Source organism: Stenotrophomonas sp. ASS1, from assembly GCF_004346925.1.
Taxonomy (GTDB): Bacteria; Pseudomonadota; Gammaproteobacteria; order Xanthomonadales; family Xanthomonadaceae; genus Stenotrophomonas; species Stenotrophomonas maltophilia_A.
Window position 1 is genome coordinate 4,303,537 of sequence record NZ_CP031167.1, and the last position, 55,721, is coordinate 4,359,257.

Here is a 55,721-nt window from a genome sequence, read left to right on the forward strand (position 1 = left end):
CTGGTGCAACCCGGCGATAACATCATCATCGACTCCGGCTCGACCACGATGACCCTGGCCCGCCACCTGCGCGCGCATCGCGACGTGACGGTGATGACCAACGGCCTGAACATCGCCTGGGAACTGGCCAATGCCGCAGGCATCACCGTGCTGCTGACCGGCGGCCTGCTGCGCCAGCAGTCGCTGTCGCTGCAGGGCAGCCAGGCCGAGGCCAGTCTCAATTCGTACAGCTTCGACACCCTGTTCCTGGGCGTGGACGGCCTGGACCTGCAGTTCGGCCTGACCACCCACGACGAGGCCGAAGCCCGCCTCAACCACCGCATGGTCGAGCGCGCGCGCCGCATCGTGGTGCTGACCGACGCCTCCAAGTTCGGCCGCGTCAGCCTGCACCGCATCGCCCTGCTGGATCAGATCCACGCCATCATCACCGACGCCGGCATCGACGATGCAACCCGCGAAGGGCTGCAGCGGCTGGGCATCGAAGTGATCATCGCCGAGCCCACCGCATGACCGACACCCGCACCCTGCATGGCCGCATCCTCACCCCGCTGGGTTGGCGGCGTGGCCACGTCCACTTCGATTCGCAGGTGCGCCAGCTTCAGGTGGATGACCACAGCGGTGCCGACGACCTGCAGTTGCCGGTGATCCTGCCCGGCTTCATTGACCTGCATGTGCATGGCGCGGCCGGCGTGGACCTGATGCAGGGCGGCGACGTGGCACGCACCATCGCCCGCACCCATCTGCGCTTCGGCACCACCACGCTGCTGGCGACCACCATGACCGCCGGGCTGGACGAGATCGAGCGCGCGCTGCAGGGTGTGGCCGCTACCATGGCGGCACCCGATGCCGACGCCGCCTGCATTGCCGGCGTGCATCTGGAAGGCCCGTTCATCAGCCCGCAACGGCTGGGCGCGCAGCCGAACCGCACGATCGAGGCGACGCTGGCATTGGTGCAGCAGCTGCATGCACTCGCTCCGATCCGGGTGATGACGCTGGCCCCGGAAATCGGCGAGCACACCGCGCTGATACCTGCGCTTTCGGCGATGGGCATCCGCGTGCAGCTTGGCCACAGCGCCGGCACCTACGAGGAAGGCGTGGCCGCGCTGCAGGCCGGCGCCTCCGGCTTCACCCACCTGTTCAATGGCATGACCGGCGTCGATCACTATCGCCCGGGCATCGCCGCAGCGGCGCTGGCACATGCACAGTACGCCGAGATCATTCCCGACCTGCAGCACATCCACCCCGGCGTGATCCGGCTGGCCGCGCGCGCGATCCCACGCCTGTACGCGGTGACCGACGCCACTGCCGCCACCGGCATGCCCGACGGCGAGTACGCGTTGGGCGAGCAGCGCGTGCACAAGTGTGGCGGCTGCGTGCGCCTCGCTACCGGTTCGCTGGCAGGTAGTGCACTGACCATGGACCAGGCGCTGCGCAACCTGGTGCGTGTGGGCCTGGAGCTGGCCGATGCCTCGCAACGTGTTTCCACCTTCCCGGCCGATTACTTGGGCCTGGGCGATCGCGGCCGCATCGCGCCCGACGCCCGCGCCGACCTGGTGGTGCTGGACGCCGAACTGCGCCTGCAGCAGGTGGTGGTTGGTGGGCGCGTGGTCGATTTGAACGCCGGAAATACCTGACGCACCGCCTTTGTAGAGTCGAGCTTGCTCGACTGCTCTGCCGCGCCCCGCGCGGTCAGTCGAGCAAGCTCGACTCTACGAAGGCAATCCGCACCGAAACGCCTCCTGGGATATGCCGATGACTGCAAGCACCGCTCCGCGCTGGCCCGTACGCTACCTGCTCTTCATCGGCGGCCTGGGTGGCCTGCTGTACGGCATCGACATCGGCATCATCGCCGGCGCCCTGCCCTATCTTGAAGCGACTGCCAGCCACGCCTGGCAGCTCAGCAGCCAGCAGCTCGGCTTCGTCGTCGCGGCAGTGCTGCTGGGCAGCGTGCTGTCCTCGCTGTTCGCCGGCATGGTCGCCGACCTGATCGGCCGCCGCGGTGCGATGCTGCTGGCCGGCCTGCTGTTCACTGCCTCGATCCCGATCATGGCACTGGCATCCGGCTACACGCCCCTGCTGCTCGGCCGGCTGCTGCAGGGCATCAGTGGCGGCCTGATCGGCGTGGTGATTCCGCTGTACCTGGCCGAAGTGCTCAGCCCCGAGCGACGCGGGCGCGGCGCGGCCATGTTCCAGCTGCTGCTGACCGTTGGCCTGGTGCTGGCTGCCCTGATCGGCCTGTACCACGCCCACGCCGTGGATGCCGCCGCCGAAGCCGTGCGCTCACTGCCGGTCGCGCAGCAGGCGCAGGAGCTGTTCACGGTGAAGGACCACGCCTGGCGCACCATCTTCTGGACCTGCCTGGCGCCGGGCCTGCTGTTCTGCGCTGGCATCTTCTGGCTGTCCGAATCGCCGCGCTGGCTGGTGCGTCGCGGCCGCATCGATGACGCGCGCCGCAGCCTGCAGCGCGTGCTGCCGGCTTCGGAGGTCGAGCCGACGCTCGCACAGATCCAGGCACCGGAATCGAGCAGCGGCAGCGGCAAGCGCGACCCGCTGCTCAGCCGCCGCTACGTGGTGCCGTTCCTGCTCGCCTGCGTAGTGCTGGCCTGCACCCAGGCCACCGGCATCAACTCGGTGCTGGCCTACGCGGTGAACATCCTCAACCAGGCTGGCCTGTCCGGCTCGGTGGCCAATGGCGCCGACGTGGCGATCAAGCTGCTCAATGCGGTGATGACCGTGGTCGCGCTGCTGCTGGTCGACCGCAAGGGCCGCAAGTTCCTGCTGATGCTCGGCAGTGGCGGCATCTGCGTGGCCCTGCTGGCCGCGGCCACGCTGTTCTTCCAGGCTGAGCGCGGTCGCACCGACGTGCAGCCGCAGCTGCAGGCGGCGGTCAGCGGCGATGGCCTGCAGCTGGTGCTGGATGACGCGCAATGGCAGCGTCTCGGCGCTGGCATTGACAGCGAAGGCCGGCCGCTGCAGCTGACCGTGTCGTATGCCTACGGCGACTTCACCAATGTGCGCGCCCTGCGCAGCGACAACCTGACCGACCGCGAGCTGCGCATCGAGCGTGCCGGCACCGTGCAGCCGGACAGCGTGATCGGCGCGTTCTTCCGCAAACTGCACCTGAACCCGTTCGCCGACCCGGCCAAGGCCGCGCAGGCACCGCTGCGCATCGAGCAGGCACGCATCGGCCCGGTGCCGCCACCGGCACACGGCTGGGCAGTGGCCGCCTGCATCCTGGTGTTCGTCGCGTTCTTCGCGGTCGGGCCCGGCGTCTGCGTGTGGCTCGCGCTGTCCGAGCTGATGCCGAACCGCATCCGCTCCAACGGCATGAGCATCGCGCTGCTGATCAACCAGTTCGTGTCCACCACTATCGCCGCGATCTTCCTGCCCACGGTGGGCCACTATGGCTACGCCAGCATGTTCGTGTTCTGGGCGGCCTGCACCTTCGTGTTCTTCCTGGTGGCCGCGTTCTGGCTGCCGGAGACCAAGGGCAAGTCGCTGGAAGAGATCGAAGCACGGTTCGCCCGGTAGCGGTCGACCTGGGTCGACCTCCGCGCGCAGCGCGGGTTCATGGCGCGCCCGTCATTCGCCAGTGATGTGCTTCGCCAGCTCCCGCGCTTCGGCAATGCTGGACAACCCGCTCAGCATCATTGATTCGCCGAACGGCCCCTGCAACGTCGCCACCATCAGCACGCGGCCATCCACGCTGAGCGCCGCGCGCTGGCCCACCAGGGCCGCGGTGCCATCGTGGATGCGTTGATGTGCCTCCGGCCGATAGCGGATCTGCAGGCCCGGCTGTTTGCCTTCATCCAGCACATAGCGCACATCGGCAATGTCGGCACTGCCGGCAATCGGCGGCTCGCGCAGGGCCAGGGTCTCGCCCTGCCACTGCGCCGGCGCACCCTTGCCCGCCGCATCGACCACACTCAGGCGCACATCCACGCCGGGGCGTGGCGCATGCTCCTTGCCTGCCAACGCACCGGGCGTAGCGCCCGGCATGCATCCGGTCAGGGTCAACGCCATGCCCAGCAACAGGGGAAGCGCAGCCCTCACTTCAGCTTCCGCAGCTTGAACGCCACCAGCACCTGCAACAGCCCGTACAGCAGGCTGCCGATGCCGATCCACAGCGTGGTCACCGCAACGCCCGCATACGGGTTGGCCGCGAACAGCACGCCCAGCACCACCGCCAGCACGCCACTGAGGATCAGCAGCCACTCGCCCTGGATCTGCTTGCGCACGCGGATCGCGAACACGATGCGATAGATGCCGGCCACCAGCAGCCACGCTGCCAGGAACAGCACCAGCACGCTGGCGGTGGCCAGCGGATTGATCACCGCCAGGATGCCGAAACCCAGCGAGGCGATGGCATACAGCGCCAGCCAGCCACGCGAGGCACCGCTGCCGCCGCTGACCAGTGCGAACAGGCTGATGACACCTTCAACGATGGCCATCACACCCAGCGTCCATGCCAATGCCATGGCTGCAGAGAGCGGCCAGCCGATGGCGACGATGCCGAAACCCAGCGCAACCAGCCCATACAGCAGCAGGATCCACCAGCTGCGCCCAACCGCCGACAACAGGGGAGACAAGGGGGAATTCATGGCCACTCCTTCGATCCGGAACCGGGCTCATCCTAGCCCCTGGTGATGAAGAGGGCGATCACGGCGCCCGCGCGCAGACCCATACCCGCACCTCGTCCGCTCCCACCCACCGCAGCGTCTCCGCAACCTCCATCACCGTGCTGCCGGTGGTCATCACATCGTCCACCACTGTCAGTCGCGGCGGCACCGGACCACGTACATCGAACGCATCGAACAGGTTTTCCCTGCGCTGTTCGGCCGTACGCTCAGACTGCGGCGCGGTATGCCGCCGCCGGTACAGCCCCTGCCAGACCGGCATCGGCAGCAGGCGGCACAGTTCTGCGGCCTGGTTGTAGCCGCGCTGGCGCAGGCGGCGCCGGTGCAGCGGTACCGGCACCAGCGGTAGGCATGACCACGGCGGCGGTGCGCGCTGCATCAACTGCGCCAGCAGGCGACCGGCGGCGAGATCCTGATGGAACTTGTAGCGCACCAGCAGCTGGTCGACCGGCGGCAGGTACAACAGGCTGGCATGGGTAGCGGCATGCGGTGGCGCTTCCTCGCGGCAGCTGCCGCAGACGATCAGGGCGTTGTCGGGCAGCGGCAATGCGCAGCGCAGGCAGGCGCGGCCGGCCCACGGCAGCTCGGCAAGGCAGGCGCGGCACAGGTCAAGATCATCGTGGCCCGGGTCGTTGCAGACCAGGCAACGCAGTGGCAGCAGAACGCGAAGCAGCACTGCGGGCCAATCCGCCGGTAGAGGGAGGTAGGCAAGAGGCATACCCCAACCTGCCCGCGCAGCGATGCCGGAACCATCACCGGCAACCACACCGGACGGTCAGGAAAGCGGACGCAGTGCTGTCGGCCGTCTCATCGGGTCAGTCACGCAGGGATGCCCGCCAGGACACCAGGGCGGCGGCGGCGCGCTGGGTCCTGCGCTCATCCGGATTGACGCCCATCTCATTGCGCGCCATGCCGGCAAGGGCCGCACACAGTTCCTGTTCGCCTGCACCGCGCAGCAGCTGGGACTCGATGCGATCTGCGTAGGCGGCGTACTCGCCACGGCAGTCCGGATTGGCCTGGATGCCTATTGGATCCCATACATAGTGCAGGACTTCATCCACCGCTCGGCCCAGTGCACCGCGCCTGCGGTGTGCCGCCTGGCGGACCTCCTTCCAGTGTGGCGTGTTGTGCAGTGCCTCGAACGGCATCGGCACCGGCGACAACAGGTAGGAGATGCCGTCTTCGTCCTGCTTGACATGCCAGACGCCAACACCGACATCCGCCATGTGCTCGGACAGCGGGAAAACGAAGGCGGGCAGCCACAACAGCTCGATGCGGCCATCTCCCTGCCAGCCCAGCGCGGTGAACATCCCGGCTGCGATCTCCCGGTAGGCCTGCGCGGCAGGTTCGCCGACCAGTTGCCCCGGATCCAGCATGAACACCCGGTTGTCGATGTACTCGACCACGCTGCCATGGAACTCGCGCAAGCGCTCGGGCGGGTAATCGATGACCTGTTCAGGGGCGATGGTGTAACTCACTTCGTGAAATCCTTTCCGCTGGAAGGCGAGTGTGGCACGACGGCGGGCATCATCAACACCTCCGCCAGCCCGCGATAGATCGGCACGCGACACACCAACCCGGACACGCCGCGCGCGATCAGCACCGTGGCCAGGATCGGCAGCAGCAGATCACCACTGTCGGTCAGCTCCAGCGAGATCACCGCCGAGGTCAGTGGTGCCTGGGTGACGCCGGTCAGATAGGCACACATGCCCAACAGCACAAACGCACGCGGATCCACACCCGGCATCAGCACCGCGAGGTTGTGCCCAAGGCCGGCACCGACCGCCAGCGCCGGCGAGAACAGGCCACCGGGGATGCCCGCCACGTAGGACGCCAGATTCGCCAGCAGCTTCATCAACCCGAACTCGTGACCGACCATCGCCTGCCCCTGCACCAGACTGCGCGCCTGCTCGTAGCCGGTGCCGAACGCGCCTTCACCGAAGAGCAGGGCGAGCAGTACCACCACCAGGCCGCAGCCTGCGGCCAACAGAACCGGATGCCGCTGGCGCAGCTGGCCCAGCCAGCGCGGGCGGCCCGCCGCACTGGCCAGCACCGCACGCGCGAACAGGCCTCCCAGCAAGCCCGCCACCACGCCGCACAGCAGGATCGCCAGCCAGCCCTGGCCCAGCGGCAGGCGTGCGCTCACATGGCCGAAGTAGGTGTAGTTGCCCAGCAGGCCCAGCGACACCACGCCACCGACGATCACCGCGGTCAGCAGGGTGCCGGAGAAGCGATGTTCGAAACGGCCGCTGAGCTCCTCGATGGCAAAGACGATACCGGCCAACGGCGTGTTGAACGCCGCCGCGATACCCGCTGCACCACCGGCCAGCAGGAAGTGCGAGAGCTCGCGTGGATCCTTGAAGCCGAACCAGCGGCCGAACAGGTACATCAGGCTGGCACCCACATGCACGGTGGGCCCTTCGCGCCCGACCGACGCGCCGCCGAGCAGCGACAACGAGGTCAGCAGCAGCTTGCCCGCCGAGACCGCAGGCGAAAGATTGACCTTCCGGAACGGCTCATCGGGCTTGTCCAACGCAGCGATGACCTGCGGAATACCGCTGCCCCGCGTGGGTTTCAGCACACCGGAAGTGAGCCAGGCCAGCAGCGCGAAGATGCCGGGCGTAAGCAGCAGGGCCCACCACGGCGAGTGCGCGGTGATGCGCTGGAACAGATGGAAGGCCGCGTCGCTGGCCTTGGCGAACAGGATGGCCACCAGCGCCACGGCCACGGCGCCGCCCCAGAGCGCGGCACGGCGACGCCAGGCCTCGCTGAGAACCAGCGCGGTGATGCGGCCGCGGAGGCGGTGAAGATCGGTCATGCGGGGCAGTCTGGACGCTGCGGGGGAAGGCGGACAGCGGCTACTGTGGCTGAAGGCCTTGCAGGATGCGGTGAAATGCACTGGTACTGCCGGAAACGCACCCGAAACCCGGACAGATGCAACGATCTGCCACGCCCGATGTTCAGATCGCCAAACGATGGAGAACGTGGGTCAGCGCAAGCTGGGAACAACCCCGGTCCGGCAGTACACCATCCTCGCCGGGCGCCCCCACCTCGAACCCTTCCTCGACGTCCTCGTAGTACAGCAACCCGTCAGGTAGATGTGCGACCACCCACACCGACTCGATGGTACGCAGCCTGTGCAGTGGCATTGCGCGCAATGGCACACGCAGAGACTCGAAGATGGCTCGATGCCCCGGTGAGCAGTCCTGCAATTGCCGCGCGATCAGGGCTTCCAGTTCTTCGCGGGTGATGGGCAACCAGCTGTCGAGAGGGTCCATTGCAACGCGCCCGATTGAATGTGCACGCCTGAGTGTATCTCCAGGGCCCCGCGCACCGCCTCTTTCCGGATCAGCTTCAACGCGTGTCCCGGCAGCACGTGCCGGCCTGTTGTTGCGTCACCGGCTAGTCGGTGAAGCGGGCCACCACCGCACCGTAAACAATTTTCAATACATTGCAGTTGACAGCCTGAACGCCCCCACCCACACTGCCGCCCTCGCTCCACTCGTACCCAAGGTCCCGCCATGGCTGCTGCCATCCGCCACGACTGGCAACACGACGAACTGCAGGCGCTGTTCGATCTGCCGTTCCCCGAGCTGCTGTTCCGCGCCGCAGCGGTCCATCGCGAGCATTTCGACCCCTCGCAGGTGCAGGTCTCCACGCTGCTGTCGGTGAAGACCGGCGGCTGCCCGGAAGACTGCGCGTACTGCCCGCAGGCGCAGCGCTACAGCACCGGGGTGAACGCGCAGAAGCTGATGGAGACCGATGCGGTGCTGGCCAAGGCACGCCAGGCCAAGGCCGCCGGCGCGTCGCGCTTCTGCATGGGTGCCGCGTGGCGTTCGCCGAAGGACCGCGACATTCCGAAGGTGGCGGCAATGATCGCCGGGGTGAAGGCACTGGGCCTTGAGACCTGTGCCACGCTGGGCATGCTCAGTGGCGAACAGGCACGTGCGCTGAAGGACGCCGGCCTGGACTACTACAACCACAACCTCGATACCGCGCCGGACTACTACGATTCGATCATCCACACGCGCCAGTACCAGGACCGCCTGGACACGTTGGAGCACGTGCGCGATGCCGGTCTGAAGACCTGCTGCGGCGGCATCGTCGGCATGGGCGAGACGCGCGCGCAGCGCGTCGGCCTGCTGCTGGCGCTGGCCACGCTGCCGGCACATCCCGATTCGGTGCCGATCAACAAGCTGGTGCAGGTGGCGGGCACGCCGCTGCATGGCAGTGCCGAGCTGGATCCGTTCGAGTTCGTGCGCATGATCGCGGTGGCGCGCATCGCCATGCCGCGCTCGATGGTGCGGTTGTCCGCCGGGCGCGAGGCGATGAGCGACGAACTGCAGGCGCTGTGTTTCCTGGCCGGTGCCAATTCGATCTTCTATGGCGACAAGCTGTTGACCACGGGCAACCCGGAAAGCGAACGCGACCTGGCCTTGTTCGCACGCTTGGGCCTGCAACCGATGGCGGTGCAGGTGGATGCCGAGGGCCACGACCACGGCGGCACCGTGCACGCCGATATCAGTGCCGATACGCCCGGCTGTGGCTGCGCTCACGCGGCCTGAGACGGGCCGCAAGCAGGCGCCGCGGCAACGCGCTACCCTAGCCGCCCCGTCGACGCATTCAGCCACCATGGCCCGCCCCGACCTGACCGCCCGCCTCCACGCCCAGCGCGCCCTGCGCGATGCCCAAGGCCGTCGCCGCACGCGACGCACGGTCAGCCGTCGTGATGGCGTGCGCCTGGAAGTGGACGGCCAGTGGCTGACCGGCTTCTGCAGCAATGATTACCTGGGCCTGGCCCAGCAGTTCAGCGTGGTCAACGCGTTGCAGGACGCCGCCGCACGCGAAGGCGCTGGCGCCGGTGCCTCGCACCTGGTCTGCGGCCACCACGCCCTGCACGAGGCACTTGAACGCGAAGTGGCCGAGTGGCTGGGCTATCCGCGTGCGCTGCTGTTCGGCAGTGGCTTCGCCGCCAACCTGGCGGTGCAGCAGGCATTGCTGAGCGAAGAGAACGATGTCTGCGTACAGGACAAGCTCAACCACGCCAGCCTGCTCGATGCGACGCGGTTGGCCGGTGCACGCCTGCGCCGCTATCCACATCTGGATGCGGAAGGCGCGATGCGTCAGCTCAAGCACGCGCCCAATGGCGCGGCGATGCTGGCCACCGATGGTGTCTTCAGCATGGATGGCGACATCGCACCGCTGCGTGCATTGTCGCTTGTGGCACGCCTGCAGCAGGCGCTGTTCTACGTCGATGACGCGCACGGCGTGGGCGTGGTCGGTGATGGCCGTGGTGCCGTGGCCGCCGCCGGGCTGGGCGTGGACGACGTACCGCTGCAACTGGTCACGCTGAGCAAGGCACTGGGCGGTTCCGGTGCACTGGTGCTGGGCCGTGACAACCTGATCGAGCATCTGGCCGAAACCGCGCGCCCGTACATCTACACCACCGCCGTGCCACCGGCGATGGCCGCTGCGGCGCTTGAAGCAGTGCGCCTGGCGCGTCGCGACCACTGGCGCCGCACCAAGCTGACCGACCTGATCGCGCTGTTCCGCAGCGAAGCGCGTCGCCATGGGCTGGACCTGATGGCTTCGGAAACGCCGATCCAGCCGCTGCTGTGCGGCGATGACCATACCGCCGTTGCGATGTCCACGACGCTGGAACAGGCCGGCTGGCTGGTCGGCGCAATCCGCCCACCGACGGTGCCGGAAGGCAAGGCACGCTTGCGCGTCACCCTGTCCGCACTGCATACGCCGGAACAGGTGCGCGGCCTGGTCGAGGTCATCGCCAGCGCGCGCGACCGCGTGGCCCTGGCCGTGCGTGAAGCCGCGCCACCGCCGCTACCCGCTTTTGCCTGAGTTCCGTGTAGTTCCCCATGCATATTGAAGTCACCGGCCGCGGGCCGGACCTGGTTCTGATCCACGGCTGGGCCCTGCAGGGCGGCGTGTTCGCACCGCTGGTGCAGCGCTTGGCAGACCAGTTCACCCTGCACCTGGTCGACCTTCCCGGGCATGGCCACAGCCGCGACGACACCACGCCGCTGCGCCTGCCGTTCGTGGTCAACGCGATTGCGGCGGCGACGCCACCGGCGGTGTGGTGCGGCTGGTCGCTGGGCGGATTGTTCGCGCTGCACGCGGCAGCGACGCTGCCGAAGGTGCGTGGGCTGGCGATGATCGCCGCCACACCGCGCTTCGTACGTGGCGAAGATTGGCCGCACGCGGTGGAACCGGCCGTGTTCGAGCAGTTCGGGCGTGAGCTGGCCACCGATTTCGCCGGCACCCTGGAACGCTTCCTCGCCCTGGACGTGATGGGCTCAGCGCACGCCCGCGAAGAGCTGCGCACCCTGCGCCAGCGCTTGGTCGAGCGCGGTGCACCCACCGAACGCGCGCTGCTGGAGGGCCTGCGCCTGCTGGAAAGCACCGATCTGCGCGGCGCACTGCCGACGCTGGGCAAACCCAGCCTGTGGATCGCCGGCCAACGCGACCGGTTGGTCTCACCGGCGGCAATGCAGGCCGCCGCGGCACTGGCCCCGGGTGCGCAGGCGCTGACCATCGCCCACGGCGGCCATGCGCCCTTCCTCGGCCATGCCGACGAGGTCGCCGCCGCCCTGCAACACTTCGTTGCCGGCCTGTCACCGGCCGATGGCGGACAATGAGCGCCTTCCTCATTCCTCGGGATTGACGCATGGATCTGGGTATCAATGGCCGCTGGGCACTGGTCTGCGGCGCAAGCAAGGGGCTGGGCCTGGGCTGCGCGCGTGCGCTGGTGCGTGAAGGCGTCAACGTGGTGATCGTGGCCCGCGGTGAAGCCGCCCTGCAGGCCGCCGCTGAAGAGCTGCGCGCGCTGGCCGGTGCCGCCGAGGTGCGCGCGATTGTCGCCGACGTCACCACCGAAGCCGGCCGTGCCGCCGCGCTGGCCGCGTGCCCGCAGGTGGACATCCTGGTCAACAACGCCGGTGGCCCGCCGCCCGGTGATTTCCGCACCTTCGAGCGCGACGACTGGATTGCCGCGCTGGACGCCAACATGCTGGCGCCGATCGCGCTGATCCGCGCCACCGTCGACGCGATGATCGAGCGCGGCTTCGGCCGTATCGTCAACATCACCTCGTCGGCGGTGAAAGCCCCGATCGATATCCTGGCGCTGTCCAACGGCGCGCGCAGTGGCCTGACCGGTTTCGTCGCCGGCCTGTCGCGCCGCACCGTGGCCCACAACGTCACGATCAACAACCTGCTGCCCGGCCAGTTCGACACCGACCGCCTGCGCGCCAACTTCGCCCACAGTGCGGGCAAGGACGGCGACGCCGACGAAGTGGCCGAACGCCGCCGCCAGCAGATCCCCGCCGGCCGCTTCGGCAAACCCGACGAATTCGGCGCCGCCTGCGCCTTCCTGTGCAGTGCACAGGCCGGTTACCTCACGGGGCAGAACCTGCTGATCGACGGCGGCGCCTACCCTGGTACGTTCTAAGAGACTTTCGCAATGCCGTCCCACTTCGATGCCCGCCACGTCCGCCGCGCGTTCGCCCGTGCCGCCAACAGCTACGACGCCGCCGCCGCCCTGCAGCGCGAAGTGCAGTCGCGGCTGATCGAATCGCTGGACTACCTGGAGGCACGCAAGCCCGAGGTAGTGCTGGACATTGGTGCCGGCACCGGCCATGCCAGCGCGTTGATGAAGAAGCGCTGGCCGAAGGCGCAGGTGATCGCGCTGGACGTGGCGCTGCCGATGCTGGACCAGGCCAAGCGCCAGGCCGGCTGGTGGAAGCCGTTCCAGCGCCTGTGCGGTGATGCCGCCGCGCTGCCGCTGGCCGACAACAGCGTGGACGTGATCTTCAGCAACCTGTGCCTGCAGTGGGTGGACGACCTGCCGGCGGTGTTTGCCGGGTTCCGCCGTGTGCTCAAGCCAGGTGGCCTGCTGGTGTGTTCCACTTTCGGCCCGGAAACGCTGGTCGAGCTCAACGAAGCATTCGCCGCTGCCGATGACCGCCCGCACGTGAGCCGCTTCGCGCAGATCGCGCAGTTCGGCGATGCGCTGATGATGGCCGGCTTCCGCGACCCGGTGCTGGACCGCGACCTGTTCACCCTGACCTACGACGACCTGCCGTCACTGATGCGCGAACTGCGCGCGATGGGCGCGACCAATGCCCGCGTCGACCGTCGCCACACGCTGACCGGGCGTGGCCGTTTCGCCGCTGCGGCAGCGGCGTATGAACCGATGCGTCGTGCCGACGGCAAGCTGCCCAGCAGCTGGGAAGTGATCTATGCGCACGCCTGGGCACCGGACCCGGGCACACCGATCCGCGAAGGCGGGCATGACGTGGCCTCGGTGCCGGTGTCGGCAATTCCGATCCGGCGCAAGCAGACCTGATCGTCCGGTAGTGCCGGCCACTGGCTGGCAACCTCGCGATTCCATGGTGGGCATCTGCCGGCCAGCGGCCGGCACTACCGCAATCCACACCGCACGCGAATCGCTCCGGTAGGTGCCAACCTTGGTTGGCACACCCCATCAGATCGCGATGCCGCCAGCAGTGTGCCGACCAAGGTCGGCACCCACCCAAATGCAGGCTTCCGCCTCAGGTATTGGCCGGCGAACTCAGCGGCGGGCGCACCAGGTCGCGGTGGAAGAAATAGATTTCCTGCACCAGGAAGCGCCAGCTGGTGTGGAAGCTGCGGAAGCGCGTGCTGGGCGTGGACGAGGCCAGCGCATCGATGCCCAGCGCCTTGCTCAGGCGCAGCGCGCGCGCCATGTGCAGCGGATCGCTGACGATGATCACCCGGTGCAGGTCGCGCTGGTCCATCAGCCGCTTGGCTTCAACCAGGTTCTGCACGGTATTGCGCGAGGCGGTTTCGATCAGGATCGCATCGTCCGGCACACCATGCTTCAGCGCATAACGCCGCGCCACCTGCGATTCGGAAAAACGCGCACCGGTGCCACCGTAGCCGCCGGTGAAGATCAGCAGCGGCGCGTACTGGGCCTCGTACAGGTCCAGCCCATGCCGGATACGCTCTTCGAACACCGGTGACGGCTTGGCGTCATAGGCGGCCGCACCCAGCACGATGATGGCGTCGGCCTTGGCGGCCTGGTCACGCTCGCCGACCCAGACGATCCAGGCAGTCACGCCCAGCAGCCAGATCACCAGCAGGACAAACAGCCGCCACAGCCAGCCCAGCAGGCCGGTGCGAGGCCGCTGCCGGTCGCGGCTCACGGCGCCCCCCAGCGCAGCGCTGGCAGGTCGACGTTGCCGCCGGACAGCACCAGGCCCACGCGCAGTCCGGCGAAACGTTGCGGCTGCGCCAGCACCGCAGCCAGCACGGTGGCCGAGGACGGCTCGACCACCTGCTTGAGCACCTCCCACAGCAGGCGCATCGCGGCCATCGTCGCCGCGTCATCGACCACGATCACCTCGGCACCGGCCGCGCGCAGCAGTTCGAAATTGGGCGCGCCGATCAGGGTACGCAGGCCATCGCAGATCGTGTCCGGAGTGAACGCGTCCTGGCGCTCGCCAGCGGCCAGCGAGCGCGCGGTATCGTCGGCACCGGCCGGCTCGGCCAGCACCAGACGGGTCTGCGGGCTGGCGTGCTGCAGCGCCAGCGCAGTGCCGCTGGCGAGGCCGCCGCCGCCCACCGGTACCACCAGCACGTCGAACGGGCCGTCGCTGTGCAGCAGTTCCAGGGCGGCGGTGCCCTGCCCGGCCATCACCGCCGGATTCGTATAGGGATGCACCAGGGTCGCGCCGGTGTCGGCCTGCACCTTGGCGCAGGTGGCCTCACGGTCGGCAATGGTCGGCGGGCAGTGCCAGAGCGTGGCGCCATGGCGCGCAATATTGGCCAGCTTGGCCGCCACCGCACCTTCCGGCACCACCACGTGACAGGGAATGCCCCGGGTACGTGCGGCCAGCGCCAGCGCGGCGCCGTGATTGCCAGAGGAGTGGGTGACCACGCCGGCACTGGCGGAATCAGCCTCCAGCGACCACACCGCGTTGCAGGCACCGCGGAACTTGAACGCACCACCACGCTGCAGGTGCTCGGCCTTGAACGCCAGCTGTGCCCCGGCCAGCGCATCGAGCGTGTGCGAGCGCAGCACCGGGGTCACGCTGGCATGCGGGGCGATCCTCGCGGCAGCAAGCAGGACGTCGTCGGCGCGGGGCAACAGTGAATCGCTCATGACGCAAGATTAACGTATGCCCCCGCGCTGGCGACCGGGACACAGGTCATGCCAGCATGCAGCCCTACGCCTCCATTCATCCTGGCCGGCGGAATTAAGGGCCGATTCAACGCTTGCGCCCGAAGCTGACTGCACACCCGTCCTCTGGGGGGACCCACCATGAAAATGCGCCTGATGCTTGCCGGTGGCCTGTTGCTGGCCCTGACCGGCTGCACCACCTACGACTATGTCGGCGGCGGCCGCAGCGGCAGCTACTACCACGGTGCGCCGTCGGTGGAATACCGCTACCCGGCCGGCTATCCCTACAACTACGGCCCCTACTACGGTGGCTATGGCGGCTACTACGGCGGCTACGGCAACCCGTATTACTCGCGCCCGATCTACCGTCCGCCGCACAACCACCGCCCGCCGCCGCGTCCGGGCAATGGCGGCGAGCACCGTCCGCCGCCGCCGTCGCGTCCGTCGTACAACGGGGGTTCGCCGTGGCGGAACATGGACTCCATGCGCCGCCCGCCGCAATCGAACGCCCAGCCGTCGGCGCCCCCGCCGCAGGCCCGTCCGGCACCGGCACCGAGTGCGCCGAGGATGAACGGTTCCCCCTGGCGCAACATGGATCGTGCGACGCAGCGCACAGTTGAGCGCTGAACCGTCTTGCATTTCACACGGTCTAAGCCGCAATCTACGCGGACAGTGACGGCCCGCGTCACAAAGTGACAAAAACGACACGGGCCGCCGCAAAAAGCTCTACGTCGATATCCGACAGGAACATCTGGATCCCCCCTGTTCCGGCCCTGTCGGATGTCGGCACCTCTGAAAACAGACGGCCCCGCAATGCGGGGCCGTTTGTTTTGTTGGGTCGCCAACCGGCGAGGGCCCCAGCGTCAGTAGCTCCACGCCATGCGTGGATGGCGCCTTCCCGACAGCCGCAAAAAAACAGGGCCGGACAGTCCCCCGACTGCCGGCCCTCTGCTCCCCCACCGTGCGCCTGTACCGGCCCCTGTTCCAATTCCGGTCACGGGCGCCTACGGCGCCAGCCACGATGGGTGCTATTGGGTTATCTGCAAAAATCCTGCCAACTTTAGGGTTGATTTCGACGCCGGCCGGCCGGCACCGACGTCCCGGCCCCGAATGGCGCTAAAATCGCCACCCCGGCGCCGCCCCCGGTCCGCGCCCGCCCCCAGCTGAACAGCCCCCCATGAACCCGTCCTTCCATCGTTACGACGTCATCGTCATCGGCGGTGGCCACGCCGGCACCGAAGCCGCGCTGGCCGCGGCCCGCACCGGCGTGCGCACCCTGCTGCTGACCCACAACATCGAAACGGTGGGTGCGATGAGCTGCAACCCGGCCATCGGCGGCATCGGCAAGGGCCACCTGGTCAAGGAGATCGACGCGCTGGGCGGTGCGATGGCGCATGCCGCCGACCGCGCCGGCATCCAGTGGCGCACGCTCAATGCCTCCAAGGGCCCGGCCGTGCGCGCCACCCGCTGCCAGGCCGACCGCAACCTGTACCGCATGGCGATCCGCGCCATCGTCGAGGGCCAGGTCAACCTGACCGTGTTCCAGGCCGCCGTGGACGACCTGGTCATCGAAGGCGACGCCGTGCGCGGGGTCATCACCCAGACCGGGCTGCGCTTCGATGCCGAGGCCGTGGTGCTGACCGCCGGCACCTTCCTGGCCGGCAAGATCCATGTCGGCCCGACCCAGTACGCCGCCGGCCGCATGGGCGACCCGCCGGCCACCACGCTGGCCGCGCGGCTGCGCGAGCGCCCGTTCCAGGTGGACCGCCTGAAGACCGGCACGCCGCCGCGCATCGATGGCCGCTCGCTGGACTACAGCGTGATGGACGAGCAGCCCGGCGATTCGCCGCGGCCGGTGATGTCCTTCCTCGGCTCGGTGGACGAGCATCCGCAGCAGGTCAGCTGCTGGATCACCCACACCACCGAACAGACCCATCAGATCATCCGCGACGCGCTGCACCGTTCGCCGCTGTACAGCGGCCAGATCGAAGGCATCGGCCCGCGCTACTGCCCGTCCATCGAGGACAAGGTGGTGCGCTTCGCCGAGAAGGCCAGCCACCAGATCTTCGTCGAACCCGAAGGCCTGGGCATCGTCGAGATCTACCCCAACGGCATCTCCACCTCGCTGCCGTTCGACGTGCAGCTGGAGATGGTGCGCAGCATCCGTGGCTTCGAGAACGCACACATCACCCGCCCCGGCTACGCGATCGAGTACGACTTCTTCGACCCGCGCGGGCTGAAGGCCTCGCTGGAGACCAAGCTGGTCAACGGCCTGTTCTTCGCTGGCCAGATCAACGGCACCACTGGCTACGAAGAGGCCGCCGCGCAGGGCCTGCTGGCTGGCCTCAACGCCGCACGCCAGGTGCGCGGGCTGGACGGCTGGTGCCCGCGTCGCGACGAGGCCTACCTGGGCGTGCTGGTGGATGACCTGATCACCCACGGCACCAACGAGCCGTACCGCATGTTCACCAGCCGCGCCGAGTACCGCCTGCAGCTGCGCGAGGACAATGCCGACCAGCGCCTGACCCCGACCGGCCGCGAAATGGGCCTGGTGGATGATCGCCGCTGGAGCGCGTTCGAGACCAAGCAGGCCGCCGTCGCTGCCGAGCGCGCACGCCTGGGTGCGCTGTGGGCAACCCCGGCCAATGCACTGGGCCGCGAAGTGAACGAGACGCTGGGCGTGGCGGTCAGTCGCGAGACCAATGTGCTGGACCTGATCAAGCGCCCCGAGCTGGATTACGCCAAGCTGATGCAGGTGCCCTCGCTGGGCCCGGCGGTGGCCGATGGCAAGGTTGCCGAGCAGGTGGAGATCGGCGTGAAGTACGCCGGCTACCTGGACCGCCAGCGCGAGGAGATCGAGCGCCAGCAGCGGCACGAAGCCACGCCGATCGCTGAAGCCTTCGATTACGCGACCGTGCGCGGGCTGTCGGCCGAAGCGCTGCAGAAGCTGGAGCGCGTACGCCCGCAGACCATCGGCCAGGCACAGCGCATTCCGGGCATGACCCCGGCAGCGATCTCGCTGCTGCTGGTGCACCTGGAGCGCGCACGCCGGGGACGCGTGGCGTAACACGAGCGCGATAGATGCCATCCACGCATGGCGTGGATCTACTGCAATGCTGCGCGCGATCCGCTGTTCCGCATACAGCATCGGCTACAGCTACGAACCGTAGCGGGTAGTGCCGGCCGCTGGCCGGCAACCGCAGAACTCCAGACATGACCTTGAGGTTGCCGGCCAGCGGCCGGCACTACCCTGCGGTGCGCGCGCGGCGTGCAGACCACGCAGGTATCATCGTCGTGAACGCCCTGATTTCCGGAGACTTCGATGAACCCGCTGCGCCCCTTCCGCGACAAGATGCCCGTCCTCGGCGAACGCGTGTACATCGATCCGGCCTGCACCATCATCGGCGACGTGGAGCTGGCCGATGACGTGTCGGTATGGCCGGGCACGGTCATCCGCGGCGACGTCAACCATGTGCGCATCGGTGCACGCACCAACGTGCAGGACGGCACCATCATCCACGTCAGCCACCACAGCCCGTACAACAAGGCCGGCTACCCGACCCTGATCGGCGAAGGCGTGACCGTTGGCCACGGCTGCATCATCCATGCCTGCACGATCGGCGATTACAGCCTGATCGGCATGGGCGCCTGCATCCTCGATGGCGCCCGCGTGGAGCGCCATGGCTTCGTCGGCGCCGGTGCGGTGATCGGCCCCGGCAAGGTGGTGGGCGAAGGCGAGCTGTGGGTCGGCAACCCTGCACGACCGGCACGCACGCTCAGTGACAAGGAAATCGAGGCGCTGCATTACTCGGCCGACCACTACGTGCGGCTGAAGGACGAATACCGGGGCTGAGCCCCCGACGCTGCCATGCGGCTCTGCTAAAGTCTTGGCCCGACCAGGACCTGTCGAGACCCCCATGCCTGTGGCTGCCCGCCGGAGAGGACTCCGGCGCCCACAACGAAGGCCATCGCGCTGATGGCCGCACCGATGCTCGATACCTACCGCGAGGTGGTGACGCCGGAGGGTGTGCCGCTGCAGTTGCCTGCCGCCGGCCCGGTACCGCGGGCGATGGCCTGGCTGGTCGATCTTGGCGTGCGCATCGCGGCACTGGTGCTGGTGTCCATTCCGCTGGCGCTGCTGGACAAGTTCGGCTCCGGCCTCTACCTGGTGCTGATGTTCCTGGTCTACTGGGCCTACCCGATCGTCTGCGAAGCGTTGTGGGGGCGCACGCTGGGCAAGCGTGCGCTGGGGCTGCGCGTGCTGTCCCGCGATGGCGCGCCGGTAGGCTGGATGGCGGCGATCACCCGCAACCTGCTGCGCACGGTGGACATGCTGCCGTTCGGCTATGCGCTGGGCCTGATCAGCAGCCTGTTCGATCCGCATGGCCGCCGCCTTGGCGACCTGGTGGCGGGCACCGTGGTGGTGCACGCACCCGCGCTGTACCTGCCACCGCCGCCGACCATCGACAGCGTGCTGGCCCCGCCGCAGCCGCTGCGACCAGAGGAACAGGCTGCGTTGATGGCCTTCGCCGAGCGCGCGCCACGGTTGTCGGCGGCGCGCCAGCAGGAGCTGGCCGGTATTGCCGAGCCACTGACCGGCACCCATGGCCAGGTCGGCGTGCTGCGCCTGTATGCGATGGCCAACTGGCTGCTGGGGCGGCGATGAAGCAGGAACAGTTCGTCGCCCGCTACCAGCAGGAATGGCAGGACCTGGAGCAGTGGCTGCTGCTGCGTGCCGGTGCCTCACGCCGCACGCGCCGCAAGGCCAGCGGCCTGGCACTGGACGACACCACCTTCCCGCAGCGCTACCGGCGGCTGTGCCAGCAACTGGCGCTGGCCCGCGAACGCGGCTACAGCCCGCAGCTGGTGCAGCGCCTGCAGCAGCTCATGCAGCAGGGCCACAGCGTGCTGTACCGCACGCCGCCGACGCGCTGGCGGGGTGCCCTGGAGTTCCTGGTGGCCGACTTCCCGCTGCTGGTGCGTAGCCAGGCGCGCAGCATGTGGGTGGCGCTGGCGATGTTCGCGCTGCCGGCGGTGGCCTGCTTCGTGCTGGTGCAGGTCTATCCGGACCTGATCCACATGCTGATGGACAACCGCCAGATCGCCGAGATGGAGCGCATGTACGATCCCGCCGCCGAGCGCCTGGGGCGTGACAGCGGCACCGACTGGATGATGTTCGGCCACTACATCATGAACAACATCAGCATCGCCCTGCGCACCTTCGCCAGCGGGCTGCTGGCTGGGCTGGGCACGCTGCTGGTGCTGTTGTTCAACGGCGTGATCATCGGTTCGGTGGCCGGTCACCTGCAGCACATCGGCCATGGCGACCCGTTCTGGCGCTTCGTGGTCGGCCACGGTGCCTTCGAGCTGACCGCGATCGTGATCGCCGGCGGTGCCGGTCTGCAGCTGGGCATGAAGCTGCTGGCACCAGGCCGGCGCAGCCGCCTGGATGCACTGGTCGAAGGCGGCCGCATCGGCGCACGGCTGTGCCTCGGCGTCGCCTTCATGCTGCTGGTGGCCGCCTTCATCGAAGCCTTCTGGTCCTCACTTGCCGAAGTACCGGCGTGGGGCAAGTTCAGCGTGGCCGGTGTGTTGTGGGCCGGCGTGCTGCTGTGGCTGTGGCGCGGCGGACGTGGGGGCGGCCATGCGCATTGACCGCCTGGACGTGGCGCTGCGCGCCCGCAGTGGCTGGGAAGCGATGGAGCTGGGCACCGCCCTGTCCCGCCGTCGCGCGCGTGCGCTGTGGGGCAGCTGGCTGCTGGCCAGTGCACCGCTGTTCGTGATCTTCAACGCGCTGGGCTGGTGGCTGGATGCCTTCGGCTGGGCCTGGCTGGCGATGTGGTGGTGCAAGCCGCTGTTCGAACGCGCGCCGCTGTACGTGCTGTCGCGCGGCATTTTCGGTGAGCCGGTCGGCACGCTGGCCGCGCTGCGCGCGCAGCGCCACTGGGGCAACAGCGGCTTCTGGGGCTACCTGGGCTGGCGCCGCTTCAGCGTGCTGCGCAGCCTGTGCCTGCCGGTGAACCTGCTGGAAGGCAACACACCGGGCCAGCGCGGCCCACGCCGTCGTGCGGTGGCAGCCGGCGCAGCGGGCGCGGCACTGGTACTGACGGTGACCTGCCTGGCGTTCGAAGCCGTGTTGGTATCCGGCGCGATCGGTGCGGTGTTCATGTTCATGCCACTGGAGCTGATGTCCGAATCGTGGCGTGCGGCGTGGGACATGATTGGCAAGGACACGCCGGCATGGGCACGGCTGGGCTTCAACCTGGCGTGCTGGCTGGCCTCGGTGCTGATCGGCCCGTTCTTCGTCGGTGCGGGCTTTGGCCTGTACCTGAACCGTCGAACGCAGATGGAAGCCTGGGACGTCGAAATCGCCCTGCGCCGCCTGCGCGAGCGGCTGCTGCCGGCAGCATCGACGCTGGCGCTGCTGCTGTGGCTGGCACTGCCGCTGGTGTCCGCACCGGTGCATGCGGAGGACGCGCAGACGGTCGCGGAGCAGGCAGGCGATGCCGAAGAGGACGAAGACAGTGCGGAAGAACCGGCCACCGCGGCCAACGACCCCGCCAATACGCCGGCAATGATCTTCGGTACAGCGCCGGTGGACACCGCCGGTTTCCGTCAGGCAGTGAACCGCGCCTATGAAGACCCGCTGCAGCGCCCGACCCGCCAGGTGACCCGCTGGAAGCCGATCGAGCAGGCCGAGGAAAAAAAGAAGGAAGACAAGCAGCTGCAGCGTGACACCAACAGCAAAGGTGAACGCAAGGCGCGCAAGGACGGCATCGCCTGGCTGGCACGGCTGGCCGAATGGGGCCTGTGGGGCCTGCTCGGCATCCTGCTGCTGGTGCTGCTGCTGACCGCGCGGCTGTGGCTGCCATGGCTGCGTGGCAGTGGCCGGCGCAAGGCCGACGCTGCACCGAAGGTGCTGGAGGAGCAGGTGGAGTTGCCGGTGGTGCTGCCGCCGGACGTGGCCACCCAGGCCGGCCTGCTCTGGGACCAGGGCCGGCCGCGGCAGGCGCTGGCCCTGCTGTACCGCGCCAGCGTGCGCACGGTGGGCGAGCGCAGCGGTATCGCGCTTCCACCCGGTGCCACCGAAGCGCAATGCCTGCGCGCATCGCGACGCATGCCCCAGGCCAGCGACCGTGACCTGTTCGCGCGCATCGTGCGCATGTGGCAGTACGCTGCCTACGGTGGCCGCCTGCCCAGCCGCGCCGATTTCGATGCGTTGGCCGATACCCTGCGCCAGCAGTACGGGTGGCAGGCATGAGCCCGCGCCTGTTCTGGTCGCTGCTGCTCGGTGCATTGGTGCTGTTCGGCGTACCGCTTACCATCCTCTACCTGCGCACGCACGAACGGGTGACCGAGACGATCCGGCTGCCGCCACAGGGCGAGGCCGCCTACAACCCGCTGTACGTGCTCGGCCAGGCCCTACGCGCCGATGGCATCGACGTGCATTCGCGACCGCGGCTGGAGTTGCAGCAGATGACGCTGGGGCGCCACGACACGGTGGTGCTGCTGCAGGACAGCAGCGAACTGCCGCCGCCCGTCGCCAGCGCACTGCTGGACTGGGTCGACGGTGGTGGTCACCTGCTGGTACGTACGCCGCCGCCGGCCGAGGACGATGCCGGCAGCACGCAGGGCCCCCTGCTGGACCAGCTGGGCGTAGACAGCCTGTTCCAGCGCAGCGACTGCCAGGCCTTCCATGTCGACGACGATCCGGGCCACGTCGAATTCTGTGGTGGCCGCCGCTTCACCCTGGGCTTTGCCGCCAGTGCGCAGGCCGAACGTCGCTGGGGCACGGATCGCGACCTGGTGTTCGCGCGCCTGCGCCATGGCCAGGGCAAGGTGAGCGTGCTGGCCGACATGGAGTTCATGCGCAGCGAGGTGGACTCACCGGCGGCGCGCCTGGCCTCCGCAGGGGGCAAGGCCAGCGACGGCCTGCACGACGCGTCGCATCGCGACCTGACCCGCTATCTGCTTGATCCGAACTACGGCAAGGGTGCGGTCTGGCTGGTCTATGCCAGCCGCCCGCCGTCGCTGTGGTCGCGCATGTTCTATCAGGGTTGGCCGCTGTGGGCACCGTTGCTGCTGGCCCTGCTGGGTTGGCTGTGGGGCCGCTCGCAGCGCTTCGGCAGCCTGCTGCCGTCGCCGGTGCTGGAACGCCGTTCGCTGCTGGAGCACGTGCGCGCCAGTGGCGAACTGCTGCTGCGTTTCGGCCACGGCGCGCGCCTGTACGAGGCCGTACTCGCCCTGTTCCTGCACCGCCTGCGCCTGCGCGCACCGGTTGCCGCCGCACTCGATGGCGCGCCGCGCGATCAGGCCATCGCCGAGCTGCTGAAGTGGCCGCAAGGCCGCGTTGCCAGCGCGCTCACGCCCCCTCCGCCGCACGATTCCTCCGCCCTGCGCGAGCGCATCCGCTTGCTGCTCCAGATGAGATCCCTGCTATGACCGAAGTCCCCGAGCTGCCGGCGGCCGCCAACGCCCGCCTGATCGAACGCGTCGATGCCATCCGCGATGCCGTCGGCCACGCCTTCATCGGCCAGGCCGATGTGCTGGACCAGATCCTGGTGGCGCTGCTTGCCGGTGGTCACGTGCTGATCGAGGGCGTGCCCGGGCTGGGCAAGACCCTGCTGGTGCGCGCACTGGCACAGGCCCTGGAGCTGGATTACGGGCGTGTACAGTTCACCCCCGACCTGATGCCCAGCGACGTCAGCGGCCACGCGGTGTACGACCCGAAGAGCGAGAGCTTCAAGATCCGCCGCGGCCCGGTGTTCACCAACCTGCTGCTGGCCGACGAGATCAACCGTGCACCCGCCAAGACCCAGTCGGCGCTGCTGGAAGTGATGCAGGAAGGCCAGGTGACCATCGAAGGCAAGGCCTTCACCCTGGCGCCGCCGTTCATGGCGCTGGCCACGCAGAACCCGCTGGAGCAGGAAGGCACCTACCCGCTGCCGGAAGCACAGCTGGACCGCTTCCTGCTGAAGGTCCTGATCCACTATCCGCAGCTGGAGGACGAGAAGCGCATGGTGACCGCGATCACCAGCGGCCGTGCCGCCAGCGATTTCGACCTGAGCCAGGTGCCACGCGTGCTCGGTGCTGGTGAGCTGCTGGAACTGCAGCGCGCCACTGCGGCGATCACCGTCGACGACGAAGTGATCGACTACGCGGTGCGGATTGTGGCGGCCACAAGGCAGTGGCCGGGTATCGCGGTCGGCGCTGGCCCGCGTGGCAGCATCGCGCTGGTGCGTGCCTCGCGCGCGCAGGCGGTGCTGGCCGGTCGTGATTTCGTCACTCCGGATGATGTGCGCGACATCGCACGCCCGGCGCTGCGCCACCGCATCGCGCTGGCCCCGGAACTGCAGATCGAAGGCCAGGACGCCGACGACGTGCTGGGCGCGCTGCTGGCCAAGGTGGAAGCGCCGCGCCGATGAGGCCGGCACCGCTGCTGCTGGCGCTGCTGCTGGCCTGGGCTGTCTTGGGCGGCCTGGTGCTGGGCGGGTTGCTGCCGCGCTGGAGCTGGGCGCTGGCGGCGCTGGCGATTGCCGTGCCGGCGCTGATGGATCTGTGGCGCCAGTGGCGGCGTCCGTCGCCGCAGGTGCAGCGCGAACTGCCCGAAGCGCTGGCACTGGGCGTGCGCCGCGAGGCTGCACTGCGGCTGCAGGCGGACGCACCGATGACGGTGCAGGTGTTCGACCTGGTGCCCGGCGGCTGGCCGCTGGAATCACTGCCGCAGCGTGTGCGCCTGCAGGCCGGCAGTGCCTCCACCCTGCACTACCACTTGCAGCCGCTGCAGCGTGGGCATTTCCGCTTCGAAGGCGTGCACCTGCGCATGCGTTCGCCGTGGCGGCTGTGGTGGCAGCAACGCACGCTGCCGCCCGCACTGGACGTGCGGGTCTATCCGAACTTCGTGCCGCTCACCCGCTTTGCCCTGTTCAGTGCCGACCAGGCCTCGCGGCTGGTCGGTGCACACGTGAAGCGCCGCCGCGGTGAAGGTACCGACTTCCACCAGATGCGCGAGTACCGCATCGGCGACAGCCTGCGCCAGCTCGACTGGAAGGCCACCGCACGTGCGCGCAAGCTGATCTCGCGCGAATACCAGGACGAGAAGAACCAGCAGCTGCTGCTGATGCTCGACAGCGGCCGCCGCATGCTGGCCAGCGAAGGTGGGCTCTCGCACTTCGACCATGCCTTGAACGCGTCGCTGGTGGTGGCTTACCTGGCGCTGCGCCAGGGCGACGCCGCCGGCCTGTTCGCCACCGGTGGCGAGCGCCGTTGGGTCGCGCCGCAGCGCGGCATGGGCACCGTCGAGCACCTGCTGCGCGCCAGCTACGACCTGCAGCCACGCGCGGTGGCCACCGACTACCTGGCCGCCGCCACCGAAGTGTCGCTGCGCCAGCGCCGGCGTGCGCTGGTGATGCTGGTCAGCAATGTGCGCGACGAAGACATCGAAGACCTGCTGGCGGCGGTGCGCCTGCTGCAGCAGCGCCACCTGGTATGCGTGGCCAGCCTGCGCGAGCGTGAGCTGGACGGCGTGCTGGACAGCGAAGTGCAGACACTGGAAGACGCCACCCAGGCCGGTGCAGCGGCGCTGTACCTGCAGCAGCGCGCGAAGGCGCATGAGGCGCTGCGCAGCGAGAAGGTGATGGTGCTGGACGTGACCGCCGATGCCCTGCCTGGTGCGCTGGTGGAGCGCTATCTGGCGGTGAAGCGCGAAGGGCTGCTCTGATACCAGCGATCGATCTGGTGGGAGCCAACAACGGTTGCCGGCCAGCGGCCGGCATTACCCCTGCAACAACCGACGCACCGCTCTGGTAGGTGCCAACCTTGGTTGGCACGAACCCACAGCGCCGACCAAGGTCGGCATCTACCCACGGCGGTTGCCGGCCAGCGGCCGGCACTACCCTGCAACAACCGACGCACCGCTCTGGCAGGTGCCAACCTTGGTTGGCACGGAATCAACGGCGCCGACCAAGGTCGGCATCTACCAACACCGATTGCCGGCCAGCGGCCGGCACTACCCCTGCAACAACCAACGCACCGCTCTGGTAGGTGCCAACCTTGGTTGGCACGAACCCACAGCGCCGACCAGGGTCGGCATCTACCAACACCGATTGCCGGCCAGCGGCCGGCACTACCCCTGCAACAACCGCCGCACCGCTCTGGTAGGTGCCAACCTTGGTTGGCACGGAATCCACAGTGCCGACCAAGGTCGGCATCTACCCACGGCGATTGCCGGCCAGCGGCCGCCACTACCCTGCAACAACCGACGCACCGCTCTGGTAGGTGCCAACCTTGGTTGGCACGGAATCAACGGCGCCGACCAAGGTCGGCCACTACCCACAGCGGTTGTTCTACGACCGGCGTCGGTTGCCCACGCCGGCCCGGGGGCGCCGCACCGTCATCAGACGTAGATCCGCGTCGGTGCCTCATCAACGATCGCGTGTGGCACGAAGCGCGCACTGTCGCGGGTGATCGCGCTGTCGTCCTCGCGGATGCCGATGCCGCAGGCGTGGTCACCCACCACCCAGCTGCCGATCAGCGGGTAGCCGCCTTCGAAGCGGGTCAGCGGATGCGCACGCTGGATGATCGCCGGACCATCGTAGGGACCGTCGCTGCGCTGGGTGCTGCCATCGGCCAGGTGCATCTCGATGTTCGCGCCTTCGCGCGAGAACAGCGGCTTGCGCACCCAGCCCGAGGCCAGCGTGCTGCCGTCATCGAAATGCGCTTCCAGCAGGTTCGGATGGCCCACGTTGCGCTGCCACAGCAGCGGCAGGATGCCCTTGTTGCTCAGCACCGCCTTCCATGCCGGTTCCAGCAGCTGCACGCCCGAGCGGGGCAGCGCGCGGCCGAATTCCTCGGCCATCAGGTCTTCCAGCGGGTACAGCTTGAACAGCGTGCCGATCACCGCATCGTCCAGCGCGGTGAAGCGGCCGTCCTCGGACAGACCGATATCCTCGATGGCGATGGCCTGGCCATGCAGGCCGGCCTGCGACGCACAGTCGCGTAGGTAGTCGACGGTGCCGCGGTCTTCTTCCGAACTGCCCACGGCGCTGAAATACAGCGGCGGCGGCAACTGCGTGGCCAGTTCGCCGAAGCGTTCGACCAATGCCTCGTGGATCGCGTTGAACTGGTCGGCATGCTGCGGCAGGCGACCGGCATTGCGCTGGTCTTCCAGCCATTGCCACTGGAAGAAGCTGGCCTCGAACAGCGAGGTCGGCGTGTCGTAGTTCAACTCGTACAGCTTGGCCGGGCCGGTACCGTCGTAGGCCAGGTCCAGGCGACCGTACAGATGCGGCTGGCGCTGGCGCCAGCTGTCGGCGATCCAGTCGCGGTAATGCGACGGAATCGCCAGCTGGTCCATCAGGCGTTCGCTGCCGATGACATCGCCGACCAGGTCCAGCGCCATCTGGTGCAGCTCGGCGCTGGGGTCTTCGATGTCCTGCTCGATCTGGCGCAGAGTGAAAGCGTAATACGCGCTTTCATCCCAGTACGGCTGGCCGTCGATGGTGTGGAAGCGGAAACCCGCCTCTTCCGCGCGTGCCCGCCACTGGGCACGCTCGGCAATCCGGATACGCTGCATGGGTCGATCAGCCGCCGTAGCTGCCGCTGGTGCTGCGGCGTGCGCTGGTGTTGCCGAAGCCACCACGGCTGGCGGTGACCGCACGGTTCGGTTCGCTGGTGACCGGCGCCAGGCCCGCCTTGCCGGCGCCGATGCCGCTGGCGGTGTTCAGGCCACCGGTACCGCCCGGTGCCGGACGCGCCCAACCAGCGCTCTTGTCCTGGTAGGCCGGCGACGCCGCCGGCGCCTGCGGCGCGAGGCCGCCGCGGTTGCTCAGCATCTGCGACATGAAGAAGCCCATCATCATCGGGCCGATGAACGAGGTACCGGCCGAGGTGTGCTGCTGCACGCACTGTTCCGGCTTGTAGTCCTTCTCGCAGGCTTCCTTGCTGGCGTACTTCGGCGCCGCATCGGCGGCCTGCTTCTGCGCTTCGGCGAAGGCATTGCGGCACGACGAGGGATCGCCGGTGGCCTCGGTGCAGGCCTCCACCGAGGTGTACAGGCCTTCCTGCACCTTCACCTCCGGCTCCTTCTGGCAGGCGGTGAACAGCAGCGGCGCAGCGCTCATCAGCAGCAGCGCGGTGGTGCGGGAACGTTTCATGGCCTCATGCCCTGTCGACGGATCAATGCCCCAATGATGCCAAATCCGGACCAGCAACCGGAATCGGCAAAGTCCGAAAGATGAACGGACTTTCATTTTCGTCGGGCATTGGGGTCAGAGCCCATCGCGCCGCGATGGGATCCGACCCCGGGCGGCGCACCGCTCTGGCAGGTGCCAACCTTGGTTGGCACACACGGCACGGCGCCGACCAAGGTCGGCATCTACCGAAAACGGGTGGTTGCAGCAGCAACCGAAAAAATTGGCCATGATCGGCTGACCCCCACGTTGTACGGCCCGCCCGTTCCGCCAGCCATGCCTGAATACCGCTCCCGCACCTCCACCGCCGGCCGCAACATGGCCGGCGCCCGCGCCCTGTGGCGTGCCACCGGCATGAAGGACGGCGACTTCCACAAGCCGATCATCGCCATCGCCAACTCCTTCACCCAGTTCGTGCCTGGCCACGTGCACCTGAAGGACCTCGGCCAGCTGGTCGCGCGCGAGATCGAACAGGTCGGCGGCGTCGCCAAGGAATTCAACACCATCGCCGTGGACGACGGCATCGCGATGGGCCACGACGGCATGCTGTATTCGCTGCCCAGCCGCGAGATCATCGCCGATGCCGTGGAGTACATGGTCAACGCGCACTGCGCCGACGCGCTGGTGTGCATCAGCAACTGCGACAAGATCACCCCCGGCATGCTGATGGCCGCGCTGCGCCTCAACATCCCGGTGGTGTTCGTTTCCGGCGGGCCGATGGAAGCGGGCAAGACCAAGCTGTCCGAGCACAAGCTGGACCTGGTCGATGCGATGGTGGTGGCCGCCGATGACAGCGCCTCCGACGAGAAGGTGGCGGCGTTCGAGCGCAGCGCCTGCCCCACCTGCGGCTCCTGCTCGGGCATGTTCACCGCCAACTCGATGAACTGCCTGACCGAAGCACTGGGCCTGTCGCTGCCGGGCAACGGCACCACGCTGGCCACCCATGCCGACCGCGAGGCGCTGTTCCGTCGCGCCGGCCGCCTGATCGTCGAACTCTGCCACCGCTGGTATGGCGGCGAAGACCCGAGCGCGCTGCCGCGCGGCATCGCCACGCAGGCCGCGTTCGCCAATGCGATGACCCTGGACATCGCAATGGGCGGATCGACCAATACCATCCTGCACCTGCTGGCCGCAGCGCAGGAAGCCGAAGTGGACTTCGACCTGATCCACATCGATGCGCTGTCACGGCGCGTGCCGCAGCTGTGCAAGGTGGCGCCGAACACGCCGAAGTACCACATCGAGGACGTGCACCGCGCCGGCGGCGTGTTCGGCATCCTCGGTGAACTGGACCGCGCCGGCCTGCTCGAAACCACGGTGCCGACCGTGCACAGCGCCAGCCTGGCCGAAGCACTGGAACGCTGGGACGTGGTGCGCAGTGACAACGACACCCTGCATACCTTCTTCAAGGCTGGCCCGGCCGGCATCCCCACCCAGGAAGCCTTCAGCCAGGCCACGCGCTGGCCGACGCTGGACGTAGACCGCGCCGAGGGCTGCATCCGCTCGCTGCAGCACGCGTATTCGCTGGAAGGCGGGCTGGCCGTGCTGCGCGGCAACCTGGCCATCGACGGCTGCGTGGTGAAGACCGCCGGTGTGGACGAGTCGATCCATGTGTTCGAAGGCCCCGCGCGCGTCTACGAAAGCCAGGACGCCGCCGTCGCCGGCATCCTCGCTGACGAGGTGCAGCCGGGCGAGGTGGTGGTCATCCGCTACGAAGGCCCGAAGGGCGGCCCCGGCATGCAGGAGATGCTGTACCCGACCAGCTATCTGAAATCGAAGGGGCTGGGCAAGCAATGTGCGCTGCTCACCGATGGCCGCTTTTCCGGCGGAACCTCGGGCCTGTCGATCGGCCACGTCTCGCCGGAAGCCGCCAGCGGCGGTGTCATCGGCCTGGTGGAAAACGGCGACCGCATCCGCATCGACATCCCGGCCCGCCGCATCGACCTGCTGCTGGATGAGGCCACGCTGGCCCAGCGCCGCGCCGACGCCGATGCCCGCGGCTGGAAGCCGCGCGCACCCCGCCCGCGCAAGGTCACCAGCGCGCTGAAGGCTTACGCGCTGCTCGCCACCAGCGCTGACAAGGGTGCCGTACGCAACACCGCCCTGCTCGGCGATTGACCGCCATACGGTAGTGCCGGCCGCTGGCCGGCATCTGTACTGCGACGCCCCACATCAATGAGGTTGCCGGCCAGCGGCCGGCGCTACCCCTCCTGATCCGTTATGGTGGTCCAGGAAGTCACCAACACGGAGGTTGAGATGATGTTGCTTTCCTTTGCGCTGGCCGCTGCCATGGGCACGTCAGCCGAACCGCCCAAAGCCCCGGACTGCAGCTACGACCGTGCCGCGATGCTGGCGATGGAACCTGGCCGATTCGATCAGGATCTGGCAGGTGGCTGGCGCCCGCTGGCCGACCGTGGCTGTACCCGCGAAGCGGCCGACCTGCTGTCCGCCTATGGCGCTCTGCCCAAGGCAGAAGGCAACGTCATCATCACCTGGCATGAGGGCCAGCTGCGCGCGGAGCTGGGGCAGACCGCGCAGGCGATCACGCTGATGGAACGCAGCCACAAACCCGTGAACGCGGGCGACCCGGGTTACTGGAATGCCTACGTGGACGGCATGGTCGCGTTCCTGCGCCAGGACCGCAGCGCCCTGGAGAAGGCTCGTGCGAGGCTGGTCGCAATACCGACGCCCACCGCGCTGGCGGAGAACATCAGGGACGGCCGCTACCACTTCACCACCGAGGGCGGGCAGCAGGTGCAGATGCCGTGGCCACCGAACCTGGATGTGCTTGATGGGCTACTGCGCTGCTTCGGCAAACCCTACACGGAGGCCTATGGACCAGGCTGCCGGACGCCTGAAACAGGCACCCGGTAACCATCAAGCGCCGCTGTCCGATCGTCAGCCCGTGCGGTAGTGCCGGCCCCTGGCCGGCATCTGTACAGTGCTCGCAAAAAAGGGGACGGAGGGAATTAAGTCGTTTTTGCCATAAACGACTTAATTCCCTCCGTCCCCTTTTTGCCGGCCAGCGGCCGGCACTACCGGTCAGCCGATCACGCGCTTGAACGGCGGCAGCGCGTCGATGATGCGCTTGCCGTAGCGGCGGGTCAGCAACCGCGAATCAAGAATGACCACGCGGCCAGTGTCGGTGGAGGTGCGGATCAGGCGGCCGGCGAACTGGGTCAGCGTGCGCAGCGCGTGCGGAATCGCGATCAGGTTGAAGGCGTTGAGCCCGCGCCCCTCGAACCATTCACTGAGCGTGGCGGTCTGCGGATCGGTCGGCACTGCGAACGGCACCTGGGTGATCACCACCGTGGTGCAGGCTTCGCCGGGCAGGTCGAGGCCTTCGCCGAACGAATTCAGCCCGAACAGCACCGAGCCCTCGCCTGCCGCCACGCGCCGCAGGTGCTCGTCGATCAGCCGGGTCTTGGACATCTCGCCCTGCACCAGCACCTGCTTGCGGCGCGCGGCCGACATCAGCCCGGCCACCTTCTCCATCTTCCAGCGCGAGGTGAACAGCACCATCGAGCCCTTGGCCCAGTCCAGTTCGGTGTCCAGGTAGCGCGCCACTTCGCGCGGGTGCCCTTCGCGGTCATCCGGCGTGACCGGGAACTTCGGCACGATCAGCTCGGCCTGGTTGGGCAGGTCGAACGGCGACGACAGCGAGACCATCTCGGCCTCTTCCGGAATGCCGTTGTCGATTGCCAGCGACTGGAAGTCGCCACCGCCGGTCAGCGTCGCCGAGGTCATCACCACCGAGTCCACTTCATCCCACAGCAGCTTGCGCAGCACGTGCGCGGCCGACACCGGTGAGCCGTGCAGCACGAGGTCGCCGTCGCGGGTGGCGGTGACCCAGCGCGCCATCGGCGGCGCACCGTCCTTATCCTCGCGGCGCCAGGCCTGCCACAGGTTGTACTGCTGCTCGATCATCTCCAGCGCCATGCCCAGGTTGCGCTGCAGGCGCTCACGCGCGGCATCGTCCGGCTTGCCCTTGGCCACCTGCGCGGTGGCGGCATGCGCCCAGTTGTAGAGGCTGCGGGTGTCGTCGGCCAGCGCTTCGATCGGCTCGCGCCAGGCCTCGGGCAGGCGGCCATTGGCCGCGCGCCACATCGGCTCTTCGTCGGCCGGTGCCGGCATCCACACCCGCTCGATGTGGTCACGGAACGCGCGCAGCTGCTTGGCCACGTTGCTGGCGACTTCGATCGCTTCGTTCGGCAGCAGGTTGCCCAACCGATCCTTGTCGACCGCGCGGTAGGCGCCGGCGATCAGGATCTGCAGGCGACCGGTGCGCTTGGCCATCTCATCCAGCGCCAGGCTGGCCGCACCCTGGTCGATCGCCACGTTGCCGATGTGATGGCCTTCGTCCAGCACCAGCAGCATGTCCGACGGCGGCGCGATCAATGGCTGGCCGTTGTCGCTGTCACCGATCGACAGTGCCGACAGCAGCAGCGCGTGGTTGGTGACCACGATCTGTGCATCGCGCACCGTGTTGCGCGAACGCAGCACCGCGCACTGCGCCGAATAGGCACAGCGGCGCCCGGCGCAGCCCGAGGCCGGCGTGGTGATGCGGCTGCGCAGGCCGGGGCTGATGGTCTCCGGCGCGTTGTCGATGTCGCCATCCCAGCTGCCGCCGGTGAAGGCATCGGTCAGGCGCTTGGCGATGTCCATCTCGATCGGCGCCAGCGGCCGGTCGAACAAGGGCGCGTCATCCTCGAACATGCCGCCCTGCGAGCCCTCGCCCTGCGCCTCGGCGGCATTGCGCGTGCAGAGGTAACGGGTACGGCCCTTGGCCAGCGCCACGGTCGCTTCCAGGCCTGTGGCCTTGAGGAAGTTCGGGATATCGCGCTCGACCAGCTGCGACTGCAGCGCCACGGTACCGGTGCTGATCACCAGCTTCTTCTTGCTGGCCAGCGCGATCGGTACGCCTGCGGTGAGGTAGCCCAGGCTCTTGCCGACGCCGGTGGGCGCTTCGACCACGCCGACGCCACCGCTTTTCGACAGCGCACGCGACACCACGCCGATCATCTGGCTCTGCGAGCGACGGGTGGAGAAGCCGGGGGTATTGGCCTGCAGCGTCGTGTACGCCTTGCGGATCGCGTCCTTCAAGGTGTCATCAAGCGTGCGCGGAGCGGCGACGGTTTCGGTCACGCCGGGAAGTACCGTGGCTGGATCAGGCCGGTCATTGTCGCATGGCCGGCCGCGTTCACCGTCGCTGGCACCCTGAACGGGCCAGCGACGACGCCAGGCGGCGGTCACGGTCCGATGGGCGGACCACCCAAGGGCCAGATACGCCGGGCATGGCCCGGCGCTACCGGTCAGGATGCCGGGATCGTGCGGGTACGCAGCAGGCGCACCAGCGCCCACACCAGCAGCACCACGCCGATGGCCTCGACCATCGCCAGCGCGAAGTGCAGCACGCCGAGGATGGCACTCATGCCCGAGATGGCGTCGAAGTTGCCGCTGTTGATCAACCACATCGGCAGGATGCCGGCGGCCATGCTGCCGAGGCTGGACAGCAGCAACAGCACCAGGCCGACCAGGGCGCCGGTGCGGGTGGCATCGCGCGGTGCGCCGACCACCCAGACCAGGCCCACGCACAGTGCGATCAGCACCGGCAGGCGCACGCCCACGATGCTCAGCACCGTCACCATCAGGGTCGTGTTGTCCATCGATCAGTCCTCGCCGGCCAGCACGGCCGAGCCCTGCCGCAGCGTCTGGTAGACCTCGTCGGTCTGCGGACGCACACCGTGCCACTGCAGGAAGCTCTCGGCGGCCTGCTCGACCAGCATGCCCAGGCCATCCACGGTATTGCGGCAGTTCGCTGCGCGCGCCCAGGCCAGGAAGGCGATGGCGGCCTCGCCGTAGTTCAGGTCGACGGCGGTGGTCATCGAGTTGACCAGCGACAACGGCAGCTTGAACTCGACGTCGCGGTCGCGGCCGGCCGAGGTGGCATTGACGATCAGTTCGAAGTCGCCCAGCTCGCGCAGGTCTTCCCAGTAGCGGCTGATCGCGCGGCCCGGTTCGCCCATCGCGTCGATCAGTTCATCGGCGCGTTCCGGCGTGCGGTTGACCACCACCAGCTCGGTGATGCCGGCATCAAGGAAGGCCGGAGCGACGCTGCGCGCGGAGCCGCCGGCACCGATCAGCAGCATGCGGCGGCCACGCAGGTCCAGGCCATGGCGGTCGGTCAGGTCACGCACCAGGCCGATGCCGTCGGTGGTGTCGCCATGCCAGCGGTCGCCCTTGCGCAGCAGCGTGTTGACCGAGCCGGCGCGGCGCGCACGTGCAGTCAGCGTGGTGCACACCGAGAACGCGGCTTCCTTGTGCGGCGAGGTGACGTTGGCACCGACACCGCCGTCGGCGGCGAAGGCTTCCAGGCCGGCCAGGAACGCATCCGGGGCCAGGTCGATCGCGCGGTAATCCACCGCGATGCCTTCCTGGCGACCGAACGTCGCGTGGATCTGCGGCGACTTCGAGTGGGCAACGGGGTGTCCGAAGACGGCGTAACGGTCGGTCATGGAATCCTCAAGCTGGCTAGACTGATGCTCTTTCGTGCACGGACCCGGATGATGCGCATCACCCCGCCCCTGCTGGTGCTTGCCGCCAGTCTACTCTCTGCCCCCGTGGCGATGGCGTTGAACGAGTACGGCATCGAAGGCATGGGCGTAGTCTCGACCCGTGCCGACGAGGGCCGCGCCACGATCAGCGCCGATGGCCAGCGCATCGTTTTCGCCCGCCGTGGCGAGGCCGGTTGGGGCCTGTGGGAGGCGCGCGTGGTGGACGGCCGCTGGCAGCAGGCGCAGGCCTTGCCGGTAGGCGTGGCCGGTGAGGTCCGTGATCCCTACTTCAGCCGCGACGGCCGCTGGCTGCTGTTCGCGGCCGGCCGCAAGGGCGCGTTGGCGCTGTATCGGGCCGCGCTGGCCCCCGATGGCCAGCTGGGTACCGCGCAGCCGCTGGCGGGCGACGCGGGCCGCCGGGAAGAGCGCGGGCCGGCCCTGAGCGCGGATGGCAGGCAGCTGTTGTTTGCCCGCCAGCAGGGCCGTGGCGCCGGCTGGGACCTGTTCGTGGCGACGCTGGATGCGCAGGGACTGCGTGGCCCGGCCAGCGCACTGAGCGCGTTGAACAGCGCCGACGACGAGACCGACGGCGACTGGCTGGGGCATGACGGCGCCGTGGTGTTCAGCCGCGGCAACGGCACGACCACGCAGGTGTGGAGCAGCGGCTGTGCGTGGACCGGTGCGGCGCTGCAGCCATTGGGGCTGTCGTTCAACCAGGCCAGCGGCTGGACCGGCGCGCCGGTGATCGACAACGCCAAGCCCGGCGAGATGCTGGTCGCCAGCAGTGCGGCGAAGGCACCGCGTGCCGGTGGCGTGGATGTGTACCGGTTGGCCGCGCCGAAGGTGGCGGCGGTTGCGGGGTGCGTGCCGGGCGCACGGTGACGGCAAACGCCAACCAAGGTTGGCGGCTACCCGGGCGATGGAGGCGCCAGGTGCGTGCGGTAGATCCACGCCGTGCGTGGATGGCCGCTTGGTAGATGCCAACCTTGGTTGGCATGAGGGAAAGTGCCAACCAAGGTTGGCACCCACCCGTCAGCGCGACAACACCTTGGCGCGCTGCTGCTCGTACTCGATCTCGCTCAGCTGGCCATTGTCCTTGCGCTGGTTCAACGCGGCCAGTTCGGCCTGCACGCTGTCCGGCAGGGCCTGCTCACGGGCGACATGGCGGGCGGCGGAGAGCTGCTCCGGCGGGCGCTTGCCGGCCCGCCAGGCCGCGATGAAGACACCGACGATGATGGCGCCGAACACCAGCGTACCGATGCCCCAGATCAGCCATTGCATCCATCCCAGTTCGGGTCCCATCGCGTAATCCTCCGTCTATCGTGGCGCTATTGTCAGCGCTCGCGCAGCCATCGCGCCACCTGCGGCGCGAAATAGGTCAGCACGCCATCGGCGCCGGCCCGCTTGAAGCCCAGCAGCGACTCCAGCACGCAGGCGCGCTCGTCCAGCCAGCCGTTGGCGAAGGCGGCCTTCATCATCGCGTACTCGCCACTCACCTGATAGGCGAAGGTCGGCACGCCGAATTTTTCCTTCACCCGGCGCACCAGGTCCAGGTACGGCATGCCCGGCTTGACCATCACCATGTCAGCACCCTCTTCCAGGTCCAGCGCGATCTCGCGCAGGGCCTCGTCGCCGTTGGCAGGGTCCATCTGGTAGGTCTTCTTGTCGGCCTTGCCGAGGCTGGCGGCGCTGCCCACCGCATCACGGAACGGGCCGTAGAACGCCGAGGCGTACTTGGCCGAGTAGGCCATGATGCGCACATTGATGTGGTTGTCGGCATCCAGCGCACGACGGATCGCGCCGATGCGGCCGTCCATCATGTCCGAGGGCGAAACGATGTCGACACCGGCTTCGGCGTGCGATACCGACTGCTTGACCAGCGCCTCGACGGTGATGTCGTTCAGCACATAGCCCTTGTCGTCGATGATGCCGTCCTGGCCGTGGGTGGTGTACGGGTCCAGCGCCACGTCGGTCATCACCCCCAGTTCCGGGAAGCGCGACTTCAGCGCACGGATCGCACGCTGCGCCAGGCCGTCCTCGGCCCACGCCGCCGACGCGTCCAGCGACTTCAGCGACGGGTCGATCACCGGGAACAGGTCGATCACCGGAATGCCCAGCTCCAGCGCCTCTTCGGCCACCTTCAGCAGCTCTTCGATCGACAGCCGCTCCACGCCCGGCATCGACGGTACTGCGGTGCGGCCGGCCAGTTCGTGCACGAACACCGGGTAGATCAGGTCATCGGTGGTCAGCGTGTTCTCGCGCATCAGGCGGCGCGAGAACTCGTCATGGCGCATGCGGCGCGGGCGGTAAAGCGGGTGGGACATGGCAGGCTCCGAGGAGTGGCTATTGCAACAGGTAGCCCTGCGGCAGCAGGGGTTCGGGCAATGGGCGTTCGCCGAGCGCGTCGAGCTGGTCGATCTCGATCGTGCGCACCAGCGCGTCCAGCGGCAGGTCGTTCGGCTCCAGGCCGAACGGGTCTTCCATTTCTTCGCCCAGCTGGTCCAGGCCGAAGAAGGCATAGGCCAGCACCGCCGACAGCACCGGCGTGCCCCAGCCCAGCGAACTGGCCAGGCCGAACGGCAGCAGCACGCAGAACATCCACGCGCAGCGGTGCAGCAGCAGGGTGTAGGCGAACGGCAGCGGCGTGGTGAGGATGCGCTCGCAGCCGGCCTGGATCGACGACATTGCGTGCAGGCGCTCTTCCAGCTGGGTGTAGAGGATCGGGTCGAGTTCACCGGCGCGCAGGGCCTGGGCCAGTTCCGCAGCGATCATCGAGAGCAGCGCGTCGGGCACGTTCTCGCGCAGCCCGAGTTGTTCGCGCTGGCGCTTGTCCAGCCACGGCAGGGCCATCAGCGCCACGATGCGCCCGCGCAGGCGACCGGCCAGTGCATGGGCGAAGGCGGTGGTGAGGTAGGCGATGCGGCGGCGGCGGCCGGTGTCATCGGCCAGCAGCAGGTTCACCTGGCGGGCCAGCGAGCGCGATTCGTAGACCAGCTGGCCCCACAGCTTGCGGCCTTCCCACCAGCGCTCGTAGCAGGCGCTGTTGCGGAAGCTGAGGAAGATCGACAGGACCAGGCCGAGCAGGGTGAACGGCGTGACGGAAACGCGTTCGATGCCGGTGGGCGGCGCCAGTTCCACCACCGCAGCCACGGCAATGGACAGGATCAGGATGGCCAGCACCTTGGGCGCGATCGCTTTGACGATCGAACCGCGCAGGATGTAAAGCAGTTGCCAGCCGTGGGGACGGGGTCGGATGATCATGGGGCAGCCGCGCCGGGCGCGGATTCACAGGCACGCGGGGGGCTCGCGCAGGCATTCATTGTACGCCCCTGCCCGGCCATGGACCGTGCGCCTGCGACGCCCTGTCGCACCCGGCTGTGGGCTCAGATCACGCCGCCCCCTAGGCCGAGGCGGAGGATGCCCACCACCACCACGATGCCGTTCAGCACCAGCCCGGCCCAGGCCCGGCCACGCTTGCTCGGGTGGGTGAACAGGATGCCGAGCGCGGCGATGACCGCGCCCACCGCAGCGAACGGGATCAGGAACCAGTTGCCCCAGCCCAGCAGTGGAATCAGCGCCAGGATCATCCACAACAGCGCCAGTACGCCCCACAACAGACTGATCACACCCATGCCGCTCTCCCGCAGTTGGTTCCTGCCCCAACCATAGACGTTCCCGCTGCCGCCGCCTACTGCCATTGGCGGGGCTGTCACCCCCGCCGTGCTAGCGTGCTGCCGTGCGTGCTCTGGCCCGGGTGTTGGCGCCGATTCAGAGTGGCCCGCCGATGATCGCAACCAGTCCTACAGGGGTCGTGCCATGAACATCCGTTGGGCCGCGTTGGCGGCCATCCTGCTGGTCGCCGCCGGCTGTGCCAGTACCTCCAAGGTGATGCTGGGCCGCGCCCGCGCACCGATCGATCCGGCGCTGGTGCAGATCTATTCGACGCCACCGGCCGGTTCCCAGGAAATCGCCCAGCTGGAATCGGCGTCCGCCGTCGGCTTCGGCACCCAGGGCCAGACCGATGCCGCCGTGGCACGCCTGAAGCGCGAGGCCGCCGCGCTCGGCGCCAATGGCGTGGTGTTGATGGGCGTGGGCAGCAGTGGCTCGCCGGTAGGCATGTCGGTCGGCGCCGGCACGTTCGGCTCGCACGTCGGTGGCGGCGTCGGCATCGGTATTCCGACCACGCAGAAGCGCGCCGCCGGCGTCGCGATCTGGGTGCCGAATCCGGCACCGCCCGCGCGGTTGCCGACACAGGTGATTACGCCGCAACCGCAGCGGTGACCCGAGAGGGTCACCGCCGGTAGTGCCGGCCGCTGGCCGGCAACCTCAGCAATCCTCTTCGCCCAAGGGAAATGCCGGCCAGCGGCCGGCACTACCCCTGCAATAACCGACGCATCGCTCTGGTAGGTGCCAACCTTGGTTGGCACGAAACCCACAGCGCCGACCAAGGTCGGCATCTACCAACGGCGCTTGCCGGCCAGTGGCCGGCACTACCGGTGATGCTCAGCGCTTGTACTTCGGCACGAACACCTTGTTCACCGCATCGGCCAGCTGGTCCGGCGGCAGCAGGCCCTGGTCGAGCAGGAAGTTGTTGAACGCCAGGCGGTCGAACTTCGCGCCCAGTGCCAGCTCGGTCTGCATGCGCAGTTCCAGGATGCGGGTGTAGCCGTAGAAGTAGCTGCCGGCCTGACCTGGCATGCGCACCATGTAGCGGTCCAGTTCCTGGGTGGCCATCGCCTTGGACAGGCCGACCTGCTCGATCAGCACGCGCTCGCCGTTGGCACGATCGGTCAGGCCAAGGTTGAGCATCGGGTCCAGCATCGCGCGCGCGGCCCGCAGCAGGCGGAACTGCAGGGCGATCATCTGCCCGTCCAGCGGCTCGTACGGCACCATCTCGGCTTCGGCATACAACGCCCAACCTTCCACGTTCACCGAATTGAACGCGAACATCGTGCGTGCCAGCGACACGCCGCGCTCGACCATGGCGGTGAACTGCAGCTCGTGGCCGGGGCGGCCTTCATGCGCGCTCAGCGTCCACGCCGCCGCGCCGAAGTTGAAGTCGTCGTACTGCGCACCCGGACCGGCGGCCGGATTGCCCAGCGGCAGCACGAAGGTGCCCTGCTGCCCGGTGTTGTTGACCAGCGGCGCCGGCAGGAAGTGCGGCGCCGGGCTGGCGGCGCTCTCGGCGGCCGAACCCAGTCGCATCTGCATGGCACGCTTGGGCACGTCGACGATGGCGTGCTCGCGGATCAGCGGATCGATCGCGTCGATCACCTTGCGGTAGTGGCCTTCCAGATGATCGTCGGCGATCTTGTCGGCCTTCAGCGCGCGGATCACCGCCACCGGGTCGCTCGGGTCGGCCACCTTCAGGCCCTTGTCCTTCGCCACCAGCGGCGCCAGCTGCTGCATCGCCGATCGGGTTTCCATGAACTCCAGCTGCGCGCGCTGCATCAACAGCTTCGGGTCGATGTCGATGCCGACCTGCTTGAGCTGGTAGGCGTACAGCGGCGCCGGCAGGCGTGCGTCGGCACGTGCCTTCGGCAGCACGGTCGTGCGCGTCCAGGCGGCGTAGTCCTTCATCTGCTCGGCCAGCGCCTTCATTGCTTCATCGGCACCGGCGATCTGGTACTTCTTCAGCAGCGACTCGATACCGGTGATGTAGGTCTCAACGTTGTCCAGCGACTGCTGCACTTCGACCTTCGTCGGCTGCAGCAGGCTGCTGTCCTTCAAGCGCTCTTCATAGCGCTGGCGCGCCAGCGTGGTGAACGCGGTGCCGCCGGGCTGCAGGCCGGCATAGGCCTTGAGGCGGTCGAGCGCCTTGGCCCGGCGCTCGGCCGGCACCTGGTCGGACAGCAGCAGGTTGAGGCCGCTGAACACCGTCTGCGGCGCATCGCTCCACGGCAACAGGTACTTCTCGTTGAGCTCGCTGCCTTCGATGTTCTGGCTGGCGGCGTGGATCATGATCTCCAGGTCCTGGCGGACATTGGGATCCTGCTCGGTGGCCAGCTTCGCCTTCAGTTCGTCGCGGGCCTTGGCCATCGCGGCGCGGTAGCGCTTGCCGTTGTCCGGGCCGAGGTCGGCCACCTTGTCGTCATAGCCGGGAACGCCGAAGAAGCCGGTTTCCTCCGGCTGGAACGGACCCTGCGCATCAAGCAGGATCTGCGCCAGTGCATTGCTGCGGGCCACCCAGGCCGGGCTGGCAGGAGTGGCGGCCTTGGCGGCGGGTGCAGCCAGGGCCGGCGGTGCGGACAGCAACGGGGCGGCGGTCAGGGCCAGGGCAACAGCGAGCGCAATCGGCTTCATGGGACACTCCAGCAAAGGGTTGCCCGCAACTTACGCGCTCACGGCGATGGCGACAATCGGCTGGAGGTCACGGCGCGGCTGATGGGTAGAGTCGACTGTCAGTCGACTATCGCGCGCAGCGCGGGGTTTTCAGGCGTCTTGTGGAGAGCAGTCGACTAACAGTCGACTCTACATGGCCGCCCTTACCCGGCCGCGCGACCTGCGGTCACAGCGCGGCGGTCAGCGGGCATTCGCCACGCTCACGGCAGGCCTGCAGCTCGCACTCCCCCGCAGCCTCGTCGTCATCCAGTGCAGTCAGGTCGAAGGTCTGCTTGTCTTCGGCCAGTACATACATCACCGGGTAATCCCAGACTTCATCGCGACGGCTGCCCTGCACGAACAGCCGGCCGTGCGCATGCGGTCCTTCCAGCGCAACGGTCAGGCCGACGTCGCGCTGGCCGTTCATCGCGGTCTGCATGCTGCCCAGCGGCATCGATTCGATATGCAGGGGCTCGCCAAAGGCTTCCACCAGTTCGATGCTGCAGCCCGCGCGGCGCAACGCTTCGCGCATCGGCGGGCTCTCGCGTGCCGCCTCGCTCCAGCGCAGCACGCTCCAGGTCACCACGCCACCGGCGCCGCCCAGCACCAGCACCACCGTCAACGGCATCGCCCAGCGCCAATGACGGCACCACCAACCGGCGGACGTCTGTCGATGGGCGGGAATCGGTGGTGGCAGGGTCATCGGCGGGCTCCTTCCCGGCTGGCAATCAAGGCTTCAGGCAACGTCCCAGGAAGGCTTCGGCCACGCGGTAGCGATGCAGGGCATCGGCGCCGGACAGGCCATGCTTGGCACCCGGGTAGGTCATCAGCTCGAACGGCTGTGCACGCTTCTGCAACGCGCTCATCAGGCTGGTCGAATTGGTGAACAAGACGTTGTCGTCGGCCATGCCGTGGATCAGCAGCAGCGGCGAACGCAGGCCGTCGATATGGGTCAGCACGCGCGCTTCGCGGTAACCCGCTTCGTTGCGCGCCGGCAGGTCCATGTAGCGTTCGGTGTAGTGGCTGTCGTACAGGCCCCAATCGGTCACCGGCGCACCGGCCACGCCACAGGCGTACTGGTTCGAGGCCTTGGCCAGCAGCATCAGGGTCATGTAGCCACCGTTGGACCAGCCCTGCACGCCGATGCGCGCCGGGTCCACCCACGATTGCTGCTTCAGCCAGGTCACGCCGCGCAGCTGGTCGGTCACTTCCACCGTGCCCTGCTTGCCGTACAACGCGCCACCGAAGTCACGGCCACGGCGCGGGGTGCCGCGGTTGTCCAGCGAGAACACCACGTAGCCCTGCTGGGCCAGGTACTGATTGAACAGGTGGTCGCCACGACCGGGCCAGCTGTCGGTGACGGTCTGGCTGGCCGGGCCACCGTAGACGTACACCGCCACCGGGTAACGCTTGGACGGATCGAAGCCGGCCGGCTTGATCAGGCTGTAATTGAGCGGGGTCTTGCCGTCGGCCGCGGTCAGCGTGCCGAACTCGATCGGGCGCTGTGCATCGCGGTAACGCGCATACGGATGCTTCGGGTCCGCCAGATCGTTCTCGAGCAGGGTGGCGATCTTCTCGCCGTTGGCGCGGAACAGTTCGATCTGCGGCGGCGTGGTGCTGTTGGACCAGCTGTCGACATAGACGCTGGCATTGCGGGCGAAGCTGGCGCTGTGCATGCCCGGTGCCTTGGACAGGCGCTGCGGCTCACCGCCCTGCAGCGACACCGCGTAGATCTGGCTTTCGCGCGAGCTCTCGATGCCGGCGCGGAAGTAGGCCTTGCCAGCCTTCTCATCGACCGCCAGCAGTTCGTCCACCGGCCAGTTGCCGTGGGTCAACGCGGTGGCCTTGCCCTTGCTGTCGATACGGTACAGATGCTGGAAACCGGTGCGCTCGGACGACCACAGCACGCTGCCGTCATCGAGGAAACGCAGGCTGTTGTGCAACGGCACCCAGGTCGGGCTGGTCTCGTGGGCGAGCACGCGCTGGCGATTGGAATCGAGCGCCACTTCCACCAGGTCCAGCTGCTTCTGGTCGCGCGACTGGCGCTGGAAGCTCAGGTGCTGCGCATCGCGCCAATCGACGCGGGCCAGATAGATGTCCTGTTCCTTGCCGAGGTCGACCCAGCGCGGCTGCGCATCGGCGGCCGGTGCGATCACGCCCAGCTGCACGCGCACGTTGGCGTCGCCCGCGGCCGGGTAACGCTGCTCGATCACGTCGGTGCGGTCGGCGTAGACCTCGTAGCGCTTCTGCACCGGCACCGGTGCTTCATCGATGCGCGCGAAGGCGATGGCCGAATCATCCGGCGCCCACCAGTAGCCGGTGTGGCGGTCCATTTCCTCGTCGGCGACGAACTCGGCCACGCCGTTGCCGATGGTGGTGCTGCCGTCGCGGGTGAGCTGCAGCTGCTTGCCGCTGGCCAGGTCGATCACCCACAGGTTGCGGCCGCGGATGAAGCTGACGAAACCGCCCTTGGGCGACAGCTTGGCGTCGGTGGCGAATCCTTCACCGTGGGTCAGCTGGCGCACTGCGGCCTGGCCCTGCTGCTTGAGGTCGTACAGGTACAGCTCACCGCCCAACGGGAACAGCAGGCGCTGCGCGTCCGGCGACCACTGGTAATCGACGATACCGGTCATCGCGGCGATGCGCTGGCGCTCGCGGCGGGCCTTTTCCTCGTCGCTGAGGGTCTCGGTGCCGGGCAACACCACCTTCGAATCCACCAGCAGGCGGGTCTGGCCGCTGCCGATGTCATAGGTCCACAGGTCCAGCTGGTTGCGGTCGCTGTCCTTGCCGCGCAGGAAGCTGACCTGCGAACCATCGGGGGCGACCTTCGGCTTCATCAGGGTCGGGCCGGAAAGCGGCAGCGGGCCGGTGATGGCTTCCAGGGTCAGCTTTTCAGCGTGGGCGGCGGTACTGGTGGCGAGCATGAGGGCGAGCGAAGCGAACAGGTGGCGCATGGAGGATCCCGGCAAACGGCAGGTCCGCCACCGCGATGGACGCGGGGCGGTCAGCCTCCATCCTAACCAAGCCGGTGCGGGAAGGCAGCATGACCTTCTGCCCATGAGGCGTGCCGACCAACGGTCGGCACCCACCGTTCCGGGTCAACGCTGGCCGAACAGGTGCTTGCGCTCTTCGTCGCTGAGCGGCTTGCCGGCGTTGGGGTTCACCTGCTGGCGCAGGGCATAGGCGCGCTGGGTGGCCGGGCGTGCAGCAATCGCTTCGTGCCAGCGCTTGAGGTTCGGGAACGCGGCGAAATCCACCGGCAGCTTGTCGTAGGCGCCGATCCACGGGTAGCTGGCCATGTCGGCGATGGTGTACGCGTCCCCGGCCAGGAAGGCGTGCTGGGCCAGGCGCTTGTCCATCACCCCGTGCAGGCGGCGCACTTCGTTGTCGTAGCGCTCGATCGCGTAGGGGATCTTTTCCGGCGCATACACGTTGAAGTGGCCCATCTGGCCGCTCATCGGACCCAGGCCGGCCATCTGCCAGAACAGCCACTCCAGAGTGATGACGCGGCCGCGCGGGTCGCTGGGCAGGAACTGGCCGGTCTTCTCGGCCAGATACAGCAGGATCGCGCCGGACTCGAACACGCTCTGCGGGGCGCCGCCATCGGCCGGGGCGTGGTCGACAATCGCAGGCATCTTGTTGTTGGGCGAGATCGCAAGGAATTCCGGCTTGAACTGGTCGCCCGAGCCGATGTTGACCGGATGGATGCGGTACTCCAGGCCGGCTTCTTCCAGCAGCAGGGTCACTTTGTGGCCGTTCGGGGTGGGCCAGTAATACAGGTCGATCATGGCGGCGGCTCGGGGTGCGGAAAGGAACCTGAAGTCTAGTGCGAGAGTTGGGTTGGCACCGTCACGACGGGCCGGTAACCTCGCCTCTCCCCCGCAACGCAGCATCCTCCGCATGAGTGCAAACCGCCCGCCGCTCTCCCCGCTGTCCACGCTGATCTTCGCCTCGCGCTGGCTGCAGCTGCCGCTGTACCTGGGCCTGATCGTGGCGCAGTGCGTCTATGTGTTCCTGTTCGGCAAGGAACTGTGGCACCTGATCTCGCATTCGGCCTCGATGGGCGAACAGCAGATCATGCTGATCGTGCTGGGCCTGATCGACGTGGTGATGATCTCCAACCTGCTGGTGATGGTGATCGTCGGTGGCTACGAGACCTTCGTCTCGCGCCTGCGCCTGGAAGGCCATCCGGACCAGCCGGAATGGCTGAGCCACGTCAATGCCAGCGTGCTGAAGGTGAAGCTGGCAATGGCGATCATCGGCATCTCCTCGATCCACCTGCTGAAGACCTTCATCGCCAGTGGCGCGCTGGGTGGCATCCCACTGTGCACGCCTGAGCAGATGAGCGTGGCCGCCGCCAACATCGGTGTCGCACGCTGCTCGATGCTGACCCAGGACGGCGTGCTGTGGCAGACCATCATCCACTGCGTGTTCATCCTGTCGGCGATCGGTATTGCCTGGACCGACAAGCTGATGTCCAACAGCCACAGCAAGTCGCACGACCACTGATGCGGCAACCGGCAGCGGTCCTTCGCCGCTGCCCCATCCCGGCCCCTGCCCCTTGTACGCGGCGGTGGCCGGGATGCTAGATTGCACCCTCGCCGTTGCCGGCGGTGGCGTCGGGAAACGTCATCGTTCCGCGCCCGGACCACAGGTCCCGGCCATGCGTATCAATGATTTACGTCACGTCGTCTTCTAGAGGGGAGCAGGATGTCGCACGTCTCAACGATCACCGCCGCGCGCCGGTGGCTGCCGGTTGCTTTGGCACTGGCGCTGGCCGCCTGCTCGGGAAAGGAAGAATCTGCAGCACCGGCCCCGGCCGCCGCACCCGCCGCCGCTGCACCGGCCGCACCGGTGGTCGCCGCCAAGGTGCAGTCCATGGGCACCGAACAGCTGCGTGAATCGGCCAGCCAGGCACTGCGCGAGAACCGCATGTACGCGCCGGCCGGCGACAACGCCATCGAGTACTACCTCGCCCTGCGCGACAAGACACCGGACGACGCGTCGGTGAAGAGCGCGCTGACCGACCTGCTGCCCTACACCCTGATCGCCGCCGAGCAGCACCTGGGCCGCGAGGACTACACCGAGGCGCAGCGCCTGGTGGCACTGATCGAGAAGGTGGACGCCTCCGCTCCCGCCCTGCCGCGCCTGAAGGAAGGCCTGGCCAAGGGCGTGGAAAATGCGGCCAAGCGCACCGAGACCGAAGCCGAGAAGGCCAGGAAGGACGCCGAAGACCGGACCAAGCAGCAGGCCGAACAGCAGCGCCTGACCGAGCAGCGCGCCAAGGAAGCCGATGCGGCCAAGCAGATTGCCGCGCAGCAGGATGCCGCACGCCGCGACAACGAGCGCCAGGAGGCCGAGCGCCAGGCCGCGGCCCGTCGCGATGCCGAACAGAAACAGCAGCAGGCCGCCGCCCAACAGGCCAGCGCCGCACGCCAGGCAGCCGCCGCGGCAGCTCCCACCCTCCGCCCGGTCAGCACGCCGGCGCCGCGCTATCCGGCCGAGGCACTGCGTTCGGGAACGTCGGGCGAAGTGCTGGTGGAGATCACCGTCGGTACCGACGGCTCAGTGGTCAGCGCCCGCGTGCTGCGCGCGACGTCGGGACGGACCTTCGACCGCGAAGCCCTGAACGCGGTCAAGCGCTGGCGCTTCGAGCCGGTCAACGCGCCGGTCACCACCCGCCGCACCCTGGTATTCGCACCGGGCGGCTGACCGCAAAAAAGGGGACGGAGGGGATTAAGTCGTTTCTGCCACCTCCATGACGCCAAGGCCCGGTCCGTCCGGGCCTTGTCCGTTTCAGGCAGCGCCATCAATCAGGCGCTGCAACGCCGGATCGCGCGCAGCCAGCACCTGGAACAGGCCTAGCGCATGCAGGCCGGGCAGCAACGCACGCAGGTCGGCTTCGGCAGTGGCGCGGGTGGCATCATCGCTGGCGGGATCCTGCCAGTCGCGGACGCTGGCCAGGAAAGCACCCACGCTGCCCTTGCGCACGGTGAGGCCATTTACCTGCACCTCGTTCTGATGGTCCGGAAGAATGTCCTGTGGCTGCATGGGGAAGCGCTCCGTTGAAGTGGGCTCCAGTGTCGGGGCCCGGACGCGACGTTTCTGCCGTATAACTGCCAATTGATATGGCCGATCAGACAACCACCGCATTGATTGACCCGGCGCTGGCCAATGCCGCCGACGGGCCTGCATTGCTGGGGGCGCAGCTGCGCCTGCCGGGTCCACGCCGCACGGCACGCCACCAGCACGCCCGCGGGCAGCTGCTGGGTGCACATCAGGGCCTGCTGCGGATCGAGGTCGGCGACCTGCACTGGCTGCTGCCGGCGGGTCATGTCGCCTGGATACCACCTTCGCTGCCCCACGCACTGGCCAGTACCAGTGCGTTCGACGGCTGGAGCCTGTACTTCAGCGCGCAGGCCTGCACCGACCTGCCTGCAGCCCCTCGCATCTTCCAGCCGGGGCCGCTGCTGCAGGCCGCGGTGATTCGGGCGCTGCAGTGGCCGCATGTTCCACTGGATGCCACACAGGCACGACTGGCCGGTGTGATCGCCGATGAGATTGCCGCCAGCAAGCCTCTGCCGCTTGCCCTGCCACAACCGCGCGACCGGCGACTGCAGAAACTTGCCGCCGCACTGGCGCGCGCACCGCACGACAACCGCAGCATCGAGGACTGGGCCGCCAGCAGCGGTCTGTCCAGCCGCAGCCTCGCCCGCCATTGGCTGGCCGAGACCGGCCTGTCGCCAAGCCAGTGGCGGCAACGCCTGCGGGTGCTGCTGGCACTGCCACGCCTGCTGTCCGGCGAGCCGGTGATCAGCGTCGCGCTGTCGATGGGCTACGACACACCCAGTGCCTTCATCGCCGTGTTCAAGCGCGAGATGGGGGTGACGCCTGCACGATATGCCCGCGGTTGACGTATTCAACGCTCCCGCTGTCTTTCCTCGCAACCTAAACTGCGGGCTGATCTCAAAGGGAAGACGTATGAAGTATGACGACGCCAGCTGGCATTCCGGGGGTGACTTCCCTTCGGATCTTCCGGCTGAGGCCGGTGCCACCCACATTGGCATGTACCTGGCCTGGCTGTTGTTGCAGGGCATGGCGGACGAGGAACTGGCTGATGACATGCAGGACGAGCTGGAAGCCTTGACCCGGCGCACGATGACACCGGGTCAGTTCCTTCTGGTGTGCGATGGCAAGTTCGTTGACGAGATGATCAACGACGAGGCGAACGCATTCACGCTGGAGTACTACCAGGCCGATGATTGCCTGTACCCCGACGATTACATCGAGCTGCTCGCGGATGATCTCCCGTCGCTGTACCACGTCGCCGATACCTGGGAGAACTTCGACCGACTGGCACCGGTGATCGCTCAACGCTTCGCTGCTTGGCAGGCAGCACAGGCCTGAAAAAGAGAGGCCCGGAATGACCGGGCCTCGTTTCATATCCGCCGGGCACGGCCCGGCACTACCAGTGGCAGTCAGCCCGAGATCGCCAGGCGCTCGTTGTGGTAACGGCGCACGGCGGCGAACCACAGCAGTGCGGCCAGGCCGAGGCTGGCACCGAGATAGATGGCCCAGACCGACGGCGTGATGGTCTCGTGGCGGATCACCTTCAACAGCATCTGGTTCTGCGACAGGAACGGCACCGCGTACTGCCACAGCTCGCTCTTCAGCGGATAGGCCACCAATGCGTAACCGGGCATCATCGGCAGCAGCATCAGCCAGGTCATGTGGCTCTGCGCTTCCTTCATGCTCTTGGCCGCGGCCGACAGGAAGGTCAGCAGCGAGGTGCCGATCATCAGCATCGGCAACATCACCAGCAGCATCTGCAGCATCGAACCGACGTTCATGTTGAACTGGCGGCCGATGTTGCCGGGCGCGATCTGTGCGCTCACCTTGAACGCCACCAGGGTCAACAGCAGCGATACGAACCCGACCACGCAGGCAGCCGCGATCTTGCCGCTGACGATCGCGCTGCGCGAGCCGGGCGTGGCCAGCAGCGGTTCCAGTGACTGCCGCTCGCGCTCGCCGGCGGTGGCATCCATCACCAGATAGGCGCCGCCGATGAACGAGGTCAGCGTGAGCAGCACCGGCAGCAGCATCGACAGGATCATGCCGCGCTTGGCTTCGGCACTGGCCAGGTCCTGGCGTGCCACGTCCAGCGGCCGCGCCACCTGCGCGTCGATGCCACGCGCCATCAATCGCAGCGCGCCGACCTGGCCGTTGTAGGTGGCCAGTGCCGCCTCCAGACGTGCGCTGGGCACTTCGGCGGCACGACGGGTACTGTCGTTGATCACCTCCACCAGCGCCGGCTTGCCATCGGCCCAGTCCTTGCCGAAGTCATCGCTGATGCGCAGCGCCACGTCGATCTCCTGGCTGCGGATGGCCTCGGCCAGGTCCTTCGGTGCCGGCGCGGTATTCAGCCCCTGCGCGGCGAGGAAACGCACCAGATTGGGGGCGTTCTCCGCACCGATGGTCGGAATCTGCAGCGGTTGTTCGATCTGGGTGCGTACCCGGCTCTCGGCCAGCTTGCCCATGCCCAGCAGCAGCACCGGGTACAGCAGCGGCCCGAACAGCAGGGTGAGCAGCAGCGTACGGCGATCACGGGAAAGATCGCGCAGCTCCTTGCGCATCACCGTCATCAGGGTCGACATCATGCTCATGCGTGCAGGCCCTCTTCGCTGCCGATCAGTTTCACGAACGCGTCTTCCAGGTTGGATTCGCCGGCCTGCGCGCGCAGCTCATCGGCACTGCCGGCCGCCATCACCGTACCCTTGGCGATGATCACGATGTGATCGCACAGCGCGGCCACCTCCTGCATGATGTGGCTGGACAGGATCACGCAGCGGCCCTCTTCGCGCAGACCCAGCAGGAAGCGGCGCAGTGCGCGCGTGGTCATCACGTCCAGGCCGTTGGTCGGCTCATCCAGAATGACGTTGCGCGGGTCGTGCACCAGCGCGCGGGCGATCGCGGTCTTGGTCCGCTGGCCCTGCGAGAAGCCATCGGTCTGGCGGTCGAGGATGTCACCCATGTCCAGGGCATGCGACAGCACTTCGATGCGTTCGCGGATGCACTCGGCCGACAGGCCGTGCAGCTCGCCGAAGTAGGCGATGTTCTCGCGCGCGGTCAGGCGCTTGTAGACGCCACGCGCATCGGGCAGCACGCCAAGGTGGCGGCGTACTTCCACCGGATTGCGTGCGGCATCGACACCATCGACGCTGATGCTGCCCTGGTCCGGGGTCATCAGCGTGTACAGCATGCGCATGGTGGTGGTCTTGCCGGCACCATTGGGGCCCAGCAGGCCGGTGATGCGGCCGTCCTCGGCGAGGAAGCCGACGTTGGAGACCGCCTGGATGCGGCCGGTGCGGGTGTCGAAAGCCTTGTGCAGGTTGTCGGCGACGATCATGGTTCCCATCCGTTGAACGAGGTGAACGCCGGCACGTAGCTCAGCGTGTCCAGGCAGCCGGCATCCAGCGCCTTGGCATCGGTCTTGTCGATGAACTGGCCGAGCAGGCGCGGCATGCAGCCGGCACTCAGCGTGCCGTGGCCCTGGCCGCGGGCGACCAGCGCGCGGCCATTCGGCAGGCCCTTGAGGACCTGCTCGGCATAGCGCGGGGGTGTCACCGGGTCGAGTTCACCGGACAGCAGCAGCGCCGGTACGTCACTGCGCAGCGGCACGGCATTGGCCGCTGGCGCCGGCTGGTGCGGCCATACCGGGCAGGCCGCGAAGAAGGCGCTGGCCACGTCGTTGCCGAACAGTCGCTCCGGGTCCTCGGCCGGCGCCTTGTAGCGCGGCGCATCCTCGCTGCAGATCACCGACCACTGCATGCCTCGGTTGATCTGGAAATCCATGCTGCGGTTCGCACCGCGTGCCAGCGACGCCAGCGGTGCATAGCGGCCGTGCGCGGCTTCATCGAGCACCAGCGGCAGCAGCGAGGAATACTGCGGCACATAGGAGAAGGCGAACGCCAGGCCGATCACGCTGTCCGGACTCAGCACATCCTGCCGGGTCTGGTTGGTGCCGGGGTCGCGATACTCCACCGAGACCGGCGCACGGCGCAGGGTCTCGACCACGCTGCGCAGCTGCGCGCGGGTGTCGGTCGGGAAGCGTTTGCTGCAGGCGGCATCCTTGCGGCACTGCGCCGACTGCAGGGCGATCGCATCCTCGAACGTCGTGGCGAAGTCACCGCCCACCACCAGTTCGTTGGGCACTACGCCATCGATGACGATGCTGCGGGTGTGCTGCGGATAGGCACCGGCATAGCGCTGGGCCACGCGGGTACCGTAGGAGCCGCCGACCAGGTTGATCCGGTCCACGCCCAAGGCCTGGCGTACCGCATCCAGGTCGGCGATGGCTTCGGTGGTCGTGTAGAAGCGGGCATCGGCACGCCCCTGCAGCGAGGCCGCGCAGCGCTGCGCGTAGTCGCGCAGCGACGCCTCGGTGGGAGCGGCGTCCTCGTCCATCTGCAGGTCCTTGCCGTCCGCGCCGAGGCAGCTGAGCGGGTTGGAGCCGCCGGTACCCCGCTGGTCGACAAGGAAGATGTCGCGCTGCTTGCGCACCTGGCGCAGCGCGGTATCGACGATGACCGCCACTTCGCTGGCCGCCTGGCCGGGGCCACCGGCCAGGAAGAACACCGGATCGGGCTGGCTGGAGCCGCTGCTGCCCGATTCCAGCCAGGCGATGCGCAGGCCAATGCGTCGGCCATCGGGCTGGGCCCGGTCTTCCGGCACCTGCAGGGTGGCGCACTGCGCTTCCACGTTGGCGCTGGCGCCTTCGGTGGACAGCGTGCAGGGCTGGAAGTCGATCGTGCCGAAACGGCGGCTGGGTGCATCGCTGGCGCTTTCGGCACCGGGTGATGGTGACTGGCTGCAACCGGCAAGCATCAGGCTGGCCAACGTTGCGGCCAACGCGAGGTGGTGTCTTTGCATCGTGCTCGTTTCCCCTGGAGGACGTTCCTGGCAACCACGACGGGCTGCCGCGGAAGATGTGACTCAACTTACACGGGCACGGCGTCGTCGGCGATGGGCAGACGCGAAATCTCCGCCGGCGTGGCGCAGGCCAGGCGGTCGCGGCCTGCGGCCTTGGCCCGGTACAGCGCCGCATCCGCCGCTGCCAGCAGCGTGGACAGGTCGCCATGGCCGTCGTCCATGGCCAGGCCGATGCTGGCGGTGACCGTCACCGGCCCGGTGCCCAGCCGCGCCGGCTTCTGCTGCAGAGCGGTACGGATCGCGGCGGCCCATGCCATCGCTTCACCCTGTGTGCTGCCGGCCAGCACCAGCACGAACTCCTCGCCACCGTAGCGGCCCAGCAGCGTGTCGTGGCCCTGCAAACCATGCTGCAGCAGCGCAGCGAAGTGACGCAGTACCTGGTCACCGGCCAGGTGGCCCCAGCGGTCGTTGATCTGCTTGAAGTGATCGACGTCGACCAGCAACAGGGCCAGCGGCCGGCCCTGCCGACGCAGCCGCTGCAACTGCGCCTGGCCATCGGCCAGCACCGCGCTGCGGTTGAGCAGCCCGGTCAGGCCATCGGTGCGTGCCGCACGCCGCAGATCGACCAGCATGCGCTCGACCAGCAGCAGCACCATCGCGAAACATCGCGCCAGCTCCAGCATCACCCCGGCAATGTAGGTGACGAACATCGGCGTGCCGGTGCGCATGATGTCCTCACCGGCATCGGGCGCCACCGGCAGGAACAGGCGCACCGCGTACAGTGCCGCCTCGGCCAGGAACACCGCCGCCGCCAGACGGCAGCTGGTGCGCTGCTGCACGGGGGCATGCCGCAGCAGCAGCCATGCGATCCAGCCATCGACCAGCAGCGTGAACACACTGAACACCTGCAGGCGCACGCCCAGGTCCGGCCAGAGCACCAGGAAGGCGAAGATGCAGGCCATGAACGCGGCTGCCATCAACAACGGCCGCCACAGCGGCAGCGGCTGTTCCAGATGCAGCGCCACGCCGCGCAGCATCAGCACCGCGCAGCCGGCCATCGCCGCATTCCCGGCCAGTATGACCGGCACCAACGGCAGGTAGGGGCGCAGCGCAAGCAGGGTCACGCCCAGGGTCAGCAGCCACAGGCTGGCGGTCCACAGGCGCAGCACCGGTTGCCCGCGCAGCACCACAAGCAGCAATGAGAACCCCACGGCGATGCCGATGCAGAGCAGGAAGCCAAGCACGGTGATGGTGGGGAAATCCAGGGACATGCGGCGCTCATCGGCCGGGGCGGCGCGCGCATCTTAGCGCCTTGCGGTGCGATCCCCGTGGCACGGCCTGGCCCGATGGCGATGCCGGGTCTGAAAACGGCGAGCATGACGGCCGGTGCGTGCGCAGAATCCGGGGAAAACCAAGGAGACGCCCATGCATGCGTGGTACCTCGGTGGCCTCGACCACCGCCCCTTCCAGCACCTGTTCGAGAAGAGTGACACCGCGCTGGCTGCGCTGGGCATCCAGCGTCGCTGGGCCGGCGAAACAGGAGGACACCCCTGCCGGATCGGCCTGAGCGATCCGCCCAGCGGCAGCGAGCTGCTGCTGTTGTCCCATGTGCACCTGCCGCTGCACTCGCCCTATCACGCCTCGGGCCCGATCTTCGTGCAGCGTGGCGTAACGCGCTGCGTGCTGCCGCCGGGTGAGGTACCCGCCTATGTACAGCGCCGTACGATCTCGTTGCGCGCCTATGACCACGCTGCATTGATGCTGGCCGCAGAGATCAGCGCGGGCACTGATGTTGCCGCCCGGCTGGACGCGCTGTTTGCCGACCCTGCCGTGGCCTTCGTGCAACTGCACAACGCGGCCCACGGCTGCTTCTCGTGCCAGGCAGATCGAGTGGGTATGGCGCCGACGTAGCAGGATCTCCACGACGTGATCGATGCCACGCCGATCCCGTGACCGCCAACGCATCCGTTCAGCCCCACGTGAAGCCTGCGGGAAGGGCTTCACACCCCCAGTCACGGATCGGCGCTTCGGTGGTTCCTCAGCCTGCATCGCGACTCGATACTCGCCGTGGTGCCGCCGAAAGTCCGCCGTGCAGCGCAGCTCCTGCGGTCACCGTTCTCTTTCGACGACCACAAGGAAGCGCCATGTCATTCCGATCCACACCGCTGTTGCTGGCCACCTCGTTCGCCGCTGCGGGCCTGTGCCTGGCCGGCAACGCATTCGCCCACGGCACCATGACCACACCGGTCAGCCGCGTCTATGCCTGTTTCCAGGGCAATCCGGAGAACCCGACCAACCCGGCCTGCGCCGCCGCGAAAGCGGTGGGCGGTTCGCAGGCGTTCTACGACTGGAATGGCATCAACCAGGCCAATGCCAACGGCAACCACCAGGCCGTGGTGCCCGATGGCAAGCTGTGCAGCGGCAACAACCCGACCTTCCGCGGGCTGGATGTTAACCGCAGCGACTGGCAGACCACACCGATCCAGCCAGACGCCAGCGGCAAGTTCACCTTCGTGTTCAAGGCGACCGCGCCGCACGCCACGCGTGACTGGCGCTTCTTCGTCACCCGCGACGGCTGGCAACCGGGCAGCCCGCTGCGCTGGGCCGATCTGCAGGAGTTCTGCACGCTGGGCAACACGCCGCTGTCGGCCGATGGCACCTACAAGCTGCAGTGCACGCTGCCACAGCGCAGCGGCCAGCATGTGATCTACAACACCTGGCAGCGCTCGGATTCGACCGAAGCGTTCTACACCTGCATGGACGTGCGCTTTGAAGGAGGCGGTGGCAGCACCCCGCCCGCAGCGCAGTGGCAGGATGCCGGCCCGGTCACCGCGCGCGGCGAGCTGCCGGTCGGCGCCACCCTGGCGTTGCGCGTGTTCAACGCCAACGGCAATGATGTCGAACGCGTGGAAGCGACCCTGGCCAGTGGCCAGACTGCGGCCGCGCAGTGGCCGTTGGCGCTGGCCCGCAAGGTCAATACCAGCGCCCAGCACGCACGCGTGGGTGTGCTCAGCAATGGCGTGATCACACCGACGGCCTCGGCCACCGCCAACCGCGTGTACCTGAAGGATGGCAACCGCTTCCAGCTCGATACCCAGGTGCCCGACCCCGGCACGCCATCACCGGGCGGTGATTTCGACCACGTGTATCCCGCCGGTATCGGCAGCTACGTGCCGGGCCAGACCGTGGTGAAGGGCGGCGACGGCAAGCTGTATGCCTGCCGCCCGTTCCCGGAAGGTGCATGGTGCAACGTCAACGCCGAAGCCTACCGGCCGGGCGTGGGTGCAGCATGGCGCGATGCGTGGATCGCGTACTGAGGCAGTGATGCGGGAGGCGGTGCACAGTGCACCGCCTTTCGCCCGGATGGCGGCACAGAGAGCACCGTGTTGCAGATCGAACACAGCCGCCATCGATTTCAAACTTGTCCGATGTTGCCGACGGCCCTGCATGTGAAGACTGCGCGAGGTTTCCCACACTTCGCAAAGGAGTTCCTGCATGCATCTGTCCCACCGGGCAGTCCTCGCTCTGTCCGTCGTTGCCGGCCTGGCTCTGTCCGGCAGCGCCCTCGCCCACGGCACCATGTCCAAGCCGCTCAGCCGCGTGAAGCAGTGCCACGAAGGCAATCCGGAAAACCCGACCAACCCGGCCTGTGCCGCGGCCAAGGCCATCGGCGGCGCGCAGCCGTTCTATGACTGGAGCGCGATCGCCCACGGCAACGCCAATGGCAACCACCGCGACCTGGTGCGCGATGGCGAGCTGTGCAGCGCCAGCATCCCCAAGTACCGCGGCCTCGATCTGAATCGCAGCGACTGGCCGACCACGCCGGTGCGCGCCGATTCGCGTGGCCGCTACACCTTCGAATTCCTGGCGCCGGCGCCGCACGCCACCCGCGAGTGGAAGTTCTACGTCACCCGTGACG

The 55,721-nt window shown here is 68.0% G+C and carries 54 protein-coding genes (2 of these 54 only partly in view); 28 read left to right on the forward strand and 26 right to left on the reverse strand.

Going from position 1 to position 55,721, the window contains the following annotated elements; all coding sequences use genetic code 11:
* The 3 genes from MG068_RS19850 to MG068_RS19860 all read left to right on the forward strand — a co-directional run.
* Positions 1–510: the 3' portion of a DeoR family transcriptional regulator gene (locus MG068_RS19850; RefSeq protein WP_071227660.1), read on the forward strand. Its footprint begins 267 nt before the window's first position; only the last 510 of its 777 coding nucleotides appear in the window; its start codon lies off the left edge, out of view; its stop codon occupies positions 508–510.
* Positions 507–1,634: an N-acetylglucosamine-6-phosphate deacetylase gene (gene nagA, locus MG068_RS19855; RefSeq protein WP_132810973.1), complete on the forward strand. Its 1,128-nt coding sequence runs from the start codon at positions 507–509 to the stop codon at positions 1,632–1,634. Before MG068_RS19850 ends, nagA begins: the two co-directional genes overlap by 4 nt.
* Before the next feature lie 118 nt (positions 1,635–1,752).
* A complete protein-coding gene (locus MG068_RS19860) occupies positions 1,753–3,531 on the forward strand; it encodes an MFS transporter (protein ID WP_032127188.1) in 1,779 nt (592 codons plus the stop codon).
* Positions 3,532–3,582: 51 nt separating this feature from the next.
* On the opposite strand, the gene MG068_RS19865 is transcribed toward MG068_RS19860, so the two are convergent.
* The 6 genes from MG068_RS19865 to MG068_RS19890 all read right to left on the reverse strand — a co-directional run bounded on the left by MG068_RS19865 (position 3,583) and on the right by MG068_RS19890 (position 7,915).
* On the reverse strand, positions 3,583–4,053 hold the full coding sequence (locus MG068_RS19865) for a SecDF P1 head subdomain-containing protein (protein WP_071228530.1): 471 nt from the start codon (positions 4,051–4,053) through the stop codon (positions 3,583–3,585).
* Positions 4,050–4,601, reverse strand: coding sequence for an HdeD family acid-resistance protein (locus MG068_RS19870; RefSeq protein WP_049461697.1), 552 nt, complete (start codon positions 4,599–4,601; stop codon positions 4,050–4,052). Before MG068_RS19870 ends, MG068_RS19865 begins: the two co-directional genes overlap by 4 nt.
* Positions 4,602–4,659: 58 nt before the next feature.
* Entirely contained in the window at positions 4,660–5,355 is a 696-nt protein-coding gene (locus tag MG068_RS19875; protein WP_071228531.1) for a ComFC family protein, read from the reverse strand.
* 97 nt (positions 5,356–5,452) lie between these two features.
* On the reverse strand, positions 5,453–6,115 hold the full coding sequence (locus tag MG068_RS19880) for a hypothetical protein (protein ID WP_071228532.1): 663 nt from the start codon (positions 6,113–6,115) through the stop codon (positions 5,453–5,455).
* Complete coding sequence (locus MG068_RS19885) at positions 6,112–7,455, reverse strand: chloride channel protein (RefSeq protein WP_132810974.1); 1,344 nt, start codon at positions 7,453–7,455, stop codon at positions 6,112–6,114. The genes MG068_RS19880 and MG068_RS19885 overlap by 4 nt, the downstream gene beginning before the upstream one ends.
* Positions 7,456–7,597: 142 nt before the next feature.
* Entirely contained in the window at positions 7,598–7,915 is a 318-nt protein-coding gene (locus MG068_RS19890) for a hypothetical protein (RefSeq protein WP_049400858.1), read from the reverse strand.
* Positions 7,916–8,158: 243 nt separating this feature from the next.
* Here MG068_RS19890 and bioB point away from each other — a divergent pair, with 243 nt between their 5' ends.
* From bioB to bioC, 5 genes are all read left to right on the forward strand, one after another.
* Positions 8,159–9,202: a biotin synthase BioB gene (bioB, locus tag MG068_RS19895; RefSeq protein ID WP_049412416.1), complete on the forward strand. Its 1,044-nt coding sequence runs from the start codon at positions 8,159–8,161 to the stop codon at positions 9,200–9,202.
* A gap of 67 nt (positions 9,203–9,269) precedes the next feature.
* Entirely contained in the window at positions 9,270–10,493 is a 1,224-nt protein-coding gene (gene bioF / locus MG068_RS19900; protein WP_132810975.1) for an 8-amino-7-oxononanoate synthase, read from the forward strand.
* Positions 10,494–10,510: 17 nt separating this feature from the next.
* Positions 10,511–11,290, forward strand: a complete 780-nt coding sequence (bioH, locus tag MG068_RS19905; protein WP_132810976.1) for a pimeloyl-ACP methyl ester esterase BioH — start codon at positions 10,511–10,513, stop codon at positions 11,288–11,290.
* Between the two features lie 29 nt (positions 11,291–11,319).
* Positions 11,320–12,099: an SDR family oxidoreductase gene (locus tag MG068_RS19910; RefSeq protein ID WP_132810977.1), complete on the forward strand. Its 780-nt coding sequence runs from the start codon at positions 11,320–11,322 to the stop codon at positions 12,097–12,099.
* Between the two features lie 12 nt (positions 12,100–12,111).
* Complete coding sequence (bioC, locus tag MG068_RS19915) at positions 12,112–12,996, forward strand: malonyl-ACP O-methyltransferase BioC (protein WP_132810978.1); 885 nt, start codon at positions 12,112–12,114, stop codon at positions 12,994–12,996.
* A gap of 205 nt (positions 12,997–13,201) precedes the next feature.
* Here the strand turns inward: bioC and MG068_RS19920 are convergent, their stop codons facing one another.
* Together MG068_RS19920 and MG068_RS19925 are read right to left on the reverse strand one after the other, a co-directional pair.
* Positions 13,202–13,846 (reverse strand): YdcF family protein, encoded by a 645-nt coding sequence (locus MG068_RS19920; protein ID WP_071228615.1) that lies wholly within the window; start codon positions 13,844–13,846, stop codon positions 13,202–13,204.
* Positions 13,831–14,793: a pyridoxal-phosphate dependent enzyme gene (locus MG068_RS19925; RefSeq protein WP_049400864.1), complete on the reverse strand. Its 963-nt coding sequence runs from the start codon at positions 14,791–14,793 to the stop codon at positions 13,831–13,833. Before MG068_RS19925 ends, MG068_RS19920 begins: the two co-directional genes overlap by 16 nt.
* A 159-nt stretch (positions 14,794–14,952) precedes the next feature.
* On the opposite strand from MG068_RS19925, the gene MG068_RS19930 reads away from it, so the two are divergent.
* The 9 genes from MG068_RS19930 to MG068_RS19975 all read left to right on the forward strand — a co-directional run bounded on the left by MG068_RS19930 (position 14,953) and on the right by MG068_RS19975 (position 25,531).
* Positions 14,953–15,438: a hypothetical protein gene (locus tag MG068_RS19930; protein ID WP_019337023.1), complete on the forward strand. Its 486-nt coding sequence runs from the start codon at positions 14,953–14,955 to the stop codon at positions 15,436–15,438.
* A 550-nt stretch (positions 15,439–15,988) separates the two neighbouring features.
* On the forward strand, positions 15,989–17,878 hold the full coding sequence (gene mnmG, locus MG068_RS19940) for a tRNA uridine-5-carboxymethylaminomethyl(34) synthesis enzyme MnmG (protein ID WP_132810979.1): 1,890 nt from the start codon (positions 15,989–15,991) through the stop codon (positions 17,876–17,878).
* A 255-nt stretch (positions 17,879–18,133) separates the two neighbouring features.
* Complete coding sequence (locus MG068_RS19945; RefSeq protein WP_032129113.1) at positions 18,134–18,664, forward strand: gamma carbonic anhydrase family protein; 531 nt, start codon at positions 18,134–18,136, stop codon at positions 18,662–18,664.
* Positions 18,665–18,787: 123 nt separating this feature from the next.
* Positions 18,788–19,477, forward strand: a complete 690-nt coding sequence (locus tag MG068_RS19950) for an RDD family protein (RefSeq protein WP_049400866.1) — start codon at positions 18,788–18,790, stop codon at positions 19,475–19,477.
* Positions 19,474–20,466 carry a stage II sporulation protein M gene (locus MG068_RS19955; RefSeq protein WP_032129115.1) on the forward strand — a complete coding sequence of 331 codons (993 nt, stop codon included), beginning with the start codon at positions 19,474–19,476 and terminating at the stop codon, positions 20,464–20,466. Before MG068_RS19950 ends, MG068_RS19955 begins: the two co-directional genes overlap by 4 nt.
* Positions 20,456–22,072: a DUF4129 domain-containing protein gene (locus MG068_RS19960; RefSeq protein ID WP_132810980.1), complete on the forward strand. Its 1,617-nt coding sequence runs from the start codon at positions 20,456–20,458 to the stop codon at positions 22,070–22,072. The genes MG068_RS19955 and MG068_RS19960 overlap by 11 nt, the downstream gene beginning before the upstream one ends.
* Entirely contained in the window at positions 22,069–23,253 is a 1,185-nt protein-coding gene (locus MG068_RS19965; RefSeq protein WP_132810981.1) for a DUF4350 domain-containing protein, read from the forward strand. Before MG068_RS19960 ends, MG068_RS19965 begins: the two co-directional genes overlap by 4 nt.
* Positions 23,250–24,236: an AAA family ATPase gene (locus MG068_RS19970; protein ID WP_132810982.1), complete on the forward strand. Its 987-nt coding sequence runs from the start codon at positions 23,250–23,252 to the stop codon at positions 24,234–24,236. Before MG068_RS19965 ends, MG068_RS19970 begins: the two co-directional genes overlap by 4 nt.
* Positions 24,233–25,531 (forward strand): DUF58 domain-containing protein, encoded by a 1,299-nt coding sequence (locus MG068_RS19975; protein WP_132810983.1) that lies wholly within the window; start codon positions 24,233–24,235, stop codon positions 25,529–25,531. The genes MG068_RS19970 and MG068_RS19975 overlap by 4 nt, the downstream gene beginning before the upstream one ends.
* A 675-nt stretch (positions 25,532–26,206) precedes the next feature.
* Here MG068_RS19975 and MG068_RS19980 read toward each other — a convergent pair.
* Together MG068_RS19980 and MG068_RS19985 are read right to left on the reverse strand one after the other, a co-directional pair.
* Positions 26,207–27,385, reverse strand: a complete 1,179-nt coding sequence (locus MG068_RS19980) for a glutathionylspermidine synthase family protein (RefSeq protein WP_132810984.1) — start codon at positions 27,383–27,385, stop codon at positions 26,207–26,209.
* A 7-nt stretch (positions 27,386–27,392) separates the two neighbouring features.
* On the reverse strand, positions 27,393–27,965 hold the full coding sequence (locus MG068_RS19985; protein WP_071228542.1) for a DUF1190 domain-containing protein: 573 nt from the start codon (positions 27,963–27,965) through the stop codon (positions 27,393–27,395).
* 312 nt (positions 27,966–28,277) lie between these two features.
* On the opposite strand from MG068_RS19985, the gene ilvD reads away from it, so the two are divergent.
* Together ilvD and MG068_RS19995 are read left to right on the forward strand one after the other, a co-directional pair.
* Positions 28,278–30,116: a dihydroxy-acid dehydratase gene (gene ilvD / locus MG068_RS19990; RefSeq protein WP_132810985.1), complete on the forward strand. Its 1,839-nt coding sequence runs from the start codon at positions 28,278–28,280 to the stop codon at positions 30,114–30,116.
* Positions 30,117–30,254: 138 nt separating this feature from the next.
* Positions 30,255–30,872 carry a hypothetical protein gene (locus tag MG068_RS19995; protein ID WP_132810986.1) on the forward strand — a complete coding sequence of 206 codons (618 nt, stop codon included), beginning with the start codon at positions 30,255–30,257 and terminating at the stop codon, positions 30,870–30,872.
* Between the two features lie 168 nt (positions 30,873–31,040).
* On the opposite strand, the gene dinG is transcribed toward MG068_RS19995, so the two are convergent.
* The 3 genes from dinG to aroE form a co-directional block, all read right to left on the reverse strand.
* Positions 31,041–33,143: an ATP-dependent DNA helicase DinG gene (gene dinG, locus MG068_RS20000; RefSeq protein WP_014038872.1), complete on the reverse strand. Its 2,103-nt coding sequence runs from the start codon at positions 33,141–33,143 to the stop codon at positions 31,041–31,043.
* 167 nt (positions 33,144–33,310) lie between these two features.
* A complete protein-coding gene (locus MG068_RS20005) occupies positions 33,311–33,664 on the reverse strand; it encodes a hypothetical protein (RefSeq protein WP_049400872.1) in 354 nt (117 codons plus the stop codon).
* Positions 33,665–33,667: 3 nt separating this feature from the next.
* A complete protein-coding gene (gene aroE / locus MG068_RS20010; RefSeq protein WP_071228545.1) occupies positions 33,668–34,513 on the reverse strand; it encodes a shikimate dehydrogenase in 846 nt (281 codons plus the stop codon).
* 48 nt (positions 34,514–34,561) lie between these two features.
* Here aroE and MG068_RS20015 point away from each other — a divergent pair, with 48 nt between their 5' ends.
* On the forward strand, positions 34,562–35,434 hold the full coding sequence (locus MG068_RS20015; RefSeq protein WP_107431524.1) for a TolB family protein: 873 nt from the start codon (positions 34,562–34,564) through the stop codon (positions 35,432–35,434).
* Positions 35,435–35,584: 150 nt separating this feature from the next.
* On the opposite strand, the gene MG068_RS20020 is transcribed toward MG068_RS20015, so the two are convergent.
* The 4 genes from MG068_RS20020 to MG068_RS20035 form a co-directional block, all read right to left on the reverse strand.
* Positions 35,585–35,854 carry a hypothetical protein gene (locus MG068_RS20020; RefSeq protein ID WP_049400875.1) on the reverse strand — a complete coding sequence of 90 codons (270 nt, stop codon included), beginning with the start codon at positions 35,852–35,854 and terminating at the stop codon, positions 35,585–35,587.
* 32 nt (positions 35,855–35,886) lie between these two features.
* Positions 35,887–36,876 carry a porphobilinogen synthase gene (gene hemB, locus MG068_RS20025; RefSeq protein WP_032129123.1) on the reverse strand — a complete coding sequence of 330 codons (990 nt, stop codon included), beginning with the start codon at positions 36,874–36,876 and terminating at the stop codon, positions 35,887–35,889.
* A 19-nt stretch (positions 36,877–36,895) separates the two neighbouring features.
* Positions 36,896–37,813, reverse strand: coding sequence for a bestrophin family protein (locus MG068_RS20030; protein WP_132810987.1), 918 nt, complete (start codon positions 37,811–37,813; stop codon positions 36,896–36,898).
* Between the two features lie 122 nt (positions 37,814–37,935).
* Positions 37,936–38,184: a hypothetical protein gene (locus MG068_RS20035; RefSeq protein ID WP_006475755.1), complete on the reverse strand. Its 249-nt coding sequence runs from the start codon at positions 38,182–38,184 to the stop codon at positions 37,936–37,938.
* Between the two features lie 184 nt (positions 38,185–38,368).
* Between MG068_RS20035 and MG068_RS20040 the strand changes: the two genes are divergently transcribed.
* Positions 38,369–38,833 (forward strand): hypothetical protein, encoded by a 465-nt coding sequence (locus tag MG068_RS20040; RefSeq protein WP_014038879.1) that lies wholly within the window; start codon positions 38,369–38,371, stop codon positions 38,831–38,833.
* 222 nt (positions 38,834–39,055) lie between these two features.
* Here MG068_RS20040 and MG068_RS20045 read toward each other — a convergent pair whose 3' ends face one another.
* From MG068_RS20045 to MG068_RS20060, 4 genes are all read right to left on the reverse strand, one after another.
* Positions 39,056–40,855 (reverse strand): DUF885 domain-containing protein, encoded by a 1,800-nt coding sequence (locus MG068_RS20045; RefSeq protein WP_132810988.1) that lies wholly within the window; start codon positions 40,853–40,855, stop codon positions 39,056–39,058.
* 205 nt (positions 40,856–41,060) lie between these two features.
* Positions 41,061–41,576, reverse strand: coding sequence for a cytochrome c oxidase assembly factor Coa1 family protein (locus MG068_RS20050; RefSeq protein ID WP_032129126.1), 516 nt, complete (start codon positions 41,574–41,576; stop codon positions 41,061–41,063).
* A 25-nt stretch (positions 41,577–41,601) separates the two neighbouring features.
* A complete protein-coding gene (locus tag MG068_RS20055; RefSeq protein WP_132810989.1) occupies positions 41,602–43,827 on the reverse strand; it encodes a S9 family peptidase in 2,226 nt (741 codons plus the stop codon).
* Between the two features lie 144 nt (positions 43,828–43,971).
* Positions 43,972–44,661: a glutathione binding-like protein gene (locus MG068_RS20060; RefSeq protein ID WP_132810990.1), complete on the reverse strand. Its 690-nt coding sequence runs from the start codon at positions 44,659–44,661 to the stop codon at positions 43,972–43,974.
* Between the two features lie 112 nt (positions 44,662–44,773).
* Here MG068_RS20060 and MG068_RS20065 point away from each other — a divergent pair, with 112 nt between their 5' ends.
* Positions 44,774–45,382, forward strand: a complete 609-nt coding sequence (locus MG068_RS20065) for a TIGR00645 family protein (protein WP_071228550.1) — start codon at positions 44,774–44,776, stop codon at positions 45,380–45,382.
* Positions 45,383–45,583: 201 nt separating this feature from the next.
* Positions 45,584–46,585: an energy transducer TonB gene (locus MG068_RS20070; protein WP_132810991.1), complete on the forward strand. Its 1,002-nt coding sequence runs from the start codon at positions 45,584–45,586 to the stop codon at positions 46,583–46,585.
* A gap of 84 nt (positions 46,586–46,669) precedes the next feature.
* Here MG068_RS20070 and MG068_RS20075 read toward each other — a convergent pair whose 3' ends face one another.
* A complete protein-coding gene (locus MG068_RS20075) occupies positions 46,670–46,924 on the reverse strand; it encodes a hypothetical protein (protein ID WP_132810992.1) in 255 nt (84 codons plus the stop codon).
* A gap of 77 nt (positions 46,925–47,001) precedes the next feature.
* Here MG068_RS20075 and MG068_RS20080 point away from each other — a divergent pair, with 77 nt between their 5' ends.
* The gene (locus tag MG068_RS20080) at positions 47,002–47,787 is read left to right on the forward strand and encodes an AraC family transcriptional regulator (RefSeq protein WP_132810993.1); all 786 of its coding nucleotides are present in this window, start codon (positions 47,002–47,004) and stop codon (positions 47,785–47,787) included.
* 67 nt (positions 47,788–47,854) lie between these two features.
* On the forward strand, positions 47,855–48,280 hold the full coding sequence (locus tag MG068_RS20085) for a DUF7832 domain-containing protein (protein ID WP_132810994.1): 426 nt from the start codon (positions 47,855–47,857) through the stop codon (positions 48,278–48,280).
* A gap of 71 nt (positions 48,281–48,351) precedes the next feature.
* On the opposite strand, the gene MG068_RS20090 is transcribed toward MG068_RS20085, so the two are convergent.
* From MG068_RS20090 to MG068_RS20105, 4 genes are all read right to left on the reverse strand, one after another.
* Entirely contained in the window at positions 48,352–49,536 is a 1,185-nt protein-coding gene (locus tag MG068_RS20090; protein ID WP_132810995.1) for an ABC transporter permease, read from the reverse strand.
* Positions 49,533–50,279, reverse strand: coding sequence for an ABC transporter ATP-binding protein (locus MG068_RS20095; RefSeq protein ID WP_132810996.1), 747 nt, complete (start codon positions 50,277–50,279; stop codon positions 49,533–49,535). The genes MG068_RS20090 and MG068_RS20095 overlap by 4 nt, the downstream gene beginning before the upstream one ends.
* Positions 50,276–51,802 carry an alpha/beta hydrolase gene (locus MG068_RS20100; RefSeq protein WP_132810997.1) on the reverse strand — a complete coding sequence of 509 codons (1,527 nt, stop codon included), beginning with the start codon at positions 51,800–51,802 and terminating at the stop codon, positions 50,276–50,278. The genes MG068_RS20095 and MG068_RS20100 overlap by 4 nt, the downstream gene beginning before the upstream one ends.
* Positions 51,803–51,870: 68 nt before the next feature.
* Entirely contained in the window at positions 51,871–53,073 is a 1,203-nt protein-coding gene (locus tag MG068_RS20105; protein WP_132810998.1) for a GGDEF domain-containing protein, read from the reverse strand.
* Between the two features lie 154 nt (positions 53,074–53,227).
* Here MG068_RS20105 and MG068_RS20110 point away from each other — a divergent pair, with 154 nt between their 5' ends.
* The 3 genes from MG068_RS20110 to MG068_RS20120 form a co-directional block, all read left to right on the forward strand.
* Complete coding sequence (locus MG068_RS20110) at positions 53,228–53,713, forward strand: DUF1203 domain-containing protein (protein ID WP_132810999.1); 486 nt, start codon at positions 53,228–53,230, stop codon at positions 53,711–53,713.
* Positions 53,714–53,946: 233 nt separating this feature from the next.
* Positions 53,947–55,119: a lytic polysaccharide monooxygenase gene (locus MG068_RS20115; protein ID WP_132811000.1), complete on the forward strand. Its 1,173-nt coding sequence runs from the start codon at positions 53,947–53,949 to the stop codon at positions 55,117–55,119.
* Positions 55,120–55,297: 178 nt separating this feature from the next.
* A protein-coding gene (locus tag MG068_RS20120) for a lytic polysaccharide monooxygenase (protein ID WP_132811001.1) crosses the window boundary here: on the forward strand, positions 55,298–55,721 show its beginning. The gene runs 752 nt beyond the window's last position; only the first 424 of its 1,176 coding nucleotides appear in the window; the start codon lies at positions 55,298–55,300; its stop codon lies off the right edge, out of view.

What these genes read in the sequence shown, in the direction of transcription:
- nagA (WP_132810973.1), top strand. Translation starts at nt 507, where the DNA reads ATGACCGACACCCGCACCCTGCATGGCCGCATCCTCACCCCGCTGGGT.
- MG068_RS19860 (WP_032127188.1), top strand. Translation starts at nt 1,753, where the DNA reads ATGACTGCAAGCACCGCTCCGCGCTGGCCCGTACGCTACCTGCTCTTC.
- MG068_RS19870 (WP_049461697.1), bottom strand. Translation starts at nt 4,601, where the DNA reads ATGAATTCCCCCTTGTCTCCCCTGTTGTCGGCGGTTGGGCGCAGCTGG.
- MG068_RS19875 (WP_071228531.1), bottom strand. Translation starts at nt 5,355, where the DNA reads ATGCCTCTTGCCTACCTCCCTCTACCGGCGGATTGGCCCGCAGTGCTG.
- MG068_RS19885 (WP_132810974.1), bottom strand. Translation starts at nt 7,455, where the DNA reads ATGACCGATCTTCACCGCCTCCGCGGCCGCATCACCGCGCTGGTTCTC.
- MG068_RS19890 (WP_049400858.1), bottom strand. Translation starts at nt 7,915, where the DNA reads ATGGACCCTCTCGACAGCTGGTTGCCCATCACCCGCGAAGAACTGGAA.
- bioB (WP_049412416.1), top strand. Translation starts at nt 8,159, where the DNA reads ATGGCTGCTGCCATCCGCCACGACTGGCAACACGACGAACTGCAGGCG.
- bioF (WP_132810975.1), top strand. Translation starts at nt 9,270, where the DNA reads ATGGCCCGCCCCGACCTGACCGCCCGCCTCCACGCCCAGCGCGCCCTG.
- bioH (WP_132810976.1), top strand. Translation starts at nt 10,511, where the DNA reads ATGCATATTGAAGTCACCGGCCGCGGGCCGGACCTGGTTCTGATCCAC.
- MG068_RS19910 (WP_132810977.1), top strand. Translation starts at nt 11,320, where the DNA reads ATGGATCTGGGTATCAATGGCCGCTGGGCACTGGTCTGCGGCGCAAGC.
- bioC (WP_132810978.1), top strand. Translation starts at nt 12,112, where the DNA reads ATGCCGTCCCACTTCGATGCCCGCCACGTCCGCCGCGCGTTCGCCCGT.
- MG068_RS19925 (WP_049400864.1), bottom strand. Translation starts at nt 14,793, where the DNA reads ATGAGCGATTCACTGTTGCCCCGCGCCGACGACGTCCTGCTTGCTGCC.
- MG068_RS19930 (WP_019337023.1), top strand. Translation starts at nt 14,953, where the DNA reads ATGAAAATGCGCCTGATGCTTGCCGGTGGCCTGTTGCTGGCCCTGACC.
- mnmG (WP_132810979.1), top strand. Translation starts at nt 15,989, where the DNA reads ATGAACCCGTCCTTCCATCGTTACGACGTCATCGTCATCGGCGGTGGC.
- MG068_RS19945 (WP_032129113.1), top strand. Translation starts at nt 18,134, where the DNA reads ATGAACCCGCTGCGCCCCTTCCGCGACAAGATGCCCGTCCTCGGCGAA.
- MG068_RS19950 (WP_049400866.1), top strand. Translation starts at nt 18,788, where the DNA reads ATGGCCGCACCGATGCTCGATACCTACCGCGAGGTGGTGACGCCGGAG.
- MG068_RS19955 (WP_032129115.1), top strand. Translation starts at nt 19,474, where the DNA reads ATGAAGCAGGAACAGTTCGTCGCCCGCTACCAGCAGGAATGGCAGGAC.
- MG068_RS19960 (WP_132810980.1), top strand. Translation starts at nt 20,456, where the DNA reads ATGCGCATTGACCGCCTGGACGTGGCGCTGCGCGCCCGCAGTGGCTGG.
- MG068_RS19965 (WP_132810981.1), top strand. Translation starts at nt 22,069, where the DNA reads ATGAGCCCGCGCCTGTTCTGGTCGCTGCTGCTCGGTGCATTGGTGCTG.
- MG068_RS19970 (WP_132810982.1), top strand. Translation starts at nt 23,250, where the DNA reads ATGACCGAAGTCCCCGAGCTGCCGGCGGCCGCCAACGCCCGCCTGATC.
- MG068_RS19975 (WP_132810983.1), top strand. Translation starts at nt 24,233, where the DNA reads ATGAGGCCGGCACCGCTGCTGCTGGCGCTGCTGCTGGCCTGGGCTGTC.
- MG068_RS19980 (WP_132810984.1), bottom strand. Translation starts at nt 27,385, where the DNA reads ATGCAGCGTATCCGGATTGCCGAGCGTGCCCAGTGGCGGGCACGCGCG.
- MG068_RS19985 (WP_071228542.1), bottom strand. Translation starts at nt 27,965, where the DNA reads ATGAAACGTTCCCGCACCACCGCGCTGCTGCTGATGAGCGCTGCGCCG.
- ilvD (WP_132810985.1), top strand. Translation starts at nt 28,278, where the DNA reads ATGCCTGAATACCGCTCCCGCACCTCCACCGCCGGCCGCAACATGGCC.
- MG068_RS19995 (WP_132810986.1), top strand. Translation starts at nt 30,255, where the DNA reads ATGATGTTGCTTTCCTTTGCGCTGGCCGCTGCCATGGGCACGTCAGCC.
- MG068_RS20005 (WP_049400872.1), bottom strand. Translation starts at nt 33,664, where the DNA reads ATGGACAACACGACCCTGATGGTGACGGTGCTGAGCATCGTGGGCGTG.
- aroE (WP_071228545.1), bottom strand. Translation starts at nt 34,513, where the DNA reads ATGACCGACCGTTACGCCGTCTTCGGACACCCCGTTGCCCACTCGAAG.
- MG068_RS20015 (WP_107431524.1), top strand. Translation starts at nt 34,562, where the DNA reads ATGATGCGCATCACCCCGCCCCTGCTGGTGCTTGCCGCCAGTCTACTC.
- MG068_RS20020 (WP_049400875.1), bottom strand. Translation starts at nt 35,854, where the DNA reads ATGGGACCCGAACTGGGATGGATGCAATGGCTGATCTGGGGCATCGGT.
- hemB (WP_032129123.1), bottom strand. Translation starts at nt 36,876, where the DNA reads ATGTCCCACCCGCTTTACCGCCCGCGCCGCATGCGCCATGACGAGTTC.
- MG068_RS20030 (WP_132810987.1), bottom strand. Translation starts at nt 37,813, where the DNA reads ATGATCATCCGACCCCGTCCCCACGGCTGGCAACTGCTTTACATCCTG.
- MG068_RS20035 (WP_006475755.1), bottom strand. Translation starts at nt 38,184, where the DNA reads ATGGGTGTGATCAGTCTGTTGTGGGGCGTACTGGCGCTGTTGTGGATG.
- MG068_RS20040 (WP_014038879.1), top strand. Translation starts at nt 38,369, where the DNA reads ATGAACATCCGTTGGGCCGCGTTGGCGGCCATCCTGCTGGTCGCCGCC.
- MG068_RS20045 (WP_132810988.1), bottom strand. Translation starts at nt 40,855, where the DNA reads ATGAAGCCGATTGCGCTCGCTGTTGCCCTGGCCCTGACCGCCGCCCCG.
- MG068_RS20050 (WP_032129126.1), bottom strand. Translation starts at nt 41,576, where the DNA reads ATGACCCTGCCACCACCGATTCCCGCCCATCGACAGACGTCCGCCGGT.
- MG068_RS20055 (WP_132810989.1), bottom strand. Translation starts at nt 43,827, where the DNA reads ATGCGCCACCTGTTCGCTTCGCTCGCCCTCATGCTCGCCACCAGTACC.
- MG068_RS20060 (WP_132810990.1), bottom strand. Translation starts at nt 44,661, where the DNA reads ATGATCGACCTGTATTACTGGCCCACCCCGAACGGCCACAAAGTGACC.
- MG068_RS20065 (WP_071228550.1), top strand. Translation starts at nt 44,774, where the DNA reads ATGAGTGCAAACCGCCCGCCGCTCTCCCCGCTGTCCACGCTGATCTTC.
- MG068_RS20070 (WP_132810991.1), top strand. Translation starts at nt 45,584, where the DNA reads ATGTCGCACGTCTCAACGATCACCGCCGCGCGCCGGTGGCTGCCGGTT.
- MG068_RS20075 (WP_132810992.1), bottom strand. Translation starts at nt 46,924, where the DNA reads ATGCAGCCACAGGACATTCTTCCGGACCATCAGAACGAGGTGCAGGTA.
- MG068_RS20080 (WP_132810993.1), top strand. Translation starts at nt 47,002, where the DNA reads ATGGCCGATCAGACAACCACCGCATTGATTGACCCGGCGCTGGCCAAT.
- MG068_RS20085 (WP_132810994.1), top strand. Translation starts at nt 47,855, where the DNA reads ATGAAGTATGACGACGCCAGCTGGCATTCCGGGGGTGACTTCCCTTCG.
- MG068_RS20090 (WP_132810995.1), bottom strand. Translation starts at nt 49,536, where the DNA reads ATGAGCATGATGTCGACCCTGATGACGGTGATGCGCAAGGAGCTGCGC.
- MG068_RS20095 (WP_132810996.1), bottom strand. Translation starts at nt 50,279, where the DNA reads ATGATCGTCGCCGACAACCTGCACAAGGCTTTCGACACCCGCACCGGC.
- MG068_RS20100 (WP_132810997.1), bottom strand. Translation starts at nt 51,802, where the DNA reads ATGCAAAGACACCACCTCGCGTTGGCCGCAACGTTGGCCAGCCTGATG.
- MG068_RS20105 (WP_132810998.1), bottom strand. Translation starts at nt 53,073, where the DNA reads ATGTCCCTGGATTTCCCCACCATCACCGTGCTTGGCTTCCTGCTCTGC.
- MG068_RS20110 (WP_132810999.1), top strand. Translation starts at nt 53,228, where the DNA reads ATGCATGCGTGGTACCTCGGTGGCCTCGACCACCGCCCCTTCCAGCAC.
- MG068_RS20115 (WP_132811000.1), top strand. Translation starts at nt 53,947, where the DNA reads ATGTCATTCCGATCCACACCGCTGTTGCTGGCCACCTCGTTCGCCGCT.